The 57,671-nt window shown below is 49.8% G+C and carries 50 protein-coding genes (2 of these 50 only partly in view); 24 read left to right on the top strand and 26 right to left on the bottom strand.

From position 1 onward, the window contains the following. Together H6F86_RS20160 and H6F86_RS20155 are read right to left on the bottom strand one after the other, a co-directional pair. Positions 1–822, bottom strand: the 5' portion of a protein-coding gene (locus tag H6F86_RS20160; protein WP_190450479.1) for a hemerythrin domain-containing protein. Its footprint begins 222 nt before the window's first position; 822 of the gene's 1,044 nt are visible here — the first part of the coding sequence; the start codon lies at positions 820–822; its stop codon lies beyond the left edge, outside the window. A gap of 253 nt (positions 823–1,075) precedes the next feature. After that, entirely contained in the window at positions 1,076–1,720 is a 645-nt protein-coding gene (locus tag H6F86_RS20155; protein WP_190450478.1) for a hypothetical protein, read from the bottom strand. 668 nt (positions 1,721–2,388) lie between these two features. Between H6F86_RS20155 and H6F86_RS20150 the strand changes: the two genes are divergently transcribed. Next, the gene (locus H6F86_RS20150) at positions 2,389–3,306 is read left to right on the top strand and encodes a DUF2382 domain-containing protein (protein WP_190450477.1); all 918 of its coding nucleotides are present in this window, start codon (positions 2,389–2,391) and stop codon (positions 3,304–3,306) included. Between the two features lie 142 nt (positions 3,307–3,448). Beyond that, entirely contained in the window at positions 3,449–4,192 is a 744-nt protein-coding gene (locus H6F86_RS20145; protein WP_190450476.1) for a DUF2382 domain-containing protein, read from the top strand. 131 nt (positions 4,193–4,323) lie between these two features. On the opposite strand, the gene H6F86_RS20140 is transcribed toward H6F86_RS20145, so the two are convergent. Beyond that, positions 4,324–5,874: a mercuric reductase gene (locus tag H6F86_RS20140; RefSeq protein ID WP_190450475.1), complete on the bottom strand. Its 1,551-nt coding sequence runs from the start codon at positions 5,872–5,874 to the stop codon at positions 4,324–4,326. Positions 5,875–6,320: 446 nt separating this feature from the next. Next, on the bottom strand, positions 6,321–6,629 hold the full coding sequence (locus H6F86_RS20135) for an SMI1/KNR4 family protein (RefSeq protein ID WP_190450474.1): 309 nt from the start codon (positions 6,627–6,629) through the stop codon (positions 6,321–6,323). Between the two features lie 400 nt (positions 6,630–7,029). Here H6F86_RS20135 and rpsB point away from each other — a divergent pair, with 400 nt between their 5' ends. The 6 genes from rpsB to H6F86_RS20105 all read left to right on the top strand — a co-directional run bounded on the left by rpsB (position 7,030) and on the right by H6F86_RS20105 (position 13,318). Further along, positions 7,030–7,824 (top strand): 30S ribosomal protein S2, encoded by a 795-nt coding sequence (gene rpsB, locus H6F86_RS20130; protein ID WP_190450473.1) that lies wholly within the window; start codon positions 7,030–7,032, stop codon positions 7,822–7,824. Positions 7,825–7,921: 97 nt separating this feature from the next. Further along, the gene (gene tsf / locus H6F86_RS20125) at positions 7,922–8,593 is read left to right on the top strand and encodes a translation elongation factor Ts (protein ID WP_190450472.1); all 672 of its coding nucleotides are present in this window, start codon (positions 7,922–7,924) and stop codon (positions 8,591–8,593) included. Between the two features lie 356 nt (positions 8,594–8,949). Next, positions 8,950–10,470 carry a site-2 protease family protein gene (locus H6F86_RS20120; protein WP_190450471.1) on the top strand — a complete coding sequence of 507 codons (1,521 nt, stop codon included), beginning with the start codon at positions 8,950–8,952 and terminating at the stop codon, positions 10,468–10,470. 11 nt (positions 10,471–10,481) lie between these two features. After that, positions 10,482–11,402, top strand: a complete 921-nt coding sequence (locus H6F86_RS20115; RefSeq protein ID WP_190450470.1) for a DMT family transporter — start codon at positions 10,482–10,484, stop codon at positions 11,400–11,402. A 199-nt stretch (positions 11,403–11,601) separates the two neighbouring features. Next, positions 11,602–12,570 carry an arsenosugar biosynthesis arsenite methyltransferase ArsM gene (arsM, locus tag H6F86_RS20110; RefSeq protein ID WP_190450469.1) on the top strand — a complete coding sequence of 323 codons (969 nt, stop codon included), beginning with the start codon at positions 11,602–11,604 and terminating at the stop codon, positions 12,568–12,570. Beyond that, positions 12,554–13,318 carry a TVP38/TMEM64 family protein gene (locus H6F86_RS20105; protein ID WP_347240753.1) on the top strand — a complete coding sequence of 255 codons (765 nt, stop codon included), beginning with the start codon at positions 12,554–12,556 and terminating at the stop codon, positions 13,316–13,318. Before arsM ends, H6F86_RS20105 begins: the two co-directional genes overlap by 17 nt. Before the next feature lie 194 nt (positions 13,319–13,512). On the opposite strand, the gene H6F86_RS20100 is transcribed toward H6F86_RS20105, so the two are convergent. The 3 genes from H6F86_RS20100 to ffh form a co-directional block, all read right to left on the bottom strand. Then, positions 13,513–15,618 carry a thioredoxin domain-containing protein gene (locus tag H6F86_RS20100; RefSeq protein WP_190450468.1) on the bottom strand — a complete coding sequence of 702 codons (2,106 nt, stop codon included), beginning with the start codon at positions 15,616–15,618 and terminating at the stop codon, positions 13,513–13,515. Positions 15,619–15,832: 214 nt separating this feature from the next. Then, positions 15,833–16,612, bottom strand: a complete 780-nt coding sequence (locus H6F86_RS20095) for a hypothetical protein (RefSeq protein ID WP_190450467.1) — start codon at positions 16,610–16,612, stop codon at positions 15,833–15,835. A gap of 150 nt (positions 16,613–16,762) precedes the next feature. Further along, positions 16,763–18,229, bottom strand: coding sequence for a signal recognition particle protein (gene ffh, locus H6F86_RS20090; protein ID WP_190450466.1), 1,467 nt, complete (start codon positions 18,227–18,229; stop codon positions 16,763–16,765). A gap of 316 nt (positions 18,230–18,545) precedes the next feature. Here ffh and H6F86_RS20085 point away from each other — a divergent pair, with 316 nt between their 5' ends. Together H6F86_RS20085 and H6F86_RS20080 are read left to right on the top strand one after the other, a co-directional pair. Continuing rightward, positions 18,546–18,770 (top strand): hypothetical protein, encoded by a 225-nt coding sequence (locus H6F86_RS20085; protein ID WP_190450465.1) that lies wholly within the window; start codon positions 18,546–18,548, stop codon positions 18,768–18,770. A gap of 191 nt (positions 18,771–18,961) precedes the next feature. Then, positions 18,962–21,403, top strand: a complete 2,442-nt coding sequence (locus H6F86_RS20080; RefSeq protein ID WP_242033607.1) for a GAF domain-containing protein — start codon at positions 18,962–18,964, stop codon at positions 21,401–21,403. 53 nt (positions 21,404–21,456) lie between these two features. Here H6F86_RS20080 and H6F86_RS20075 read toward each other — a convergent pair whose 3' ends face one another. The 3 genes from H6F86_RS20075 to H6F86_RS20065 form a co-directional block, all read right to left on the bottom strand. Continuing rightward, positions 21,457–21,954 carry a hypothetical protein gene (locus H6F86_RS20075; protein ID WP_190450464.1) on the bottom strand — a complete coding sequence of 166 codons (498 nt, stop codon included), beginning with the start codon at positions 21,952–21,954 and terminating at the stop codon, positions 21,457–21,459. Positions 21,955–22,225: 271 nt separating this feature from the next. Then, positions 22,226–23,614, bottom strand: a complete 1,389-nt coding sequence (locus tag H6F86_RS20070; protein WP_190450463.1) for an alkaline phosphatase PhoX — start codon at positions 23,612–23,614, stop codon at positions 22,226–22,228. Between the two features lie 171 nt (positions 23,615–23,785). Beyond that, positions 23,786–23,956, bottom strand: coding sequence for a hypothetical protein (locus tag H6F86_RS20065; protein WP_190450462.1), 171 nt, complete (start codon positions 23,954–23,956; stop codon positions 23,786–23,788). 489 nt (positions 23,957–24,445) lie between these two features. Here H6F86_RS20065 and H6F86_RS20060 point away from each other — a divergent pair, with 489 nt between their 5' ends. The 5 genes from H6F86_RS20060 (at position 24,446) to H6F86_RS20040 (ending at position 29,770) form a co-directional block, all read left to right on the top strand. Beyond that, positions 24,446–25,420, top strand: coding sequence for a DUF1517 domain-containing protein (locus H6F86_RS20060; RefSeq protein WP_190450461.1), 975 nt, complete (start codon positions 24,446–24,448; stop codon positions 25,418–25,420). Between the two features lie 261 nt (positions 25,421–25,681). After that, positions 25,682–26,449 carry an isochorismatase family cysteine hydrolase gene (locus H6F86_RS20055; RefSeq protein WP_190450460.1) on the top strand — a complete coding sequence of 256 codons (768 nt, stop codon included), beginning with the start codon at positions 25,682–25,684 and terminating at the stop codon, positions 26,447–26,449. A 113-nt stretch (positions 26,450–26,562) separates the two neighbouring features. Then, positions 26,563–27,018, top strand: coding sequence for a cupin domain-containing protein (locus H6F86_RS20050; RefSeq protein ID WP_190450459.1), 456 nt, complete (start codon positions 26,563–26,565; stop codon positions 27,016–27,018). Positions 27,019–27,177: 159 nt separating this feature from the next. Further along, positions 27,178–28,824: a CocE/NonD family hydrolase gene (locus H6F86_RS20045; protein ID WP_190450458.1), complete on the top strand. Its 1,647-nt coding sequence runs from the start codon at positions 27,178–27,180 to the stop codon at positions 28,822–28,824. Between the two features lie 310 nt (positions 28,825–29,134). Beyond that, a complete protein-coding gene (locus tag H6F86_RS20040; protein ID WP_190450457.1) occupies positions 29,135–29,770 on the top strand; it encodes a hypothetical protein in 636 nt (211 codons plus the stop codon). Positions 29,771–29,973: 203 nt separating this feature from the next. Here H6F86_RS20040 and H6F86_RS20035 read toward each other — a convergent pair whose 3' ends face one another. Continuing rightward, on the bottom strand, positions 29,974–31,962 hold the full coding sequence (locus H6F86_RS20035) for a caspase family protein (protein ID WP_190450456.1): 1,989 nt from the start codon (positions 31,960–31,962) through the stop codon (positions 29,974–29,976). A gap of 475 nt (positions 31,963–32,437) precedes the next feature. On the opposite strand from H6F86_RS20035, the gene H6F86_RS20030 reads away from it, so the two are divergent. Together H6F86_RS20030 and chlP are read left to right on the top strand one after the other, a co-directional pair. Beyond that, positions 32,438–33,118 (top strand): hypothetical protein, encoded by a 681-nt coding sequence (locus H6F86_RS20030; protein WP_190450455.1) that lies wholly within the window; start codon positions 32,438–32,440, stop codon positions 33,116–33,118. 234 nt (positions 33,119–33,352) lie between these two features. Next, the gene (chlP, locus tag H6F86_RS20025; RefSeq protein WP_190450454.1) at positions 33,353–34,576 is read left to right on the top strand and encodes a geranylgeranyl reductase; all 1,224 of its coding nucleotides are present in this window, start codon (positions 33,353–33,355) and stop codon (positions 34,574–34,576) included. Between the two features lie 188 nt (positions 34,577–34,764). Here chlP and H6F86_RS20020 read toward each other — a convergent pair whose 3' ends face one another. Together H6F86_RS20020 and H6F86_RS20015 are read right to left on the bottom strand one after the other, a co-directional pair. Further along, positions 34,765–35,463 carry a DUF928 domain-containing protein gene (locus tag H6F86_RS20020; RefSeq protein WP_190450453.1) on the bottom strand — a complete coding sequence of 233 codons (699 nt, stop codon included), beginning with the start codon at positions 35,461–35,463 and terminating at the stop codon, positions 34,765–34,767. 292 nt (positions 35,464–35,755) lie between these two features. Then, positions 35,756–37,663 carry an adenylate/guanylate cyclase domain-containing protein gene (locus H6F86_RS20015; protein ID WP_242033606.1) on the bottom strand — a complete coding sequence of 636 codons (1,908 nt, stop codon included), beginning with the start codon at positions 37,661–37,663 and terminating at the stop codon, positions 35,756–35,758. Between the two features lie 508 nt (positions 37,664–38,171). Here H6F86_RS20015 and H6F86_RS20010 point away from each other — a divergent pair. Beyond that, positions 38,172–38,543, top strand: coding sequence for a transposase (locus H6F86_RS20010; protein WP_190451053.1), 372 nt, complete (start codon positions 38,172–38,174; stop codon positions 38,541–38,543). A gap of 85 nt (positions 38,544–38,628) precedes the next feature. On the opposite strand, the gene H6F86_RS20005 is transcribed toward H6F86_RS20010, so the two are convergent. The 4 genes from H6F86_RS20005 to H6F86_RS19990 form a co-directional block, all read right to left on the bottom strand. Then, the gene (locus tag H6F86_RS20005) at positions 38,629–39,060 is read right to left on the bottom strand and encodes a hypothetical protein (protein ID WP_206756060.1); all 432 of its coding nucleotides are present in this window, start codon (positions 39,058–39,060) and stop codon (positions 38,629–38,631) included. Between the two features lie 28 nt (positions 39,061–39,088). Continuing rightward, a complete protein-coding gene (locus H6F86_RS20000; RefSeq protein ID WP_190450451.1) occupies positions 39,089–39,481 on the bottom strand; it encodes a hypothetical protein in 393 nt (130 codons plus the stop codon). A gap of 135 nt (positions 39,482–39,616) precedes the next feature. After that, positions 39,617–40,885 (bottom strand): hypothetical protein, encoded by a 1,269-nt coding sequence (locus tag H6F86_RS19995; protein ID WP_190450450.1) that lies wholly within the window; start codon positions 40,883–40,885, stop codon positions 39,617–39,619. A 139-nt stretch (positions 40,886–41,024) separates the two neighbouring features. Then, a complete protein-coding gene (locus H6F86_RS19990) occupies positions 41,025–41,933 on the bottom strand; it encodes a MoxR family ATPase (RefSeq protein WP_190450449.1) in 909 nt (302 codons plus the stop codon). A 434-nt stretch (positions 41,934–42,367) separates the two neighbouring features. On the opposite strand from H6F86_RS19990, the gene H6F86_RS31935 reads away from it, so the two are divergent. After that, on the top strand, positions 42,368–42,550 hold the full coding sequence (locus H6F86_RS31935; RefSeq protein ID WP_206756059.1) for a hypothetical protein: 183 nt from the start codon (positions 42,368–42,370) through the stop codon (positions 42,548–42,550). Between the two features lie 117 nt (positions 42,551–42,667). Here H6F86_RS31935 and H6F86_RS19980 read toward each other — a convergent pair whose 3' ends face one another. After that, positions 42,668–43,042, bottom strand: coding sequence for a hypothetical protein (locus tag H6F86_RS19980; RefSeq protein WP_190450447.1), 375 nt, complete (start codon positions 43,040–43,042; stop codon positions 42,668–42,670). A 477-nt stretch (positions 43,043–43,519) separates the two neighbouring features. Here H6F86_RS19980 and H6F86_RS19975 point away from each other — a divergent pair, with 477 nt between their 5' ends. The 4 genes from H6F86_RS19975 to H6F86_RS19960 all read left to right on the top strand — a co-directional run bounded on the left by H6F86_RS19975 (position 43,520) and on the right by H6F86_RS19960 (position 48,179). Further along, entirely contained in the window at positions 43,520–44,530 is a 1,011-nt protein-coding gene (locus tag H6F86_RS19975) for an ABC transporter permease subunit (RefSeq protein ID WP_190451051.1), read from the top strand. Positions 44,531–44,660: 130 nt separating this feature from the next. Continuing rightward, on the top strand, positions 44,661–45,518 hold the full coding sequence (locus H6F86_RS19970; RefSeq protein ID WP_190450446.1) for an ABC transporter permease: 858 nt from the start codon (positions 44,661–44,663) through the stop codon (positions 45,516–45,518). Positions 45,519–45,614: 96 nt separating this feature from the next. Beyond that, the gene (locus H6F86_RS19965; protein ID WP_190450445.1) at positions 45,615–46,754 is read left to right on the top strand and encodes an AI-2E family transporter; all 1,140 of its coding nucleotides are present in this window, start codon (positions 45,615–45,617) and stop codon (positions 46,752–46,754) included. A gap of 675 nt (positions 46,755–47,429) precedes the next feature. Continuing rightward, positions 47,430–48,179, top strand: a complete 750-nt coding sequence (locus H6F86_RS19960; protein WP_190451048.1) for a response regulator transcription factor — start codon at positions 47,430–47,432, stop codon at positions 48,177–48,179. A gap of 82 nt (positions 48,180–48,261) precedes the next feature. Here H6F86_RS19960 and H6F86_RS19955 read toward each other — a convergent pair whose 3' ends face one another. The 8 genes from H6F86_RS19955 to H6F86_RS19920 all read right to left on the bottom strand — a co-directional run bounded on the left by H6F86_RS19955 (position 48,262) and on the right by H6F86_RS19920 (position 56,962). Beyond that, positions 48,262–50,130, bottom strand: a complete 1,869-nt coding sequence (locus H6F86_RS19955) for a M61 family metallopeptidase (protein ID WP_190450444.1) — start codon at positions 50,128–50,130, stop codon at positions 48,262–48,264. A 252-nt stretch (positions 50,131–50,382) separates the two neighbouring features. Continuing rightward, complete coding sequence (locus tag H6F86_RS19950) at positions 50,383–51,072, bottom strand: Crp/Fnr family transcriptional regulator (RefSeq protein ID WP_190450443.1); 690 nt, start codon at positions 51,070–51,072, stop codon at positions 50,383–50,385. 496 nt (positions 51,073–51,568) lie between these two features. Beyond that, on the bottom strand, positions 51,569–52,438 hold the full coding sequence (locus H6F86_RS19945; protein WP_190450442.1) for an inositol monophosphatase family protein: 870 nt from the start codon (positions 52,436–52,438) through the stop codon (positions 51,569–51,571). 199 nt (positions 52,439–52,637) lie between these two features. After that, positions 52,638–52,991 carry a DUF1257 domain-containing protein gene (locus H6F86_RS19940; RefSeq protein WP_106254971.1) on the bottom strand — a complete coding sequence of 118 codons (354 nt, stop codon included), beginning with the start codon at positions 52,989–52,991 and terminating at the stop codon, positions 52,638–52,640. A gap of 135 nt (positions 52,992–53,126) precedes the next feature. Continuing rightward, positions 53,127–54,632 (bottom strand): AAA family ATPase, encoded by a 1,506-nt coding sequence (locus tag H6F86_RS19935; RefSeq protein ID WP_190450441.1) that lies wholly within the window; start codon positions 54,630–54,632, stop codon positions 53,127–53,129. A gap of 122 nt (positions 54,633–54,754) precedes the next feature. Continuing rightward, the gene (locus H6F86_RS19930; protein WP_190450440.1) at positions 54,755–55,111 is read right to left on the bottom strand and encodes a hypothetical protein; all 357 of its coding nucleotides are present in this window, start codon (positions 55,109–55,111) and stop codon (positions 54,755–54,757) included. A 604-nt stretch (positions 55,112–55,715) separates the two neighbouring features. Continuing rightward, positions 55,716–56,246, bottom strand: coding sequence for a DUF1643 domain-containing protein (locus tag H6F86_RS19925; protein ID WP_190450439.1), 531 nt, complete (start codon positions 56,244–56,246; stop codon positions 55,716–55,718). A 101-nt stretch (positions 56,247–56,347) separates the two neighbouring features. Continuing rightward, on the bottom strand, positions 56,348–56,962 hold the full coding sequence (locus tag H6F86_RS19920; RefSeq protein WP_190450438.1) for a thylakoid membrane photosystem I accumulation factor: 615 nt from the start codon (positions 56,960–56,962) through the stop codon (positions 56,348–56,350). 323 nt (positions 56,963–57,285) lie between these two features. Between H6F86_RS19920 and H6F86_RS19915 the strand changes: the two genes are divergently transcribed. Further along, positions 57,286–57,671 carry the 5' portion of a Fur family transcriptional regulator gene (locus H6F86_RS19915; RefSeq protein WP_190450437.1) on the top strand. It continues 61 nt past the right edge of the window, so 386 of the gene's 447 nt are visible here — the first part of the coding sequence; the start codon lies at positions 57,286–57,288; its stop codon lies beyond the right edge, outside the window.

The following is a 57,671-nucleotide window of genomic DNA, read 5'->3' as shown; positions in this document are numbered from 1 at the left end:
GACTGTCATCTGAGCCTGCTCATCGTATAGCTCTTGAGTATCGTGGTCGCCGTAGAAAGAGCGAATTGCAGGATAAACAACTTGCTCTTCTGCTTTAGCATGAACCGTCAAGTCTTTGTAGATTTGACCAAAGTACTCTTGGATCTTCTGCGGATCATTCGATTGGTTAAGTTCAGTAAAGAGGACGTTAACCTTCTGGTGATCCATGCGAATCACGTCCTGAATGTTCATGTCAGACTTGTCAGAGTTTTGAGTAATGACGCTGCCTGCTACGCCTGTTACGGCTGCTACTGCATCTTGCACTCGTGCCCACAAGCCTTGATCAGCTTCTTCTCCAGTTAGCTCACGTACACCTAAGACTTCAAGCACACCTTTTAGTTGCTCTTGGTGAGCACGGTTCTCAAAGTTGACTGTGTTGAGGGGAGCGATCGCCGCTTCAACATCAGCGCCAACCTTTTGTGCTGCCTTGTGCACGAGTATGCCACTCATGGCTTGTTGATGCTTAAGTAACTCGTGCTGAAACACTTTCTCATACAGAGATAGCTCTGAGCCTTCAGCTAGTTGCTTCGCTTTCTCTACGAGTTCAGTTACCGTTTCTTTCGGTTCTTCTTTAATACCGTACTGGACGATTACCGTATCCAAGATGCCCAGGTTTTTTTGGTCATCCTTAAGCATGTCTTGGAAACGATCGCGGATGTTGGCATCGGGAATCGTAGGAAGCAGCGTTTGTTCGTTGCTGATCAACAGCTCTTGAATCGCTTTGATGCTAGCAAGTTGCTGACCAATTGCAGCACGTTTTGCGTCGTTTAGTGTGGAAACCATTAGTTACTCTCTTTCTTCTGAAGGATTAGTGAAGGATTAGGAAATCGGACAAAATCAAATTCGTAACAGCTTTTACAGCGAAAGCCATTAATGAACTAGCAATATTTGTCTATGAAAGACTGCCTCTGCTTCGACAAAGCTGCTAACTAATAGCCTGTATAAACAGCAAGAACAGTTAGCAGTGTTGTCGTAGAACAGCTAAAGCATCAACGAGCAGAATCTAAACGGGACAGAATTTAAGCGGGTACTCTTACTACTGCACTGTTGTAGTTGTAGTAGTGCGGGGACTACGAGTACCGATCGATGCACCAATCAACGATGATGCCAGACCTAGCAAAGAGCCAATTGCAAAAGACCAACCGACCTTAGCGGCATTCCCAGCAATATCACGGGTCTGCTGAGCGGTTACATTTACATCGGGAGAGGCAGCCGGATTAGGAAGACCAGCTCCAGACTGCTGCGCCTGGTTAATTACTTCACCAGCATTTGATGCCGCAATACCAAACGCACCTGCAACACCATTAGAAAGCAACCAGGCGCTGATTGCTAAGGTCGTTGCCCAAAGAATGGCACCATTCAGTAAGCCAGTGCTGCGATTCATGGGTCCACAAGCACGAGTCGTTGTCCAGCCGCCCAGGAAGAGCGAAATGAGCAGACTGATAATTGCCCAAATACCAACAGCGGAACCTACACCACCTGCATCTGACCGAGGAGACCCTGAACCAGAAATGCTAGACAAGCCGATCGCAGCGCCTAACGCACTCAACACTAACTGAGTACTTAGAGCAACAACGAGACCAGCAATGATTGGACCCCACCGTACGCGATCGTGGTAATCGGCGACAGGAAGAGTGGAGCGCTCTACCACGTTATTGATAGGTCTATCTGCGTATGCCATAGTTTATGCCTTTAACTCATTTACACTGGTTCCTGCATCAAATGGGATTAATTGCAGCAGGGGAATGTAAATAGAGTAGGCAACAGTTGATCTGCCTACCCCTATCCACAGGCATAAACTACTAAGCAAGGCTGTAAAGTTTATTTAGCAGTCTATAGACGCAACAGGCGCAGCATTGAGTGACCGCTTTTGCCACTATGCATTTAGGACGACAAGCCGACAGCCAAGCGCTTGAGTGCTGCTTTTTTGAAGACCAATATATTACTTAATCTGTAGACTTACTACTTGTGGAGTATCTACCAATTCAGTGTGATGCTGCCTTAAATCATCTTTACAGCTTAGCGTTCCTCTCTTTATTAAGTAGAGTTTAAGGAACTGAATCGTAGTTATATTTACAAGCTGCTGGTAGTTAAAGTTGCCTTGCTAATCTTTGCTCTCCGCTCTCTTGAATCTATATCTAGCTTCAATTGTGGGTATCTCTTTGAAAACAAGATTATAAACAAATATAAAGAGCGTCTTATTAAGCAACTGCAAAATTTTGCTGCTTCACTCTTTGTTAAAAACAGGTAAAGGCATCGGATCTTCTTTTAGAGGGAGGTAAGGCAAGAAACAAATTTCTATAGTCGTACAAGAACGCTCGCACTCGTTAAGAGAAAAGAGGAAAAAACATGGCTCTCTATAAAATCAAAGACTTCGATCCAGACTATCGCCAGCATTTCGACAACCAAGATTTTTTGAGTTTCGATCTTTACAGTGGCAATGAAAAAGTTGGCTCCGTTGACAACCTTTTGGTTGATGAACAAGGCAACTTCCGCTATTTAGTGGTCAACACAGGTATTTGGGTTTTCGGCAAGAAAGTGTTGCTCCCAATCGGTCGCGCTCGGATCTCTTACCAAGAGAACCGGATTTATGCAGACAACCTCAGCCGAGAACAAGTAGAAGGCTTGCCTGAGTTCGACGAAAAAGCAACTGTTGATTATGACCATGAAGAGCGTGTACGTGGCTCTTACCGCTCAGGTGCTACACCAACTGCTGGTAGCACTGCGGCTCTTGATCAATCGGCTTCACTAGGTAACGCTCCCCTTAATCAATCGGCTCAAGCTACAGCTTACAGTCGCGATACCTACAGCTACGATCGCGATCCAGATCTCTATGATCTCAACGAAGCTAATCACCAAAACATCAAACTTTATCAAGAACGCTTGATTGCCAATAAAACCCGTCAAAAGACTGGCGAAGTTGCAGTTAACAAACGGGTGGAAACTGAAACCGCACGTGTATCAGTACCCGTTGAGCACGAGCGTGTTGTCATTGAGCGGACAGCAGGAAGCAATGTTGGTACGCCTGTTGATGCAGCTGCCGCTAATTTCCATGAAGGCGAAGTTGCTCGTATGGAAGTCTACGAAGAAGTTCCTGACATCCATAAAGAAACCATCGTTCGTGAGAACGTAAGCATCCGTAAAGAAGTCGATCACGACACCGTTGAGGCTGAAGAGCAGCTTCGTCGTGAGGAACTGGATATCGATACTCAAGGTCGTCCAGTTGTTGACCAAACTCCTAACAAGCAGACTAAAAAGGGACTCTAAACTGGCGAGCTACAGAAACGTCAGTCTAGTTCTAGTGGCTAATTAGACAGGAATTACAAGTGCAGGTAAAGGCAATATAGCTTTGCCTGCACTTTCGTTCAAACCTAAATTTTTACAACTACACAAAAGTTTTGGAAGCGTTATGGCACCTAAAAAACCTAAAAATAATTCCAACCAACCTACGTTTTTAGATTCTATGCCCCTAGAGGCATCAGCACCCTTAGAAGCATCGGCACCCTTAGAGTTTAGAGAAGAGGTGAAGTCGGTAGCAGCACCGACTAATAATCAGGTCGATGAGGCTTTGGCAAACCTTTCTCAGACTCAAACACCCGTTGTCGATCGCGATCGCTCCTATCCGCCAGTACCGTCAGTAGAGCCAGCGCGTGTCGATACTTACAATCATCAGGCAGTTAACGTTCAAAGGCAACCGCAACCGCTTGCGGCACCAACGGTAGCAGAGGAATTGGTGGTTCAGGTTTTGGAAGAACGGTTAGTTGTGGATCGCCAGCGTCGTAAAATTGGTGAAGTCATTGTTCGTAAAGAAATTGAAACGTATATGGTTGAAGTGCCAGTACGGCGAGAGAAGTTAATTATTGAACAAGTTGGCTTAGAAACAAGACAGCTCGCTGTGCTCGACTTAAAGGAGTCTGATCTTGATGGTGTTTCGTTGGCAAATCATTCTACTGCATCGCTGCCAACAACCGTCAGTGGCACCTTTAGTTCAATCAAAGCAGCAAGCCAATTTTTAGGAACGATCGCATCTGCCCAGTCGGATGTAGATTGCCAAACGGTACAAATTAAACTCGTGGTAGAGGGTGCAGAACAGGCGCAGCTTTATCAGCAATGGTTCGATCGCTACTCTAGCAATAGTGCTTCCGTCGATTAACGTCAGTTGATTGAAGCAAGCGCTTTATAACGAGTCGATTAGATGGAATTGCATGACAGTAACGATCGCCGCCCTACTTAGTCACTCTTATAACAAATCAAATCCAGGCTAGAAGCATCCCAACGACATCACTAGCTAAACCGTTTCAAGAGTTTAAGCAAGAATTGAGTGCGGGGATTTAGAAGCGCGCGTTGAAGATACTTATCTGCCGCTTTTTTGATTGCTTCTGCTTGCGTAGGATAAGGATGAATCACCTTAGAGATAGCGTTAAAGCCCTGTTTAGTCACGATCGCTAATGTGATCTCGCTGATCATCTCTCCTGCATGACGGGCTACGATCGTGGCACCTAAAATCTTGTCTGAGCCTCGCTTGTGTAAGACTTTAACAAACCCCTCCGGTTCACCATCTGCCAGGGCACGATCGACATCAGAGAATGGAATCATGATGGTACCGGTCTCCCAGCCTTGCGCTTGCGCCTCTGACTCATACAGTCCAACATGGGCAATCTCTGGATCGGTATACGTTACCCAGGGCATTACTAGACTGCTTAGTTTGCTGCGTCCCAGACCAAAGGGACAAAACAGCGCATTTCTGATCACAATACGGGCAGCGGCATCGGCAGCATGGGTAAATTTCCAGCTCATGCAGATGTCTCCAGCAGCATAAATGCGGGGATTGGTGGTTTGCAAATAGTCATTCACTACCACACCTTGATGAGCGTCATACTTAACGCCTACCGTTTCTAGATTCAACCCATCAACATTGGGTGTCCGTCCAGTTCCTACCAGAATCTCATCCACTACTACGGTTTTTACAGCACCGTTTTGGCGATAGTGAATGACTTTCCCCGCCTCTGTTTTTTCTACTTTTTCCAGGCTGCAATCCAGAAGCAAGTGAAGTTTCTCTTGCAAGAATTGTTGCTGCACGATCGCGGCGGCATCAGCATCTTCACGATCGAGCAACTGTTCATTTTTATGCAGAATGGTCACATTACTACCCAGCCGATGGAATGTCTGAGCCATTTCGCAGCCGATCGGTCCGCCCCCAATTACTGCTAACCGTTTTGGGCATTCAGTAAGGGAAAAAATCGTTTCGTTGGTCAAGTAGCCTGCTTCTGCCAGTCCGGGAATCTCAGGGCGAGTGGCACGGGCACCTGTAGCAATGACCGCTTTCTTAAAGCGCAACTGGCTATCGTTAACGGCGATCGTGTTTCCATCAACAAATGTTGCTCTGCCTAAAAAGACATCAATGCCCAACTTGCTAAATCGATCGACTGAATCGTGATCACCGATGCCAGCCCGAATCTGTCGCATTCGCTGCATCACAGCCGCAAAATCAATGTCGATGTGCTCTAGTGAGTGAATGCCAAACGAGGCAGCATTTTGCATTTCACCAACGACCCGCGACGAGCGAATCACGCACTTAGATGGCACACAGCCAATATTGAGGCAATCACCTCCCAGCAGACTTTTTTCAATCAGGGCAATCTTCAAACCGACCTTTAGCCCAGCCGCACCAGCTGCCACGACTAGCCCAGCCGTACCAGCCCCCAGCACTACTAGATCGTAGACAGCCGCCGGTTTAGGATTGACCCAATCGGGTGGATGAACATGAGCCATGAGCACCTGATTGTACTCATTCAACGGCTGAAGCGCTGGTTCCTGTCTGATTGAAGGTGTCATAAATTCACTCTTTGAGCGCAAGACGCTGTTTGACGATCAGGTTCAATAACTGATGTAGCGCGGGTCATGTTGAGTCGTCACGCCATAGTAACAAGGATAACGAGCTTAACCAACGATCACTCTGTTGTACGCCGTTTTATCAAGCCACTCGTTCTCTGTAGCATTAGCAGTTTTATGTTTTAAGACGGAACGAGCACCCACAGGATGAGGATTGCGCTATAAAGTGAACCGTCGTACTGGCGCATCCAGCACCCACATTAACCATTGTTCAATGATCGGCTCCACTCTTTTCGTTTCACGATGTTGTCTAAGAAAGCATCCATGTAACCAATGACAAAAGCCTCTAGATTCGGATCAGTCTGCACAATCCTGCCTTTAGTATCATCGTAAAAGTAAACCGGTGGATTGTCTCCCTCAGAGGCGCGGATAAAGCCAAACCCCTGTCCTTATCCATACCAGGCAAAGACAATCGCATCCTCAGGCAGCAACTCTGGACAGCCATCCTCCGCCATCATTTCGGGTGCTTCTTCTCGATTGCGGCGTAGGCAATTACCGATCAGAACGTAAGAGTTCATAAACCCCCCAGCACTCTCTCCTAGCCAGAGGAGAAACTCTTTGTAAGCCTTGGGTAAAGGGAGCTGGATTTCTGCTTCGTACAGCTCAATTTGACGTTCATTAGAAGGTTTTAACTCATACGATTTCTGAGTTTCATGGCAAAAGACCGGAAACAGTTCGATGGCTTTGTTCAAGTACATAAAGCAACCTTTGTAAAAGAGCGATGTTCCATAAGATCTAAGGCTTTGTGAGAGTCTTTTCGAGACATGGCTTGAGACACATTGAGCGCTACGTCTCGAAAGGTGTCCCGATCGCACCAATCCGGTTAGCAGTTTTACCGTGCAAGATAGCCTCTCCAATCGGCTGCACAGGAGTGATTTCCCTACTGCTCGATGCCATCCCAGATACCGTTTGATGCTAACCTAGAGAAGTTGTCTAAAATCGCACATCCAGGATTTCGGGTGTTTTTTAGCCATCGGCTACTAGCTATCAGCCATCAGTCCAAGAGTTTCTCTTAAAGCTGACCACTGACTGCTAACCGCTGACTGCTCAAAGATGCTCCTGGATGGAGGATTAACCCGAATCAGGAGTTCAAATTAAATGCCAGTTGTTTCGTTGGCTCAATTGTTAGAGTCTGGGGTTCACTTTGGGCACCAAACCCGTCGCTGGAACCCCAAAATGGACCCATATATCTACACCTCGCGGAATGGTGTGCATATCATTGATCTGGTGCAAACCGCCCGGTTAATGGATGAAGCCTATAACTACGTCCGTACTGCGTCTGAGCAGGGCAAGAAGTTTCTCTTCATTGGCACCAAGCGTCAGGCAGCAGGGATCATTGCCCAGGAAGCGGCTCGTTGCGGCGGCTACTACGTCAATCAACGCTGGTTGGGCGGGATGCTGACCAACTGGGTGACGATTAAAACGCGGGTCGATCGCCTGAAAGAGCTAGAGCGCCGTGAAGAAACGGGTGGACTCGATCTGCTGCCCAAGAAAGAAGCTTCTGTACTACGACGCGAGTTGGAAAAGCTACAGAAGTATCTGGGCGGCATCAAAGCCATGCGGAAAGTGCCTGATATCATCATCATGGTGGATCAAAAGCGCGAGTACAACGCGGTGCAGGAATGCCAGAAGCTCTCACTGCCGATCGTGGCATTGCTCGATACCAACTGCGATCCCGATTTGGTCGATGTGCCCATTCCAGCAAACGATGATGCCATTCGTTCTATTAAGCTGATCGTAGGCAGATTGGCAGATGCGATCTACGAAGGTCGTCACGGTCAGCTTGAGTCCGAAGACGAATACGAAGACTACGAAGGCGGCGAGGAAGAGTTCGATTACGAAGATAACGATACCTCGTTTATTCCCGAAGCTGGCGAAGAAACCGCAGTGTAGAGAGTGGTTAGTTGCTAGTTGTTGGTTTTTAGAGACTCTGACAACTAGCAACTAAAAACTAAAACTAAAAACTAAAAACTATTCAGAGTAAAAGGCAATGGCGGAAATCACAGCAAAATTAGTCGGTGAACTGCGCCAAAAAACGGGCGCAGGCATGATGGACTGCAAAAAAGCGCTCAAAGAAACTGATGGTGACCTGGAGCAAGCGGCTGATTGGCTTCGCAAAAAAGGGATTTCTTCGGCTGAGAAGAAAGCAAGCAAAGTAGCGGCTGAAGGCATCATTGATAGCTACATTCACACGGGTAGCCGTGTTGGTGTGTTGGTTGAAGTGAACTGCCAAACAGACTTCGTAGCGCGCAACGAAGCGTTCAAAAAGTTGGTGCAAGACATCGCCAAACAGATTGTGGCATCGCAGCAAGTCGAGTACGTGAAAATTGCTGACATCCCCGCCGAAATTGTGGAGCGGGAAAAGGCGATCGAGATGGGTCGTGATGACCTCGGCAATAAGCCAGAAGCAATCAAAGAGAAAATTGTGCAGGGACGGATTGAAAAGCGCTTGAAAGAGCTTTGCTTGCTTGACCAGCCCTACATCCGCGATCAAAACATCACGGTTGATGAGCTAGTGAAGCAAAACGTCGCTCAACTGGGTGAAAATATCCAGGTGCGTCGCTTTGTTCGCTTTGTTTTGGGCGAAGGCATCGAGAAAGAAGAGACAGACTTTGCGGCTGAAGTGGCTGCCCAACTGGGTACCGCTGCCCCTACTACGTAAGCTGCTTCACTAAAGAGACGCTTGAAGCAACGAAAGAGTAAGGCAACGGCAACAAAGAAGCTGAAAACTAACGTTCGATCGCTCAAGTCAATCGGTCTAAAAGCAGCAAGGAATGGAATAAGTTCGCTATTTAGTACAGGCAGGTTTTGCTGTCAAAGCCATTGCAGGATGCAGCTTGGTCTGCTAAACCCGCCTGTACAGTTTGCGGCTTGATTAAATTCACGATCCCAAGAAAGGCAGTCCTCTAGGGCTGCCTTTCTTGTAAGCATGGTTGCGACCGTGCCTGATTCAGGTAGATTTAAGAAAAGGCATTTCATGTTTGAGAGTGCCAAAACGCGTCTTGGAAAGGGTTGTGAATGATTACTGCGATCACTGTACTGGTAGCGCTGGGTTTCCTGGGCTTGGGCTTTTATCGCGCTCGACCGCTTGGCAAATTGGGACTAGTTGCCTGGTTTCAGTCAGTTGTGCTGATTTCGCCGTGGCTACTGTTTTTTAGCCTCTCCGTAGTGGGGATTTACCTCAATTTTGTGAGTGTGTTGTTTCTCTTCCTGTTTTCGACCGGGCTGTATATCTATTTAGGGAAGCAACTTCGATCGCTTGCCCAAACGGAAGCGCTTACTCAGCGTGCCACAGCGATCGCTGATGAACAGAACAGCAGTCCCAGTGATCCTGCTAGTGCAGAAGCCAGTGTTTCGGAACCTGCTAACCCTGTAACAGTGGCAGCCATCGAAGACGAGATGGTTCCCATCCCAGCCGACGATCTAAAAGTCATTCAGAGCATTTTTGGTATTGACACGTTCTTTGTCACTGAAACCATTCCTTACCAGGAAGGCGTGATCTTGCGAGGAAATTTGCGGGGCGAGGCAGACGCAACCCTCGCTCGTCTCTCGGAACAGTTGCAAGCAAAGGTCGGTGTCAGTGAAACAGATCCAGCACAGCCGCGCTATCGTCTCTTTTTAGTAGAAGGGCAAGACGGCAAGCCTGTCGTCATTGTGCTACCCAGTAGCCGTGATCCGCAGCCATCAACACTCTTTCAAAAGGGAATGGCAGTCATGCTGCTGTTGGCAACGATCGCTGCCACCCTGGAAACCGGAGGCTTAATGCTTGGCTTCGATTTCTTTACGGCTCCCAACCGCCTTGCAGAGGTCTTGCCTCTGGCAGCCGGCCTCCTTAGCGTGCTTGCAGTCCATGAGGTCGGGCATTGGGTGATGGCAAAGCGTTATCAAGTCCGTCTTAGCCTGCCCTTCTTTATTCCCACCTGGCAAATTGGATCGTTTGGTGCCATTACCCGGTTTGAGTCGGTTTTGCCCAACCGCAGCACACTGTTTGATATTGCGATCGCGGGTCCCGCAGCTGGCGGCATTCTCTCGCTGGTGATGCTGGTGTCTGGGCTGCTACTCTCGCATAAAGGCAGCTTGTTCCAGGTGCCAACGGAGTTTTTTCAAGGCTCCATTTTAGTGGGTACCCTGACGCGCGTTGTGCTGCAAGAGTCGCTCCAAGAGTCGCTTGTCGATGTGCATCCACTAGTCATTCTGGGCTGGCTGGGGCTAGTCATTACAGCACTCAATCTATTACCAGCGGGGCAGCTAGACGGCGGGCGCATCGTGCAAGCAATTTATGGTCGCAAGATTGCTGGGCGCACCACCATCGGCACCATCGTCATACTAGGACTTGCATCGATCGTGAATCCACTGGCGTTGTATTGGGCAGTCGTGGTGCTGTTTCTGCAACGCGAACTCGAACGCCCCAGTCAAAACGAACTAACTGAACCCAACGACACTAGAGCCGCGCTTGGCTTATTGGCACTGTTCTTAACGATCGTGACACTATTACCACTAACTCCTAGCCTTGCTGGGCGGTTGGGTATTGGTAGCTAGTGCGAGAACGGATGAACGATCAAACAGGCAGAATCACTCGTCCACAGTCTCAGAACGAGTTGTCAGGTTTCGTTTATGGCTTTTTAGGCGTACTGATTTTTAGTTTGACGTTACCAGCCACTCGCATTGCCGTTTCAGGATTCGATCCAGTCTTTGTTGGGTTAGGTCGAGCGATCGTGGCAGCCGGATTGTCATTCATTTCGCTAGTCGTCACGCGCCAAACAATCCCGCCGCTGCAATTTTTACCCAACTTTTGCATCGTTGTTGCTGGCGTTGTCATTGGGTTTCCGTTGCTGTCTGCGATCGCCATGCGAGATGCACCCGCTTCTTATGGAGCCGTTATTACAGGACTATTACCGCTCTCGACAGCACTGTGTGGCGTGTGGCGGGCAGATGAGCGTCCGTCCTTGCCCTTCTGGGTTTTTGCAGGTTTAGGCAGTGCCTTAGTCATTAGCTTTTCGTTGCTATCAGGAAGTGGCTCCATCCGATTAGCAGATCTGGCTTTACTAGGAGCAGTAGCGGCGGCTGGGTTAGGGTATGCAGAAGGCGCAGTGCTATCGCGCACCTTCGGCTCGTGGCAGGTTATTTGTTGGTCGCTCGTTTTGGCAGCACCGCTACTGCTTCCAATCGTGTGGCAACACGCACCCTCCAATTTCTCAACCGTTTCAGCGGGTGCCGTACTGGGTTTCCTGTATCTCAGCCTCTTCAGCATGTTCCTGGGGTTTTTCGCGTGGTATCGAGGGCTGTCTCTGGGCGGCGTGGCGCGTGTCGGACAAGTTCAGCTACTTCAGCCGTTTCTGACCATCATGGCATCCACAATCTTGCTGGGTGAGCATCTAACAAGGACAACCTTGGTTTTTGCCTTGGGAGTCATTGCCTGCGTGGCACTGGGAAAACGGACTCAAATCAGCGCTGCATCACGAATTTTGTGAGCAACTTGATGAGCAACTAGGTTAGCCCTCAAGAGCAACAGTCTGTAGCCAGAGTCAGTACACGCTGAGTTATCTAAACTATAGATTGTCACTTAATCTACAACAGCCGTTTAGACTAACAAGCTGCCTCTGGAGCAAAGCAGTATTGCTTCTCATCGTTACGTTTTGATGTTTGCTTTGACCACCTCAAACTGAATCTATGACTTATCTAGAAACCACCGCCCAATTCTATGCTGAAGCGGCTGAAACCCCTCAAGTTGGCTTGTGCTGTGTGAGCACCCCACCACCTCGACTGCCGGGACTAAAGATCCCAACCATTATGCAAGAGATGAACTATGGGTGTGGCTCAACGGTGCATCCAACAGAGCTATTTGGCTCGCCTACTGTACTCTATATCGGTGTAGGAGGCGGGATTGAAGCACTTCAGTTTGCCTATTTCTGTCGTCAACCGGGCGGTGTGATTGCGGTTGATCCGGTGCCTGAAATGCGACAGGCTGCCACTCGCAACTTACAGCTTGCAACGCAGGACAACGATTGGTTTGATCCTGCTTTTGTCAAAGTTTTGGCGGGAGATGCCTTTGCACTGCCTGTACCAGATGCTTCAGTAGATGTGGTGGCGCAAAATTGCCTGTTCAATATTTTTGAGCCGGACGATCTGAAACGAGCACTGCTTGAAGCCTATCGGGTGCTAAAGCCCGGTGGACGGCTGATTATGAGTGACCCGATCGCCACTCGTCCCATACCACTCCACCTTCAGCAAGATGAACGGTTACGTGCCCTTTGCCTCTCAGGAGCTTTGACGTACGATGCCTACATCCAACATTTGATTGAAATTGGCTTTGGGCAGATTGAGATTCGCGCTCGTCGTCCCTATCGCCTGCTCGATGCACATAGTTACAACCTAGATACTCCCCTCCTGCTAGAAAGCCTTGATTCCGTTTCATTCAAAGCACCGATACCAGAGGATGGTGCCTGTGTCTTTACTGGCAAAACCGCTATTTACAGTGGTGTGGAACCGCAGTTGGACGATCGCGCCGGGCATCTGCTGCAACGCGGCAATCCCTTAGCGGTCTGCGATAAAACAGCGGCAAAGTTAGCCTTGCAATTTCCGCAAGATGTGATTGTGACAGATTCTACCTGGCACTACAACGGTGGCGGATGCTGCTAAAGCAACCCTTATGCACTCCAGTCGCATCCTCCAAAGCCGCGTTTTGCAGTGGATTTATGGGTTGAGCGTGAGTACGATCGCCTGGTTGATTGCTTCGCCTGCACTCGCTCAAAGTGCCGAGAGTTCGCCAGCCTTGAATCCTACCGATCTACTTCGTCATACCTTGCAGTGGATTGAAGGTTTGGGTCTAGCAGGCAGCGCTGCTTTTATTGCCCTTTATATTGTGGCAGCAGTGGCTTTCCTACCTGGCTCAATCCTCACCCTAGGTGCAGGCGCGGTCTTTGGAGTGTGGTTAGGTGCCATTTATGTTTTTATTGGGGCAACGCTGGGTGCGATCGCCGCTTTTCTGGTGGGTCGTTATCTGGCACGGGGGTGGGTCAGCAAAACGATTGAAGGGAAGCCAAACTTTGCGGCGATCGACCGAGCGGTTGCCAACGAAGGGTTCAAAATTGTCCTGCTCACCCGTCTTTCGCCCCTTTTTCCGTTCAATTTGCTGAACTACGCCTTTGGCATCACAGGCGTTTCGCTCAAAGCGTATGCGCTGGGGTCGATCGGAATGCTTCCTGCCATAGTGCTGTATGCCTACGTCGGTTCCCTGGCAGGCGATCTTGCCAGAATTGGCAGTGAGCCGACCGATCCAGCGATGCAATGGGCAGTGCGCCTCGTTGGTTTAATGGCAACAGTTGCAGTCACAATTTACGTGACTCGTATGGCGCAGAAGGCGCTGGCTGAGAAAGTGGACGCTTAACGATCGCACCGACTCAACCGCTCGTTTCTCTAGCAGTCGAAGAGACCGTTAGGACAGACCTAAACCTTGAAACATCCTTTGAGCAAGGGCTTCTATTCATCCTTCATCCTTTTCGGCTTTGTTCAACGTTGGGATCATGACCGAAAGCTGCTGATTGGCAAGAGAACAGCCCATCCTGTCTTGCCAAAGCGACACTAGCCCCTCACCTGACTGAGCCGCACCTGTTCCTGTAGCTGTTCCTGAGTAAGGGCGGGTTCCTGACAGCTAAGACCCTGACAAACCAAGCCAACGGCACCAGTAGGCAAGTCAGACTCCAGCTTGAAAACAGCCGTGGGCACATATTGCAGCGAGAGTACGGCAAGCTGTTCTGCTGTCGTACGGATCAGAACATGGTTGTGGAACCAGTCGAGCGCTGCAAAAAGGCTGGGACACGCCTGAGGCGATCGCTCCAGCACACTACCAAATGCTTGCAACGTTTGCTCTGCCTTGTCGAGATAGCTCAAATCTTCAGTGAGCAGTGACAAGCGGACTAGATTGGCTGCCGCAATGCCATTTGCAGAGGGTGTGGCTTGGTCAATGTAGCTCCGTTCACGCAGCAGCAGGTTATCGCTGGCAGCCGTGTTGTAGTAGCCACCAAGCTCAATGCTCCAGAGAAATTCGTCAAATTCTGCTTGTAGTGCGACAGCGCGATCAAGCCAGAAGGAGTGGGGAGTGGGGAGTGAGGCAGAAGGCTCTTCGTTCAGGGATCCTCGAATGCTTGATCCCTGAACGCTAACGGAAGCCTGATCTAGATCCAGCAGGGCTTTGATAAACAGCGCATAGTCTTCCGATTGCGCTAGGACATCAGGCTTGCCATCATAATTGACGCGATAGAAGCGTCCCTCAACCCATTGATGCTGGAGGACAAAATGGGCAGCGTTAGCGGCAAGTGTCAGGTATGACGGCTGCTGAAACACACTGGCAGCACGAGCAAGACCAGAGATCATCAGGCTATTCCAGGCAACGATCGCTTTCGTATCGGTCACAGGAGGAATGCGACCTGCCCAGCCTGTACCTTTCGCTTCTTCATTATTGCGAGCAGGCGGAAACGTAGAAAGGGCTTCAGCAGGAGCGCTGTAGCGAATGAGAAAGAGCTTGCCGAGCGTTTTTTCGAGAGATTCAGTGAGTGTACCGGGGTGCCGTCGTTGCAGGACATTGAAACCCTCAAAATTGCCGCTGTCCGTTACGGTAAATTGCTCTGCCAGTTCTGCTAGTTCCGGCAGCGTTAAAAACTCGACCAGTGCTTGATAATCCCAGACATAGAAAGCGCCTTCCTCTGGTTCAGCAGTCGTGGGATCAGTAAAGCTATCGGCATCCTGAGCGGCGTAGAAGTAGCCTTCGGGGGCAGTCAGTTCGCGCTGGAGCCATTGCACGGTACGGGCGATCGCTCGTTCAAACGCCGGTTCCTGCATCCCAGAAGCCCACACATTCGCTAGATACTCCACAATTTGTCCATTGTCGTAGAGCATTTTCTCAAAGTGCGGCACCGTCCAGGTTGAGTCAACCGTATAACGATGAAAACCGCCGCCCACGTGATCTAGAATGCCGCCTAGCGCAAGATCAAGCCCCCACTGACGACTCACATCGCTGGCGTTATGCAGTGAGGCAAGGGAGAAGCGTGTCGATCGCAGCGCTACGTCCGCATAGGGAATCATCGGAAAGCGAGGACCGGGTCTGGGGGACGCAAGAATGCCAGTATTGGCTTCTAGCCCGCGCTGCAAGAGATCGGCTTCGACTGACAGTGCCACGTTAAACGTCGCCGCTTCCTGAAGGTGCGTTAGGATTTCACCTTTCATAGCTTGCAGTTTATCTGCCTGCGTGTCGTAGTACTGGCGAATAGACTGGAGTACCTGCAAAAAGCCCGGTCGCCCGTAACGTGACTCGACTGGAAAGTAGGTGCCGCCGTAAAAGGGCACTAAATCATCTGGTGAGATGAAGACGTTGAGAGGCCAGCCACCCTGCCCAATCATGAGTTGCACTGCCTGCATATAAATGCTGTCTAGATCGGGACGCTCTTCGCGATCGACCTTGATGGGCAGAAAGTTTGCATTCATGTAATCAGCAATAACCCCATCAGAGAAGGCTTCCCCCTCCATGACCGTACACCAGTGGCAGCTAGAGTAGCCAATCGAAAGAAAAATCGGCTTGTTTTCGCGTCGAGCGGTGTCAAGCGCCTCGTCACACCAAGACCACCAGTCAATCGGATTTTCTGCATGTTTCCGCAGGTAGAGGCTGTTGGCTTGGGCAAGGCGATTGGTCATAACGGGCACACACGCAACATGAAATAAGTTCAAGTTTTAGTAAGGTCACAGCATTCGGTAACTTGGCAACCTTCCAAAGAATCATCTGCCAAAGGCTGTGCTCGTACAGGCGAAGTGTAGAGGTTATTTAAGCTGCACTCTTAGGCAATCTCACCAGTGCAGTGTTAGCAATTCTTAAGGCTAGTTCTTGATGATCGGTAGCAAGTGCAGGCTACTAATTTGCATTGCCCTGCTTGTTGTGATCGTTTGCTGTGGGCACTTTGTCAGCCGTAAAGTTTCCTAGCTGCACCTGAAGTTGAATCTGTTGACGAATCTGCTCTTCGGGAATGTCCAACCGCTGTGAGAGTTGCGCTGGCGTAAAGCTAAGTTTACCGAGCTTGATCCGCACATCATCGTTTAACTGAGCTTGACCATCTTTGATGGTGGGCTTGCCTTCGATGCCAATGTAAAAGCTCTGCTGCCCCAACGCTGGAAAGGCAGTGACTAATTTAGTTACAAAGTCACGTTCGGCAGGTGGCAGTTGATCCAGCGAAATATCTTTGAAGTTAACGACAGCACCACTTTCAACATGGCCGTTTTGAATTGTAGTGTTTGCACCTTTCACAGCCGCACCTAGCTTCTTATCCTCAGCTTTACGTGTGATTTCGTTTGTAAACAACCGCGACAACTCTTTTTGTTGCACTTCCGTCTTAGTTGGCGTTGGCTGCTTAGGAGGGGTTTGCGATACCGTACTGACCTTTTTGTTCGGCTGGGTGATGGTCACGGAGGGCTGGCTGTTGGGTTGACGGCGATCGGGCTCAGTCGATCGCTTCGTATCAGTTATAAAGTTACCAGGTGAGGATGTCGATACGTCGGTTTGACCTGTCTGACTCGATGAATCAGGCTGGGTAGAGCCATACCAGTCGGGCAGTTGAGTTGCTTGCTGCCAGTAGTAAAAAGCCACTGCGCCTACACTAGCCACTGCCAAACATGCAGCAATAAGCATTCGTTTCATCGCGAGACGCTCTCCGTACATTGCACAAATTCCTTATAGTAGCGGAATCTCAAAAAAGTTGAGATGTGCTATGTCACGCACCTACTACAAAGTACGTGCCATAGCCCTACTAGACTACAGAGGGTCTTGCCTTTAGTGATGTCGCCCTACTTACAAATTGCCAAAGCCCTTCTTTTTCTTGTCTTTCTTCTTTTTATTGCCGCCTGTCGCATAACCACGCCAGCCGGGTTGCTGGGGGCGGTTGCCTCCGGGCGCATTGCCCATACCGGGCATACCAGGCATACCACCCATGCCGGGCATACCGCCCATACCAGGAAAGCGTCCTTGTCCCATTTGCTGCATGAGCGATCGCATTTTTTGAAAATCACTCACCAGCTTGCTTACATCACTTTCGGCATAGCCAGCGCCACGCGCCACACGACGACGGCGACTAGGCGAACCTGATAAAAGCTCAGGATTTTTGCGTTCTGCCACGGTCATAGAGCCGATCATTGCTTCAGCACGTTTAAGCTGCTTTTCGCCCTGCTGCAACTGTTCATCGCTGATTTTGCCCATGCCAGGGAGCATTTTCATGATGCCGCCCAGCGAACCCATGTTTTTGAGCATCCGGGTTTGCTTCAAAAAGTCGGTGAAGTCGAATTTTGCAGAGAGAATCTTCTCCTGCATCTTTTCGGCATCTGCCAGGTCTACTTCTTCTTGCGCCTTCTCAACGAGGGTCAGTACGTCACCCATGCCCAGAATGCGGGATGCCATGCGATCGGGATAGAAGGGCTGCAATGCCTCAACTTTTTCGCCAACACCAATGAATTTGATCGGCTGACCAGAGATTTGCCGCACCGAAAGCGCTGCACCACCCCGAGTATCGCCATCCATCTTGGTCAAAATGGCACCCGTAATGCCAATTTGGCTATGGAAGGTTTCAGTCAGGCTAGCGGCTTCCTGCCCGGTCATCGCATCAACGACCAGCAAGACTTCGTGAGGCTGCACCGTCTCTTTAATCTGTGCCAGCTCTGCCATCATGCTTTCGTCAATCTGCAAGCGTCCGGCAGTGTCAATAATGACGGTGTTGATGCCATCTGCTTTAGCCTTAGCAACACCCTGACGCGCAATTTCAACGGGGTTTGCATCCGTCCCCAGCTCAAAAACGGGTACGTCGATTTGGCGACCAAGGGTAAGTAACTGGTCGATCGCGGCTGGACGGTACACATCCGTTGCGACAAGCAGCGTGGAGCGGTTTTCCTTTCGCAGATGCAGCGCTAGTTTTGCTGTGGCAGTCGTTTTACCAGTACCCTGCAACCCTGCCATGAGGATGACCGTCGGCGCAGTAGCGGCACTGGCAAGGGGCGCATTGTCGCCGCCCATGACCCGCACCAACTCGTTGTGAACGATCTCAATAAACTGCTGGTCGGGGCGCACTCCGGCAATAACTGCTGCACCCTGGGCGTTCGTCTCGACCGCTGACACAAAGTCTTTAACGACCTGAAGGCTAACATCCGCTTCTAGCAGCGCCCGCCGGACTTCACGTACTGCGTCCTTAATGTTCGATTCTGAGATTTTGTCCTGACCGCGCAGCTTTTTCCAGGTTGACTCTAGGCGATCGGAGAGTGCTTCAAACATGACTCGTTTTTTGCCAGCTAGTTAATTGTCCACAGATGTGGCACTGTTACACGAAAAACTGCCCGACAGCAAATTGCTGCCTGATCTTTATCCAGATTAGCGCTTTCGGTTCGCCTGATCTGGTGAATTCATAAAAAGGCTGAGAGAAGGAGAATGGTATCGTTCCTGGTTCGGCACACGCCCGAAAAAACGTTGCAGTAACTTATAAACATCGAACTGACGCACGTGCAGCCTAAGACATTGATTCTATCGTGTCTCTTTGAACGAGAAGCACCCAAACTTATTTCTTAAGGAGAAATTTTAAAAGGTATAGTTTGTGATATTGACAGGCAGCGATCGTCCTAGCCCCCTTACCAATCAGGCATGGCTTCAAGTCCTCTTACCATTGCGAAAGACCAAGTTTGCGTTAAAGAATAAGTTTGGGTTGGTGAGAGACGGTGCTGCTCCTTTAGCCCTCCGTCCTAAAGTAAGCGCGATCACCAACCCTACGACATTGAGTATCAGGAAATATTGTCTACAGCCATGCCCGTTTGCTTTGTAACCGACGTTCTCCTGTTTGCAGCGGTTACACCAGTCATTAGGACAGAAGCTACTGACCTGAGGCTCCACCGATTTAAAGCCCCCGCTGACTAGTTAGATCACTGCGTTATAGCTATCAATGCTCTAAAACTGGTGTATTACCCTGAAGCGTTACTCACTTTATAAGTGTTCATCCACTTAAGGCAGACTATTATGAATCCTTCTGAGTCGGTGACAAATATGCCATTGAACGAGCATCAAACCGCTACGACTCAGAATATTGGTACGTCAGTCCAGTCGCCCGATCGCTCAACGATAAAGTTGGACTACCAGCCAGCGCCACTGCCTTTAGTCACTGAGGCGGCGATCGTCCCTATGCCAGCAGCAGAAACCCAGGCAGGAGAGCCCCAAGCCACTGACACGCACGCTTGGTTGAGCTACTTTCAGCAATGTAGTCGGCTACTCATTGCAACGATCGAACCGAAGTCTATGACGTTGCAGTATGCCAATGCTTACTTCCGTCGGCTTCTCGGTCTGCCAGCGACAGGCGCAGCAGGAGAATTGGAGCACATCCTTCAGCAGTTGATGGGTGTTGCCGATAATGGGGCAATCCAGCGCTTGTATCGCCGACATTTACTCTATCGAGTGCTGCAACAGTTTTACCAAATTGATTTGCAAGGCTACCGTCTGCTAGACGAACCCGTAATGATTGCGCTGCAAAGTCCACTGCATTCCGAACCACGCTACATCGAGTTCTGGCTACGCTCTGAGCAACTGCAACTCACACGCCTCAACGTTCAACTGGATGAGCCTGCTGCCCTTAAGCTGGAGCAAATGACACTGCCACAGATTGAAGCCGCACTCGCCGATCCAATGCAGGTTGAGCGCTTAGAGCAGCAATTGGAGCTACAGCATTATCAGCCCGAAGGCTGTCTGCTGCTAGAAGGCTTGGACGTTACAGAGCGGGAGATTATTCGCCGCATTACTCAATTGTTGGTCGATCGCGATTCGATTCTGCGTACTCACAAATTTCGCGAGTTGAACCAGCAGATGCGATCGCTCTTTCGCACTCAGAATACCCTGCTGTTAAGCATTGAAACCGACCAGATTCGTTTGTTCATGGGATCATTGAGCGACGAAGCGCATCCAACGCTCTATCCGCTGGAGGCGCTGCAAGAATCTCACTTTATGCACGCACTCCGCAGCAATCAGGTATCTGTCGTTGCCGATCTAGCTCAAGATCCACGTACTGATGGCGGACGACAACTGGTCAAAATGGGCGTACGCTCTTTGTTGCTTATTCCGCTGCTAGCCCTCAATGGTGGTTTGGGCGATCGGACAGAAGCGGTAGATGCATCCAGCCGTGATAGTCTGCAAGCAGCACCCCCAGTACTGAAGCCTCCGAGTGCCGTGGGCATTGTCGCTCTGTTAAGTGATCAACCCTACACGTTTGATGCGCTAGATTGCCGCCATGCCGAGCAGTTGATTCTTGCCTTTACACAAGCACTCACAACTGCCCAGCGACAACTGGTACAACAGCGCTTGATTACCAATATTCACCCGTCTGTAGAATGGCGCTTTTTGCAGGAAGCAGAGCGTCGAAGCATGGGCTTACCACCAGAACCCATTGCGTTTCTCAACGTGTATCCCCTCTACGGCATTTCCGACATTCGCGGCTCGTCTCATGAGCGCAATCTGGCAATCCAAGCCGATTTGCTAGAGCAGTTTCATTTAGCACTAGCGGTGGTTGATTCTGCCTGCAATGCCACGACGACAGCCCTGGGCGAGCAACTGCGGTTGGATTTACTGGAACACATTCGCCAACTGCAAGAAGGCATCACCGTCGATGCTGAAGTGAGCCGACTACGCTATCTGCGTGATCATCTAGAAATTTACTTTGACTACTTTGCCCAATGCGGTGAAGCAGCGATCGCTGCCATCAACACGTACCGCAATGCGTGCGCCAATGCTCATGAATGCATTTATCAAGCACGTGCCCGCTATGACGCGATGGTACACAACATCAACACGCTGCTGCGGGAAACCTGGGAGCGCTGGCAGGAGGCAATGCAGCGGATTACGCCTCACTACTGCGATATTGAAGCTACCGATGGCATCGATCACATGATCTACGCCGGAGCCTCAATCGACCCTAAATTTGGTAGCTTTCAGCTTCGGAGTCTGCGCTACGAACAGCTTCGTGCCGTGTGTGCCTGTGCCAGGACAGCGTTCCAACTACTGGAAAAACATAGCACGCACATGCAGATCACACATCTTGTGCTTGTCCAGGATGCAACCATTGATATCTTCCACGATGAAACTACCGAGCGGATGTTTGACGTGCGCGGCAGTCGCGATACCCGCTATGAAATTGTCAAAAAGCGCATTGACAAGGCGATCGACGACAAAACAAACACTCGCATCACGCAACCCGGAATGCTAACCCTGGTCTTTTGTACTGAGCAGGAGTGGACGGAATACCAGCAGTACTTCCGCTATTTGATGCGGGAATGTTGGATTGATGACAAGATTGAGCGTGGCACCGTCCAACCGCTTCAAGGTGTGACTGGCTTGAAGTATGCCCGTGCACGCATCTTGCCTGAAGGTCGTGATGCTACTAACCAAGCGTCAGGCAACTATAGCTCGACTACCTAAGCCGGGGTGAAGCGGTAGTAATCCTGGTTAAGGGCAACGCTTACACCAGAAGATTACTCATCCAGTTCAGGGCAGAAGTAGTCAGGAGCCAGCGTTGTGAACAAATCATCGCCCACTTGACCTGTCGTGGTTGGTTGGGGTTGCCCTGTTCTCAGCGCTGTACAAACCGCTTGGGCACGCTGTAAAACTGCTTGAGGGTTCTGTTGCGCCTGCAAGAGAGCAGCCTTCACGGCTGGTAGTCGTGTCGATCGTTTGCTTAAGAACGATTGGTAATCGTTAAGAAAACTCTGATCGGTTGTTGAGAGAGCATTGACAGTCCCTTGCTTACCACCACACAGTTTGCTTAAATTCAGCACCCGCCCATCACTCGTCTGCATATAACAGATATGATCTTCCGGGTTAAATGCCGTCAGAAAGCTAGTTTGAGACAAAGCAGCATGTGGATCATGGAGAACACCGATCGCAGTCGATGCTAGTAGCAAGGTAAAGAGACTGGGCGATCGTCCGGTTCGTTTAACGCGCTTCCCAGCCAGGACAAACAGTTTCAACATTGCAAAGCACAATAATCTGACGTGAGTTAACAAAGCAGGAAAAAATTGCAGAGGATGTCTACATTGCTGCAACTTCCTCCTGGGGACTTGAAGAAGGGCTACTCCAATTTGTTGGTGGAGTAGCCCTGCCAGTGTGAAAGCGATTTCTCAAAGAGAAATGATCTGACGTAGTGCGACTTGCCCTGGTCACAAGGGAGCCGCTTGCCTACGACATTCATCAGGTAAATTCTTTAAAGGAAACGCTTTAGACTACCCAGCTAGTGATCAAACTCTAGGCTCGTTTCCGAGACCAAGGTCCCCAAATGGCAACGGTAATGCCGGGACTCTGGATATTCACAAACAGGGTCTTGCCATCGGGCGAGAAGCAGGCACCAGCAAACTCGCTGCCGTTAAGTACATTGGTTGCAAAGCGATACAGTTCGCCTTGTTGGTTAACGCCCACAACATATTCAGTGCCGCTGCCGTCTTCACAGAGGAAGAGGTCGCCGAAGGGTGCTACGCAGATGTTGTCAGGAGCCGCGAGAACATCATTGGCAGTCGCTTCTACCACCAGGGTTAAGGTGCCAGTGGTAGGGTCAGCAGGATTGGATTTGTATGCAAAGACTTGTCCAGTTCTTGCATCGCCACCATTGCTACATACAAAGTAGGTTAAGCCATTCCCGTACCAGGCTCCCTCTCCCCGACTGAAGCGGGCTGCACCTTTCGATCGCGCTTCTACCCGCACAGTATCGCCAACGGGATCAACATCATTGATTCTCACCCAAGTGACTGACAACGGTACGTTCTTAAGACCCAAATAGCCCGTGCTGGTATTAGCGCTACCTGTGCCGGGTTCAATATTAGCTGCTCTGCTATCCGTGATTTTCAGCGCCTCAAGCACACCGCCGCTCTGTAGGTTGCCCTTCTGATTCGGACGGAAGCGGTAGAAACAACTATCGCCACGGTCTTCAGTCTGATAAACCCAACCCGTCTCTGGCTCAACTGCCACCGCTTCGTGGTTGAAGCGCCCCATAGCGACCAGAGGCACAGGATTAGCAACTTGGATTGCAGCACTAGCAGGCACCTCGAAGTTGTAACCATGCTTTTTGGGTGCAATAGAAACATCTTCTTCACAACTTACCCAGGAACCCCAAGGAGTCGGTCCGCCAGCGCAATTGCGAATTGTACCGCCGAGAGAAGCGTATTGCGATTTAACTCGGCGATCGGGACCAATTACCAGAGTCGTTGTGCCACCCCCAGCTGACGGGTCGTACTTACTAGGAGTAACGACTGGGTTTGAACTCGTTGCAGCACCGACTTCATGGTTCCGTACCAAAATTGTCGTGTTGTTGGAGCCTGGGAAAGCAGCCATCCCATCATGGTTACTTGGAACTCTCCCCCCATCGGTCATCGGCTGACCTGTGATTGAAATGGCAGTGTAGTTAAAACCAGGGGGAAGCTCTAGCAGGGGTGCTGTTCCAAGGTCAAACCCGCCGATGACAACCCCTTGCAGTTCATCCACATTTTCAGGAAGTCTAGGTGACAGGGGACCATAGCCAATACCATTAGCAACCTGACCATTAGCAACTCGTGCATAGAGGGCTTCTAGAGGAGAAACCATTGTCACGCCAGCAGCAGATACGCCAGCTAGTGTTAAAAACCGACGCCGAGAAACGCTCATTAAACTGTTTACGCATGCGAAATAACGGCTTCAGTATATTTAACTACAATCAAGCGCACGCTAACACTGGTTTAAGCTTTGGTTATTTTTAGGCTTGCTAACTGAGCGAGATGTTGTCTCGCCATTAACGCTAGATATCGGAACGCCCCTTATGTCTAGAACAGGTTTCGACTAACCAAGCCCTAACCAAGCCAACACGCCTTGTCCAGTAACGTATTCAATAATCAGAGTAAGTGCAAAGCCAATCATGGCAGCGCGACCGTTGAGGCGTTCGGCATACCCGCTAAAACCAAACTTCGGTTCTTCTAACTTAGGGGTGACAGTGGGTTGAGGTGTTGTCATGAGTTAATAGCTCTCAGTAAGGCTGAAATGTAAACCGAACCGCTTTGACATCATGGGTCAGTTTTGGGCTGATTCCAAAGATCTATCCAACGGAGGGTTACAAATATTTACACTTTTATTGTAACGGTTGCTTGCGACAATGCAGCGATCGCTCTACTCGAATCCTTTTAAAACCAAAAATTGCTATCAACAGTAATGATCCTTAAAGCTGGTTAAAAGGACGATGAACGAACATAATCGTACGGCTTTCTACCCACAACTACACCCTTTAATTGATTTGCAAGCAACAGGGGAGACGATACAGTAGTAGGGAGGTCTAAAGTAACAACTCTTAACAGAGCTTAGGATATTTTAGACTGCTCTACTCGGCTCGTAGGTTAGTACCAGTGGCTTTCGTTTTTAGTCAACCGCTGCGAAGTTTCAGGCAAAATGGAACAGGGAGCCGACAGAGTTTCACTGTCATTTAGCAAGCGTTTGGGTAGGCTGTTTATGCACAAAGTATTACGTTCAATCATGAAGCCCTGGGTAAAAGCGCTCATGGCGATCGGTTTGGTGGTCGCGCTGTCGTTTGGTCATGCGGATGGCGCTCTCGCAGCGGGTGGTGGTCGCATGGGCGGTGGCTCTTTCCGCGCACCCAGCCGAACCTTTACGGCTCCCCGTAGCTATGCACCAGGCGGCGGTTATGGTGGTGGCTACAGTCGTGGTTACTATCCTGGTGGCGGCTTCGGCTTTCCCTTCCTGTTTCCCTTCTTTAGCATTGGTGGTGGCGCTGGCGGATTGTTCAGCATCCTGATTTTCCTGGCGGTTGCTAACTTCCTGGTACAAAGCTTCCGTCGATCGCGCTCCGATGACGATAGCCTGGGCTACAGTACCGAAAACCCCACTATCTCGGTTGCCAAGCTGCAAGTGGGTCTTCTGGCAGAAGCAAGAGAGCTACAGGCTGACCTGAACCGTATTGCTCAGAAAGCCGATACTAGTTCTACGGCTGGTTTAACCGAAGTACTGCAAGAATCGACGCTGGCACTACTGCGCCATCCAGAGTATTGGGTCTATGCAGGTTCTACCGTTCAACAAACGCGGTTGGAAGCAGCAGAAACTCAATTTAACCGTCTGCTGTTGTCTGAACGCAGCAAGTTTAGCGGCGAAACCCTTTCTAACGTCAACAATCAGCTTAAGCAAGCATCAACAAGTAACCTTGCGGTTGCTGAGAAAGGCGGCGCATTGGCTCAGACAGAGGGTCCCGGTGAGTATATCGTGGTGACGCTGTTAGTAGGTACTCAAGGCAAGTTAGAGCTACCTAAAGTGAATAGTTCAGATGACTTGAAGTTGGCGTTGCAGCAGTTGGGTGGCGTGTCGAGCGATCGCCTCCTGGCACTGGAAGTGCTTTGGACACCTCAAGCAGAAGGTGATGTTCTCACTAACGAAGATGTAGTGGTGCAGTATCCAGACTTGAAACTTGTCTAGAGGTTTTATTCAAGATTGCTGAGGCGATCGTTACTTCATTGCAAATCCACAGGGGGGCTAGGTAGCCCCCTTTTTTAATGTCGTTCTCTTGCTAAAAACAGCTGGGGATTGCGGCAATTAGTGACGAGTTAAACATTCCCCAGACTCGAATGTGTAGTAAAAAGTAGTGTTAAAGAAACTGAGACAAATTCATGTATTGTTGCGATTAAGCGAGCCAACTTTATTGAGTGCATTACGCTGCTGTCTAGCCATGTGTAACCTATGACTACACCGCTTCGGACGTTAGGGGTGCCGCCTAATGCCTGGTCAGTGAATGCTGCGATCGCAGACATTACCCGTCCGCCCCTTGAGCCTCACGTCATTACGCTGACCACTGAGACTAAAACGCTGCGCCTGGATCTGGCGAAAGCCGCCATCCTGGTCATTGATATGCAGAACGATTTCTGCCACCCCGATGGTTGGTTAGCACACATTGGGGTTGATGTCAGCCCTGCACGCACGCCGATCGCTCCATTGCAAGACTTGTTGCCGCTTTTGCGGTCAGCTCAGGTGTCGATCGTGTGGGTAAACTGGGGCAACCGTCCTGATTTACTCAACATCAGCGCTGCCTCACGCCATGTCTACAATCCGACGGGAGACGGGGTAGGGCTGGGCGATCACTTGCCAGCCAACGGTGCCCCCGTACTAACTAAAGATAGCTGGGCAGCCGCGACTGTTGATGAATTAGAACCAAAACCAGACGACATTCAGGTTGATAAATACCGCATGAGCGGCTTTTGGGACACACCACTCGACAGCATTCTCAAAAACTTGGGCAAAACCACCCTTTTCTTTGCTGGTGTAAACGCCGACCAATGTGTGATGGCAACGCTACAAGATGCTAATTTTCTAGGCTACGATTGCCTTTTGCTAACCGATTGCAGTGCTACTACGTCCCCCGACTATTGTTGGAAAGCCACACTCTATAACGTCAATCAATGCTTTGGCTTTGTCACTGATTCTCATGCCCTTTTAACTGCGATGAAGTAGAAAGAAGACAGGAGCCAGCAGCCCGAACAAACTCAAAACTTTTCAGCAAAGCGTCATTAAGCGCTACTCAGAACACCTTACACTTTCTCACCCACGTTTTTGAGGAACACCCAATGGCTTCTGAAAGTTGCGTTATCCCAGTTGTGAAATCACCAGTCGATTATCAAGCGTTTCGGATTAGCCCTCAAGATACCAATCGGTTGGCGATCGTGTTTGATCCACAAATTGCCAATATGTCGCTGACCCTATGCGTCGAAATCTTTGATGTTGGTGGCAAGACTCCACCCAACCGTCATCAATGGGCGGTCGAAATGTTTTTTGTTCTTAAAGGTGAAGGTCTGGCAACTTGTGATGGTAAGACGGTTCATGTACAGGCAGGAGATAGCATTCTAGTGCCGCCAACTGGCATTCATGGCATTGAGAATACAGGATCAGGACGGCTGTATGCACTCTGCTTTATGGTGCCAAATGAGAATTTTGCTGAACTCATCCGTAGCGGCATTCCGGCTGAACTGGATGAGGAAGATATGGCGGTTTTACGCCGTACACCATCGCCAGTATTGTGTTGAAAAGGCTAAGGGATGAAGGCTAAGTGCTAAGGGCTGAGAAAGGAAAGCTTTGGAGTTGATCCAAATGCCTCTGCTTCTCTTGCTTCTCCTGCAGCTTCAAGAGTTTCCCTGCTTCTCTTGCCTCCCCTGCTTCCCCTACCAGCTTAAAGTCCTTTTTCCATGTTCAACGTTCGTCCTAAAGAAACTGCGTCTATGCTGACCCGCGACGGGGTGCGGTTAGATGCAGACATCTATCGCCCTGATGCAGAGGAGACGTTTCCTGTTTTACTCATGCGGCAGCCTTACGGACGGGCGATCGCCTCCACTATCGTCTACGCTTATCCCACCTGGTATGCCGCTCATGGCTATATCGTGGTGATTCAAGATGTGCGTGGACGCGGTACGTCAGAGGGCAGCTTCAAGCTTTTTGCCCATGAAATTGAGGATGGTGAGGATACTGTGCAGTGGGCAGCGGCTCTTGCTGGCAGCACCGGGCAAGTTGGGATGTACGGCTTTTCCTACCAAGGCATGACTCAACTGTATGCTGCTGCCGCAAAGCCATCTGCCCTTAAAGCCATCTGCCCTGCCATGATTGGCTATGACCTGTATACAGATTGGGCATATGAAGGTGGAGCCTTTTGTTTGCAAGCCAACTTAAGCTGGGCAATCCAGATTAGCGCTGAAACGGCTCGTTTAAAGGGTGATGTTGCGGCATATCAGATGCTGGCAACAGCAGCGAAACAACCGCCTCTGAGCGACTCAGTGCCTGCTAATCCTGCCATCCTTCAAGATCTTGATCCTGATTCGTTTTACCACGAGTGGCTACAACATTCTGAACCAGACGACTACTGGGAGAAGCTTTCGCCGAAGTCATACTTACATGCCGTCGATTTGCCAATGTTACATATTGGCGGTTGGTTCGACACTTTCCTGCGGGGAACGATCCATCTTTACAAAGAAATGGCAGCCCGGAGCACCTATCGCCAGCAGTTGATTGTGGGACCCTGGGCGCATCTGCCGTGGGGACGCAAGGTGGGGGCGATCGACTTTGGAGCCGCCGCTGCTAGCCCATGCGATCGCCTGCAAATTCGCTGGTTCGATCAGTGGCTCAAAGGCTTGAATACAGGACTACTGACTGAACCATCGATCGCCCTCTTTGAAATGGGCAGCAACCAGTGGCGCACCTTTGACACATGGTACAGCGCTCACCCAACGCCCTTTTTTCTCGCCAGCACTGGGCTTGCCAGCATGAGTGACCAGGAAGGCACCCTTGCCCCTTTGCCATCTCACTCCTTCACCCCTTCTGCCGATGTTCTCGTCCACGATCCCTGGCGACCGGTTCCGGCAAGTGGTGGTCATGCCTCTGCGCCATCTGGGCCTTACGATCGCTCTAGCCTTGACTGTCGCACTGATATTCTTACCTACACTTCCGAGCCGCTTACCGAAGACTTGCACCTGGCAGGTGAGGTATCAGCCTTGGTGTATTGCGCTGCTGATCTGCCTAGCTTTGATCTGTGTGCCGTTTTATCTGACGTGCGTCCCAATGGTACTGTCTATAACGTCACTCAGGGCTACATCCACGTGCTTTCACAGCCCACGGCACCGTTACAAATTTCACTTCAACCAACCTGCGTCTGCATTCCAAAAGGCAACGCCATTCGCCTGAGCCTGAGCGCCGCGTGTTTTCCTGCATATCCGGTGAATGCAGGTACCGGGACACCGCCTGGTAAAACACGCTTAATTGATCAACAAATTATTACAGTGACAGTGGCTAGTGGCGGCGATCGACCATCTCAGATTTTGCTGCCTGTGGTTAAGTTAGAGTGATTTTCAAAGGAGGGCGACGGGCTTGTGGAAGAGTGCAACGTGAAGGAGTAGAAGGGTGAAAAAGTGGAAGGGTGAAGGAGTAAAAGGGTGGAAGAGTGGAGAAGAGCAAAGGTGAAAGAGTAGAAGGCTGGAAGAGTAAAAGGGTGAGAGCGGCTGTTATTGTGTGAGTACAAAGCTGTACCAGTACGAAATGATTATTACCTTTGGACAGAAGTGCCTTTAGACAGAAGGAGAACCGCCACAGTCTTTGTCATGCTGAAGTGATACGCATCCATATTTGAATGTACCGACAGGCTGAACCAGGTTTGTGATGGCTAAACTGGCTTTATCAGGACAAACAGAAAAGTCAAGACAGTTGACAGCAGAAGCGCAGATGCAAGTTGAGCGGATGCGAGACTTGGAGCTTTTGCTCGCTCATATGCTTAGACAGGAGGATGTGACGCTTAAGTTTATCCTGGACTGCCTTTATGATGTTGGCTCGGTTAACTTGATCAACCAGAAAGTACGTTCTCAGCCGCTTAATCAATTGATGAAGGCGATCGCGGTGATGTCTAAGCCCGCCTTCAAAGTGTTTGCGCTGCGCTGGTTGTACAAAAACTGTCCCAGCTTAATTGCTAACTGGCTACACCAAAAAGTACGCTTCAGTACGCCAAAGACTCAGCCAGCCGTTACCGTAGCGAAAGTAATGGAGGCACAGGAAGCCCCTACACCAGTACCCGCACCGCTAACTGATGCAGCCGCTCAGCCGGTTAGTGCTGCCTTGGCAGTTAATGACGCCCCATCAATAGAGAGCGAGCGTCAAATTCGGCGGCTACAGCAGCGCGTGCGGCTGCTTACTGGCATTTTAGTTGGCGTGGTTTTGCTTTGGGGTGGTTCGGTACTTCTGCCTTACTACAACACTGAACCCGGTGCAGCGCAGTCGCAAGAAAACGTGCAGCACCCTTAGAAATGAGAATTAAATAAGATCGAATTTTGTAAGATGTGTAAGGCAATAGCCGTAACGCATCACCTCCAAAGCTTTTGATGCATGACGCTGCGCTTTTCTGCTATGCCGGAACGGCTTTATACATCCTACGCAAATACTCGGTTTTATTAAATCCACAATCCTCAGTCGTTGTGAAACAGTAGTTACTCCTGCCTGACAATGCATCAGCCACGATTACGGCAAATCGTTCTTGCCTGTCGTCGTTGCACTGGGTTAGCGTTTCGCTGGCGATCGAGTCTGGAGCACCAACGGAGAAGTGCGCCCTTTGCCTCAGCATAAATTGGTTGGTTTTGCGGTACTAATTGCGCTGACACGATCGCCGCATCATAACGTCCCTGTCGACCCCGTTCGCGTGCCATCAACAAAATTTGGCGGCTCCACGACGCAATCTCTTTCTGAGCCTGGGCATACTCTGGTTGACCTGGTTTCACCGTCTTAGCTTCTTGGATCGCAGACGAGTAGGATGATGCCTGACCTGTATTTGCCGCCGCCAGTGCTCTTGCTTTATTTAACGGAGATAGGGTCAATGGTTGGGCGATCGATGCTGCGCCCATTGTCTGAGTAGGTTGCGCCTGTGCCGCGGCTTCCGGCTTGTTAGGCGAGATCGTTGTTGGAGACAGACGGCTTGCTCCTGAAGCGCCAAAGTCTTGAGCCGTTGCGATGGACTGAGATGGCATCGCTTTCGTCGCAGAGGCTGTAGGGGTTGGAACGGGTAAGCTTGTGTTAGCAGGTGGCGATGGCGTTGTCAGCGATGCTACGTCTGGCTGCCCTGTACCAGACGGCGATGGACGCAAGGCAGCAGTACCCGATTGCTGTCCAGTTGCTGGTGCTTTAGGCGTAAAGGCTGCACAATTGCGCAACAGCACGCCCGCAATCAGCACAACGACAGCTACCCCACCCCATCGCAGCACCGGTCGCCAGAAAAGAGCATCAGGGATTTCGTCCGAGTCCTCGGGATAGTCAGAATACGGCTGTGGCACGGTAGGCACTGGAGGGGGTTGGGCAACTCTATTGTCATGATTTTGGGCAACACTGTCGATAGGCAGCGCTGCCTGAATGCTAGGCGCTGACATCCTGCCATTTGTCTGAGGCGAGACGGTGGTCAAATTATTTGGATGGTGTGCGGAGCCATTCGTCGAGACATTGCCATTGCCATTAGATGCAGCAGTAGCATAAGGGGGTAAGTATCCTGATGTCGCGATTGCCCTGTCCTTCGCATCGAGCGATTGTCCCTTTGTTGCAACTGACTGCCAACCACTACCACTGGCAGCACCGCCAGACGTCATAGAAGGTATACCTGCATCAGGTAGCGTTCTGGCGGTAGTAGAAAGGGAACCATTCACAGCCACCCCAGAATCACTCTGTAAAGCAGTCTGTGCAGGAGCATAGCGATCGCCGTTCTGCTGAGTCGCTGCCCCAGGAGCCAGGGGTAGTAGAGGCTGTTGTCGTTTTTCGTCTGGACAAATTGTGACAGCTTGCTGGATCGGTCGCCAATAGTGCTCACTCAACTCTGGCAGGCGATCGCTCAAATACTTCTCCACTGCCGCTAGCGTAGTAGAGCGGTTGTCTCGCAAGCTTTCTAACAGCGCTGCGGTGAAAAACCCATGTCTCAACGCTGACGTTTCACGCGAGAACTGACCTGACTGGCAGGACAGTATGGTAGGGATGCCTGTGATGCTTGCTAAATGCTCTGTATGGGTGCCGACTGTTTCATACGAACTGCTTTCGTTGCGGTTGATATCTAGCAGCACTAAAACGGTCGCCTCTGCCACCTGCCTCAAGCTGCGAAAAATCGCTTCAAGCGGTATGGCAGTTGTAGCGATCGCCGCTGGGTTGCCTTCGATCGGCATCAAATAATCTTGCCCCTGCTGGCACACGCCATACCCACTAAAAAAGCACCACAGCATATCGCCTGGTTGGACATACCGCTGGATGAGTAGATCAAGCCAGCTTTGAATCGTCTCGCGATCAGGATAGGTCGATTTGCCCCATTGGGGTGGCGAGGTTTCTGTTAGCAGAAGGCATTGTTCAGCCGGAACGCCCCCCGCCTCAACCAAAAATCGGTGGATCGCCTGAGCATCATGCTGGGCATAGCTCAAAGGCTGCAAGAACTCATACTGATTGATGCCAATGCTGATTGCCCAGTGTCTCATGCCAGCCGTCCCAGATATCTCTTGACATAGCATTCCCAGTCATGTCTATCATGACACGCTCATCTCAGAAGGCAAAATTCTAAATTGAGGTTGATTAGTTAAGTAATCGCAAAAGTCTTAAACCGCTGCCTCTCCTCACTGCATTGCCTTTACATAAGTAATTGAGAAACGAACGTAAAGCATTACCTGATGCCATCCCTATCTGTTGCTCTCCCTTCACTGTCGTGCTGCGCTAAAAGCAAGAATGACAAGAGCAGCTATGTACAGCAACTTCAGGACAATGCCATGCTTTGCTGCATCACTTTGTTAATCAATTGCAATCAACTGAAGCCAGATCGACCATAATCATTCCAGCCTGTGAAATAAAAGTTTTCAGTTGAGATTTTGAGTGCATTTCCGTTTGCTGTAAGCAGGTTAAGTGCCAGCACTGGGCAGACTTGTTGATGAACGTTTTAAGAAGGAGTATAGAGTAACAATGCAACTACCAAGTTTAGTACGAGCAAGCTTAATACAGACAAGCGTTCAAACTCGATTCAAGCAGTTGCCGCCGCAAGTTGCCCCAGTGGGTTTAGCCGTTGTCCTGGGTTTAGTTGGTAGTGGGCTGGTAATGCAGACGATCGCACCCTCTGCCGTTCACGCTTATACAGGGACGGTGAATGTGACGATCGACGTACAGCCCAGCGAAACCTATGACACGCTAGTACGTCGGGCTGAAGCGATCGCCAGAGCCGCCACACAACGCAGCTTCGATCGTGACATTTTGATGACGGATGTCGCGATCGTTGTGATTGCTCAAAGCGCGACCTCTACTGTGCCAGTGCTGTCACTTACCACAACCCGCTCTCAGTGGCGCGGTCAGCCAGATGCACGTCGTTGGGCAACCTATTACAGCACCGCTAAAGCGCTCTTGGGTATGAATACAGCACCCTCTGGCGCAGGAACAACCGCTCAGCCAACGATTACAACCTCGGCTCCGACTGCAACTTCCACGGCACCGCAACCGCGAGCGACTCCTGCCAACACTTCCACGGCACCCGCAGCGGCTCGTGGTGGCGCAACAACTGGTGCAACGACTGGTAGAACTCAAACACCAACCCCGACCCGCAGCCCTATTCTGCCGCAGCGTATTCCCACTCCAGCAAATATTGGAAAGTAGCAGATAGGAAGCAGGGGGAGGCAGGGAAAGCTGAGGAGGCGAGGAAGTGGTTGCAAAGCTCTCCTTCTTCCCGTCTCTTCCTATGCTCCCAATTCTGCCTTGTCTCCTTCTCCCGGTCCCAGGTTTGTTAAGCTCTGTTTCAACTTGGCGGGATCTGCTCCAACTCACGGGTGTCTGTTAAAGCTCCGTGATACCATGCATCCTGTAGCTTCTAGCGATTTTAGGAGAAAACCTTTGGCACTACGGGTTGCGGTTGTCGGTGGCGGTCCAGCAGGCTCCTCTGCGGCGGAAGTTTTGGCAAAAGCGGGTATTGAAACCTATTTGATTGAGCGTAAGTTAAACAACGTGAAGCCTTGCGGTGGAGCTATTCCGCTATGTATGGTAAGCGAATTTGACCTGCCGCCAGAAATTATCGATCGCCGTGTTCGCAAGATGAAAATGATCTCGCCCTCAAACGTGGAGGTCAACATTGGCGGTACACTGAAGGACGATGAGTACATTGGGATGTGCCGCCGGGAAGTGCTGGATGGCTTTATGCGCGATCGTGCCGAAAAGCTTGGCACTAAGGTCATCAACGGTACGATGCACAAGCTGGAAATTCCCAGCAATGACAAAGATCCCTACACGCTGCACTACGCGGATCACTCCAATGGCAGCCTGGAAGGAACACCCAAGACACTGCAAGTCGATTTGGTGATTGGTGCGGATGGTGCTAATTCGCGGGTAGCGAAAGCGATCGATGCCGGTGACTACAATTACGCGATCGCCTTTCAGGAGCGGATTCGTCTTCCTGAAGACAAAATGGCGTATTACAACGAACTGGCAGAAATGTATGTCGGTGATGATGTTTCGCCCGACTTTTACGCCTGGGTGTTTCCTAAATACGACCACGTAGCAGTCGGTACAGGCACCATGAAGCCCAACCAGGCAAAGATCAAGCAACTGCAAGCAGGCATTCGCGCTCGTGCAGCAGAGAAACTACGAGGCGGCAAAATCATTCGGGTTGAAGCACACCCCATTCCCGAACATCCTAGACCTCGCCGCGTGGTAGGTCGGGTCGCACTTGTGGGTGATGCGGCTGGAACGGTTACAAAGTCCTCCGGTGAAGGCATTTACTTTGCAGCGAAGTCGGCACGGATGTGTGCTGAAGCCATTGTGGAATTTTCTGGCAAGGGCGACCGCGTTCCCACTGAAGCCGATCTTAAGGTTTACATCAAGCGTTGGGACAAGCAATATGGCTTGACCTACAAGGTGCTCGATATTCTGCAAACCGTCTTCTACCGCTCGGATGCGACTCGCGAGGCATTTGTTGAAATGTGCTCTGACCTTGATGTGCAAAAGCTCACCTTTGACAGTTACCTGTACAAAACAGTTGTGCCAGCGAATCCACTAACGCAGCTTAAGATCACAGCGAAGACGATCGGTAGCTTGATTCGTGGCAATGCACTTGCACCCTAGAGTCTGAAACGTGGTTGATTGCTAGTTATTCGGTTGCTATTGCGCCATCAACCCATCATTAACGCCTTGGATTTAACCAGCATTAAGGAGTGTCTTTAATGCTGGTTTTTTGTGGCTATTTTCCAGCACCGTCCTCTAATACTGATTCTCTGTAGCCAGCACTTTTTGCAAATGCTATGCCTCTAAGATCACCGTTGGAGCACGTTTGGACAGGACTGCAACGGCTCTTTGGCAAAGTCTTCGAGCTGAACCGACTGCAATAGCCGTGACCAACTGTCAACCAGGCGTGGATCTTGTGGGTTGGTACACCGTTGCTGCGCTAGAGTAGCAAGCGCATCCTGCCAGATACCTGCGGTAGCGTAAAGAGCAGGGCGATCGCGCACGCTTGCTTTTTTAAGTTGGCTGGCTAAGGCAGCAGATGGTTTCATGCGCTGCACCACACCTTCGACAAACGGGTTGACCGATGGTTGGCTAGGATCGCAGAGAAGCGAAAGCTGCCAGTGAAAATCTTTGCCAACCGTCAAAACAGACGCGGTAACGTTGGTCGGTAAGTTGAAACTCACGATACCTGGTGTGTTTGGCAGCTTAATGACAGTTTTGTAAAGCGTTTGATCATTGCTATCTAACAGTGCGAACTCGGCTGTCTGCGCTTCCGCTCTGGGCACGTACCAGAAAAAGGTGGGACTGCTGGACACAGTGGCACTGAAGTTATCGATCGGAATTAATGGCATGAGTAGTTTTGGTCCCCGCAGGCAAGTACCGCGTGTGCCTGCACCTTCACGTCGTGCAGGGGTGCCGCGCTGAGGTGGGCGATACTCTTGCGCGATCGCCAACAGTGGCGCACTACACATAGCCACGCTTAAAACACTAGATAGGCAGGCAAGCATCAGTTTTCGCTTGTTTTGAAGGCGCATATTTAAGCCGCTTTAACCGTTAAAACCGTTGTTTGGGAGAGGAACTGTAAGACTGACAGCAGGTATAACTACTGACTCGGCATACAGGCTTACGGAAAATTGTGCTGGAGCTTCAGCAGCTAAACAGATGTGTTCAGCTTCTCTATCAGACTATTACTGACAATTTGATGTTCTTATTCATACACTCGTTCTAAGCAAAGGTTAAAACTTACTCAACGCTTCAGCTTGCTTAGTTATTAGGTTAGTTGCACCTTGACCAACAACGCTAATCCTTCGACGCACGGGCACGACCTAGCACCCGATAGACATCAACCATTTGCTGTTTGCCTTTGAGGGCAAGTAGCCCCCACGGTTCAACCACAAATTTGTTTTGTAAATGCACGAGGGTTTCTTGGGCAATTAGAATGCGGCACGTTTCTGTCTGACGGTGTTTTTCGTAGCTTTCCAGACGAGAGGCAATGTTAACGCTATCGCCAATAACGGCATATTCCAACCGCTCTTTACCACCCAAACTACCAGCCACGATCGGTCCAGTAAAAATACCGACTCGCATTTGGGCAAGAGGCTGATTGCGTGTCTGCCAGTCTTGATTAAGCTGATCCAGGCGATCGCCCATAGCAAGCGCACACTCAACTGCAAGGCAGGCATCTTGCGACACTTCGATCGGCGTGCGGCGGTTCATGGGTACCCCAAAAACGGCAAGCAAGCCATCACCTGTGAATTTGTTGATGATGCCCTGATTGGCTTTCACCTCCTCGGTAATGGCACTGAGATACTCGTTTAGCCATTCCAGCAAGTCTTCGGGCGGCAATTGTTCTGAAAGGACGCTGAAGTTACGAATGTCGGTAAACAGCATGGTTGCAGTCAGCCGTTGCCCTGGTAGTTTGCCAGCCTTAAGCAGGCGATCACGGCTTTGCCATAGCGCTGTAGCAATTTCTGGCGATGTGTTTTGCCCCAGCAGTTTCATCATCATCATCTGCTGACGCTGCGCTCGCTGTGCCCGGTAGGAGACAACCAGCATGACAACAGTGAGAACACCCACTACAGGCAGAGCAACAGGCACCCAAAGTTGATGCAGAAACAGGGTATAGCAGGTTGCCAGCAGCGTTGTCATTGTAGTGAGCATTGCTAGTGCTAGCCCTAGCGGGTGACGCACAAACCAGGCAAGGCTAGCACCAATCAGAACCCAAACCCCTAGCCAAAGCATTTCTACCCAATCAGCCCAGTATTCAAAAAGCGATATCTCGTTTGAGGCAGCACTCAGCAACTGACTCACCAGTTGAGCATGAATTACCACTCCGGGCATCAGGGGGTTTTGTGGTTCAGCAGCACTGTAGGGCGTAAGAAACAAATCTTTGGCGCTGCGAGCTGTGGTGCCAATCAGCACAATTTTGCCCTTGACCCAACTAGGGTCGATTGCGCCGTTCAATACCTGAGTTAGGGTTACCTGACGTGCCAGCTTGTGACGTGCCCGATAGTTGAGCAAAATTTGATAGCCCCCAGCATCCACCGTTTGGTACGCGCCAGTAGTAGCTTCTAAAGGGATAAATTCAGCAGCACCTAAGCGTAGATGGTTGGCATCACGTCCCGCCTGTGGTGTGATGTCCTGCTGCTTGAGGTGGGCAATCGCCAACCGTAGCGAAAAGGCGTAGAGCGTTGTTGCATCAGTATCAACAAACAGCAGCCCACGACGAATGACACCATCCGGGTCGCTAGCAATGTCGTTAAAACCAACGCGCTCGTTAGGCACACTGGGCGGCGGCTTGACCCCAATATCATCCGCATCTGGAACTTTGGTAATGGCAATGACGTTTGACTGTTGCAGTTGCTTGACGAGGGCAGCAGTACCCGGCTCCTGGGGCAGATCACGATACAGGTCTAAGCCAATAACGCTGGGCTGTTGCTGCTGCAAGTTTTTTAGGGCTGTTGCGATCGTCAAATCTGAGAGGGGCCACCGCTTTTGTGCTTTGATGTCTGCCTCAGTAATAGTCACAAGCAGCAAGCGTGGGTCAACCTCTTGGTCGGGGCGCAAACGTACCATCAGATCATAGCTAGCAAGTTCCAGCGGTTGCAGCCAACCCACCTGTCGTATACCTAGTAAAACCCCGGTTACGGACGCACTCGTAGCCACGATCGCTAGCTGCACCATAACGATCGCTGGCAGCTGTGTCAACTTTATCCACCCATTGCGGCAGCGTTTCCAATTGGCAATCACGGGTACTCTCAGCTTCGCTTCACCACATTGAATATTGAACTGAAGCTGCTGAACGGTGGCTCAACCCCATTTAGTATGGCGTGTATTCTGAGCCGCTCAAAGCGTACCGTTCGTTCTTAACAGTTCAAGCAAGGCAAGCAATGCACCTAGATTGTTCAGAAAATGCAGCAGCCCTTTAAGGCTATACATCCCTTACAGCACAATATCCTGACAACCAGAAAATTTAGCTGTTAACGACTCTCATGCCGATTTCCCTTTCGAGATTACAAGTCCTACTGCACTGCTTGTCTCAATTCAAACAGTGATGGCTATAGATTCTCCCAATGATTCCTCTCAATCCCCCTTCGTAAGGAAGTGCAGGTAGGGGGATCTTGCTTTGTAGCGTGTAAGGGAATTAGTATGACGTGCCGTCTCCACTCGTAAGTAGGAGAGCTAGATTAAGCATTACTGAGCGACTGGGTTTCGACTGCGCTCAACCACCTACAACCGAACTTATACCGAATGCTATCAACGATTTTTAGATGAGTTTTCCAAGGCGTATCTCGATAGTCTCAATATCCTTCAAGTGGATAATGGACGGTTTCACAAGGGCAAAGGTCTGGTGGTGCCAGAGAATGTCATTTTGTTCTTTCAGCCGCCTTACTGTCCAGAACTAAACCCCAGTGAACGGTTGTGGGAACATCTCAAAGCAAAGCTCAAGTGGGCTTCGTTCACAACGCTGGCTCAACTGCAAACCAAAGTTGATCAACTCCTAGCCCAGTTGACACTGGAAATCACTGCTGCCATCACTGGTTATCCCTTCATCTTGGATGCCTTATCTGCCTTGAACACCGTTTAAATTGGTATTAGAGCATTTCGGCTTCGCACTTATCAATAATTGCGCCAGCTACTCAATAGCTACGCTTATCGACCCTTTGACTGTTTCACTCTGCCTTCTTCAGCGTGCGTTCCAAAATTCCTTTAGCAGGCTCGACGATCGCCCAAGTACCGTTTGGCTGCTTGCGTAATGCTGCAAATAAAAGTAACCTGCCACTGCCGATCGCATCGCCCTGGCTAACAGCACCGAGACGCGGTTTGTTTAACCCACAGAGGCGAAAGAGATAAGCTGGTACGTCAGGGCTAGAAAAAATCAGGCAACGATTGCTATCAAGCTGAGCGCGACCATCAAACGGTGCATAGACAGGGTTACCATCAAGCGCCACAGCAATATCACCAAGCCCACCAAGAACTTTGCGATCGCTGATCGTGTCACCCGGTTGCAGCTCCCAGTTTTGATACAGCTTGATTTTAAGTAGTGCCTCATCACTGGGAGACTTGGCGCAGCCCAACGGTAAAAGCAGCGTTGCGACCAACAAGCTTATGCTGAGCAGAGCAATCTCCGACCTAGCGAATATTGAAACGATAGCCAGCATATTGATCGCCTTCATAAAGAACGACCAGCCACGTCTGCGGTTCAAACTCTAGCTGGTAAGCCTCCCGCTGCGCTGTTGCACCGACACGCACCTGAAGATCAACGAGTTTGCAATACGGGTCTTTTAAAATCTCCTGCACTTTTTGCTTCTTATCGCCCTCTGGCACTGTAAGTAAGCGTGCTAACTGCTGCCTCGACAGCTTCGTTTGTGATTGCACAACTTCCTGGCACAGTTCGCCAGAAGTTCTTTTGCTAAGAAAAGACGGTAGGCTATGCAGGTCTAGCAAAAGCCCAAACGACAGCAACACTACTCCGCCAGCCATTAGCTGCCTTGAATTAAACCGTTCAGACTTTGGGTATTGCATTCGTTCTCCTCATCGATCGCTGTTAGCTAAAAATCCAGCCATCGCTCGGCAGACCAACCAACGCCTTCTAGGTGCTGGAGTCCACCGTCGGGCTGCCTGAAGTACTGACTGACTGATGCGCTGACTATTGGTTAACTAAAATCTGCCACCCAGCAGTAGCCCCAGCATGATAAGAAACAGGCGGTAAATGGAAACGAACCCAGCTTTTGGCACACACATTGCCAGGTATACAGCCGCCGCTGCAGGCGCAAACATCAGCACCAATAACACTGGCGCAAGTGCTGGAACCTGCATGAGTAAAAGTCGCGCTCCCACTCGGATGGCAGCAGCAAGCACAATCCACAAGGCAGCATCCTTCACTCGATCAAGCGAGGTGTGTGGCATCTGGAGAAACTGCCGCAGCTTTAACGCATAACGCCGGATGGTCAAAACATTTGCGGACGAGGAACTGGCAGACGATCGCGGTTCGTGTGAGCGTCCTGTAGGGCGGCGCGGCTCTTGCCGAGGAGCCGCGATCGCAGGTTCCAACGTGTCTCGGCTTGCCAGATAGCGGAGCGCTTGAGCTGTTTCAGCCGCCTCTTGCTGTGCTTTGTGGTCAGTCGCTCCGATGATTGTTGGCTTTTGGCTACCTGTTAGCAGTGTATCGGCACTATGGCGGTAGGTACTGGAGTTAAACGGTTCTACACCAGAAGGTGGAACTGACACTTTCACCTCAGGATTAGCAGGCTCAACGGGGTCTTCAATGCTGCTGTGGTGTGCGATCGACCCATCATGCGGCAGTGTCTCGCCCTCTGCTATAGCGGTTTCTAGTGCTTGCAGTAACTCCTTAATCCGTGCTGCCTGAGCTTCTAACGCTTCTGTGTCGTCATCTGGTGCTGGCATCGGCGGAACCTCTCGCTGAGGCGATCGTGCTGCTGGTCTAGAGGCTTGTTTAGCACTTTTTGAAGCCTTCTTTTTGGGAGACGGTTTATCTGCCTCAAGAAGCGAGTCATGGTTCGTAAGGGCTTCGGGCTGTCCAGCACGCGCTTGCTTCCGCTTGCGATCGGCGAGCAGTTGATTAATCCGTTCTGCCTGTGCCTCCAAGCGCTTTAACTCGTCGATATAGGGCTGTTGATGTCCATCCCGCATTTGACGGAAAGAAAGCGCTTTGGGATTTGCCGCTGCTGGCTTACGCTTGGCAGCAGTTTGCTTCCGCTTTGCTGTGGAGCGCTGCGTTTGCGATGGCTCAGAGGATAGCGGCACAAAGGCTTCATGCGTTTGTCGATTGGGCATCTCTACCACATTTGCCTCTCCTTGCCTTAGAGCAGTATCCGAATCGTCAAACTCTGGATAGGGCTGCTTGGCAAGGTTTATTTCTGTTGGCGATGATCGAAAAGATCTAACGCGTGCGTGAAGTTCGTCCATGGTCGGGGAATAACCAGCTTCTTTAGCCAAACGTCTCTCAACAAAAAGAAACGAATGGCTAGGTCATTGATATTAGTACGATAGTACTACAGAAGCATGGGTAGTGATCATTTTTTTTGCACGACACCTTAAACCGACGCTAGGGAATCGGTGTAGCGTTTAGTAGTCGATCGACGATCACCCGTGCCCTTCGTCCTCCAATTGGAATCATGCGATGAGCGAGTACGTGCGGCGCAAGAAACTTTACATCATCTGGGATAACATAATCGCGATCGTCTAAAAACGCTATTGCCTGGGCGGCACGACATAGAGCAACCGTACCTCTGGGGCTGACTCCCAGCGTGATTTCTTCATCATGCCGGGTTACCCGTACTAAGTTGAGGATGTACTGTTGCAACGATTGATCCACATTTACTAAGGCAGCGCGTCGGCGTAGTTCTTGTACGTCTGCAATCGACAAGCAGGGTTGCAGTTCCTCCAATGCTCCTCTGTTTTGCAAGCGTTGCAGCATTTGCAGTTCTTCTGCTTCTGTAGGGTAGCCCAGCGAGAGCGACAGCATAAACCGATCCATCTGCGCTTCTGGAAGGGGAAAGGTGCCCTGGTACTCTACAGGGTTTTGGGTGGCAATGACAAAAAATGGATTCGGCACCTGACGCGACACACCATCAACTGTCACCTGCTGTTCTTCCATCACTTCCAGTAGCGCGGACTGGGTTCGTGGAGTAGCGCGGTTGATCTCATCTGTTAGCAAAATATTGGCAAATACGGGACCCGGCAGAAACTCAAACGTGCCTTTGCTAGGGTTCCAGATATTTGTCCCGGTGACGTCGCTGGGCAACAGGTCAGGTGTGCATTGAATACGTTGAAATTTGCCATCGATCGATCGCGCGAGTGATTTTGCCAGCAGGGTTTTGCCAACGCCCGGAACGTCTTCTAAGAGAGTATGTCCGCCTGAGATTAGCGCTACCAGCACCAGTCGAATCGCGTCATGTTTGCCGACGATTGTTCGACCCAAATTTTCTGTCAGTGTTTGAATGCGTTCTCTCATGCTGATGCAAGTTCCAAGGGGCAGTGGAGTGTGAGTAGTTCAGTATGCCCAACTAACACTATCAAGCTAGCGTTGAGACCGCAAATAGGGGTTGCATTATGGCGGCTAGCTTCAAGCTGTGGCGCAGTGTTTTCCAGAGTTTAGGAATCGTTCCGTGCTCTTTCAGGTTGGAAGTGACTACACTGCGAGGAAGGAAACGCGCTATTCCTCTCTGCCAAAGTTCTACCGATGTCATTGGTATCGGCTAGGTACTCCCCCACAGCGCAAACATTGGAAGCGTTAGGCATGCGACGGGTTACAGGAAAATGACCTTGATTACGGGCGATCGATACTGGCGTCTAACGCTCTAAACACGGCTCCAAGGCTCGATCAACTACACCCGTTTCTTCCAGAACAGCACGTTTAGAAGCTTGCGTCTCATACCAAGCGTTTCTTTGAGTGCAGCAGAAGGCGATGGCAACAGTATGCCGATCATTATTATGAGCCAATGGCAGCATCGATCGCACCTGCGCATGGTGTGTATAGAGCATCTGACGTTCTTGCAAAATCACTTGCTCCTCAGAGGCTGCAATCTAGTACAGACCGATCCGCAAGCGGTGTTGCCATCAACGTCATAGGCAAAATCAATAAATTTTAAGCTATTAACTATCAGTGATCAGCCTGATTTTTCAAGCTGATCATTGACCGCTAATAGCTTAATTAAGTTTAAATTAAGTGCTGCAATTTGCTTACTTTTAGGGTGCGCCGTAGCTGACGGAACTCGCACCTTTTCGTGTTGCACCAGCGGTCGGTTGCTGTACAGAGTGTGAGCGATCGCCATGCCAGGGCTGTTCTTCTGGTTGCCCATTGCCTGCGTTATCTAGAGCTACTTGTTTGTCTTCCCATAATGGGTCAACCGATAGTTCTAGGAGATCTACGACACTGCCCTGCATGGTTCGTTCAGGGCAGCCATCTAAATCGCTGGCTTGGTCTATTGAACAAGCTGAAGTGGCTAGTGATGGGTTCATGCCGCTTTTCTGTGCGTTCTGAACACATTCCTCATACCGTCGTCGCTGTAGAGTACATTGACGAGCATATTCTGCTAAGTCTGTTTTAAAAAGTACTGACATAGGTTTGTCCTCCTGAAGATCTTAATTAGTTGCCGAACCAAAAGAAAAGTTAATTTGAGACACATTGTTTAAGGCGCTGATACTCTTTACAAAAAGCAATAGAAAGTGGTTTTTCTATACCCTCTGTAGTCGCTGACTTACAATTTCTTAGGTACAGCTTAAACAGTGCCTCAACTTACTTTTAGTACCCAAAAACAAACTATTACTCGCACCTTTAATATGACTCTTTCTTATCTAGTTTTCCATTCTGTGACGAGTGCTAGTCAGTTTTTGCAATTGACAAGACTGGGATCGCCCATTGGCTCTGTCTTAGCCGCAAGTTAAGATCTAAGACTAATGATTGCGTTATATAAAGCTCTTTTAAGTTACGCTCGTACAATTGTCGGCAATGGCATCCGTATGGATTTTTAGAATAATTTTTAGATGCTTTTTAAGCGTGCAATCATCTTCCTTATACTCATTGCCAGTTAATTGCCTGTGTGGCTCTACATTCTTAAACGTTTGCTTGGACTAATACCCGTTTTAGTTGGTATCACTTGGCTAGTATCCAGTTTTCTGTATTTCATCCCTGGCGATCCAGCGGTTGTTATTCTGGGCGATCGGGCAACACCGGAGCAGATCGCTGCCCTGAGAGAGCAACTTGGGTTGAATCGATCGCTACTGGCACAGTACTTTGCGTTTCTCAATCAACTGCTCCATTTGGATCTGGGTGTCAGCATCATTAGCGGTATCCCTGTGGCTGACGAAATTCGCAGTCGGTTTCCCGCTACCCTTGAGCTGTCGGTGGCTGCGATGGCGATCGCCTTGGTGGTAGGGGTGCCTGCTGGCATTCTTGCTGCGGTTCGCAAAAATAGCTGGCTCGATAACCTGGCGATGACTGGTTCGCTGTTAGGTGTTTCGTTGCCCGTCTATTGGCTAGGTTTGCTGTTGGTCTACCTGTTTGCCATCAACTTGCATTGGCTGCCGCCCGGCGGACGGATCAGCGTTGAAGCGGGCTTTAACTTCCAACCTCTTACAGGCTTCTACGTTCTGGATGCACTCCTTAGGCTGGATGGGGTCGCTCTTAGGGATGTGTTGGCGCATCTCATCTTGCCAGCCGTTGCCCTGGGTACAATTCCCCTGGCGATCGTCGCTCGCATTACCCGCAGCGCCATGCTAGAAACCTTGTCTCAGGACTATATCCGCACGGCTCGCGCTAAGGGAGTGCCAGAACGCTGGGTTATTTTGCGACACGCGCTCAAGAATGCACTCTTGCCGATCACGACGATCGCGGGCTTACAGTTTGGGGCGTTGCTGACAGGCGCAATTTTGACGGAAACTATTTTCTCCTGGTCTGGTATCGGTTTCTGGATTTATGAAGGCATTCTGGCGCGTGATTATCCTGTGGTGCAGGGTGGTGTCATGTTGGTTTCCATCGCCTTCGTCCTTGTCAACTTACTGGTCGATCTTTCCTACGCTTTGTTTGATCCTAGGATTCAAATTCGGTGAGGAAGAAATACAAGAGAGTTTCGAGTTTTGAGTTGCAAGCTTTAGACGTTGGGAGTTGTGGCTACACTTTCTTACCGTTTGCCTTCTGTCTACTTCTGAACTCCAACAATGTCCTCTGCGGCTTTTTCCCATGCCATATCTGACACAACGAGCTTTTCAGCGCTTTTGGCAGTCTTCGGCTGGCAAGATTGGGCTGGTTTTGACGATCGCTCTGAGCGCTTTAGCGTTGCTGGCTCCGGTGTTGCATCCGTATGATCCGACTACCGATCGTGATTATCTGGTGCGGCTGTTACCACCGACGGCAGCACACTGGTTTGGTACAGATGCCTTGGGGCGGGACGTAATGACGCTAGTCTGGTATGGCATCCGGATATCACTTAGCATCAGCCTTGTATCGGTGGGCATTGGGCTGTTGATTGGCTTAGTGTTGGGACTGCTGGCGGGGTATTTTCGAGGCATTATTGAAGTCGCCGTTGGTTGGCTCACAGATATTTTGCTGGCGTTTCCATCAATTTTGTTGGCGATCGCGATCGTTACTGTCACGCGTCCCAGCATCCAAAGTGTAGTGATTGCAGTTGGTCTGGCACAAATTCCGCTGTTTACGCGGCTGACCCGTGCCATGGTGCTTTCCCTACGAGAGCAAGAATTTGTTGAGGCAGCGCGGGCGTTGGGGGCAACGCCCGATCGCATTATTATCCACCACATTTTGCCAGCTAGCCTTGCTCCTATTGTGGTGCAAACAACGCTGTCGATCGGCACGGCAACCTTAGAAGCGGCTGGGCTAGGTTTTCTTGGGCTGGGCGCACAACCACCAACACCAGAACTAGGAGCAATGCTGTCGGATGCGTTTAAAGGAGGATATTCGCTCTCTTCCCCCTGGACAACTCTTTTTCCTGGCCTATTCATTACGTTAATGGTGCTTGCGTTTAACCTCTTAGGCGATGGCTTGCGCGATGGACTTGACCCGCGATCGATCAGCATGAACTGAGCCACAGACCCGGGTTAGGGAAGGGGTGTAGGGTGTAGGGTAGAAGGAAGCCTCACGCTTGGCTCCCCATCCTCTCTCCCTCCTACTCTCTCCCTCATGCTTGGATCTGATCAATGGACTCAATGGCTTAAGATTCGGTTAACGCTGCCGTTTATTGTCCTCAACGGTTGGGTCTTACTCCAGCTCGTGCAGTACTTTGAGCCACTGTTCACGATTTTAATCTTGTCTGCTGTTCTGGCTTACGTCCTTAATTACCCAGTGCAGTTTTTGTATCGGAGTGGTCTTCGACGCCGCTACGCCGTTTTGCTGGTGTTGGTGGTAAGCCTGGTGGTATTGATTACGCTGGGGGTGACGCTGTTTCCGACTGTGGTGACGCAGTTAAACGAGATCGTCACACTGCTGCCCGATTGGATTGCAGCCTTAAGCCAAAAGCTAGAGGTGCTACAGGCATGGGCGTTGAGTCGTCGGCTACCTATACATTTGAATCGCTTGATTGCACAATTCTCTGATCGGTTGCCAGGTGAGCTACAAGCACTTGCTGACCAGAGCGTAACATTGACGCTTGATGCGATCGGTAGCCTGTCAGAAGCGCTGCTTGTAATTGTTCTAACGCTTTACCTGTTGCTTGATGGCAGGCGTGTTTGGGATGGTTTTTTTCAGTGGGTGCCGCAAAAGTACCGCGATCGCTCAGCTCAACAGTTAGAAAGCAACTTCAACCGTTATTTCATTGGTCAGGCGACAATGGGGCTGATTATGGGCACCGCTTTGACGCTGGCTTTCTTTTTTCTCAACGTACCATACAGCTTACTCCTTGGGCTTTTAGTAGGGTTGATGACCCTTATTCCGTTTGGGGATGTCCTTAGTTTTGGGTTGATTAGTTTGCTGGTTGCCGCACAAGATTTGGGGCTGGGTGTAAAAACGCTTGCTGTTGCTGCCACCATCGATCAAATTGTCGATCAGGCGATCGCACCCCGTGTCTTGGGAGGCTTCACTGGTCTCAGACCAATTTGGGTCATTATTTCGCTCCTAATCGGTACTAAAATTGCTGGCTTACCAGGATTACTCACGGCTGTCCCTGTAGCCGGATTCATTCAAGATCTGATCGAAGATCGGCAACATTCTGCTGTTGAGTCAGTTACGCCTGAAAGCCCTTCTGAAAGTGAGATCGTCAATCAGGCATCCCACTCAACTGTTAGCCAAGACCCTATTCAATCCGTTGCAGAAAGTCCGTCCTAGAGCTTTACACCCTCTTAAGAGAAGCAAGTTATCCTGCCTTCACGTGTAGGGATTAGTCGTGAGCCTTACTGCCTAACCTAATCGCTGCAATTGCGGCTGAGACAGTGAAAGGCTAATTGCCTGGACGAGCTTTCTGGCTTCTTTAACAGACAGAAAGCTGCACCTTAAACGTTAACTCCTGCTAAAGAAAGCTCGCTAAAACTTATTAGGCTTTGGTCTAGTTAATCGCTCTAGCAATTCAAACCCATAGCATTTTTTGTAAGCATAATCGCGACGTTTTGAGTGCACTGTGCCTGACAACTTTGTCGTAGCTGAGAAAATTTGTATGATACTGGGCGAGTCATTCAGCAGCTTCTAATACAAATAGGCGTCTTAAAACATCATCTGAACCAATAATTATTTTAGGCTTAACCCTTTGTTTACTTGGAGTTAACTCGTTGTAAACAATGAATCTTTATTCTGTTGCTTTACCGCTTAGATCTCTATCTTCGTTAAGGCTGCTTTTGCAGTTGGGTTATAGCTAACTGTTTCTAAGCGCTAGCTTTTCTTTGCTGTTTTTTAAGGAAGCAAGAGCGCCTTAAACAGTACGTAATGGCATTTAGACGATCGAAGGCAAGCACTGAAATTTTAGCCCGTAATCATTGAATGTTTGAAACCGCACAATTTACTGCCAGTATGCGATCGCCTGGAGTGACAAAGCCACCTGAGGACTCTCAGCCATTTCTAGTAGTTGTAGAGGATGAGTCTCTCATTCGTGAAACTATCACTATGGCGCTCACAGACGAAGGCTACCAAGTATTAGCTGTTGAGGACGGTCGCCAAGCTCTAGAGGTGGTACGTGCCTCTTGCACTAGTGAGGGCGGAAACATTCCAGCGATCGATCTGCTCATCCTGGATTTGATGTTGCCCTACATTAATGGACTAGATTTATGTCGTCTGCTGCGACAAGAAGGCATGACAACCCCGATTCTGATGCTGAGTGCAAAAGGCACTGAGACTGACATTGTTGTTGGGTTAGAAATTGGAGCCGATGACTATTTGGCAAAGCCCTTTGGGATGCGAGAGTTGATTGCCCGCTGTCGATCCCTTCTCCGCCGAGCTAATCGGCAACCCCAGCCTCAAGAGCAGTTGGTTATCCAGTTTCAGGAAATTGTGCTTTATCCTCAAGAATGTCGGGTTACGGTACGCGATAAAGCTGTAAACCTATCTCCCAAAGAATTCACGCTGCTAGAGTTATTTATGAACAATCCACGGCGAGTGTTCTCTCGTGATCAGCTTTTGGAGAAAGTTTGGGGTATTGACTTCATGGGCGACTCTAAAACTGTGGATGTTCATATCCGCTGGTTAAGAGAAAAACTAGAGCTAGACCCCAGCAGCCCGCAATACCTAATTACAGTCCGTGGCTTTGGCTACCGCTTAGGCTAGGGGTCTAGCTAGCATTAGTTTATGGGTTGAAAACCATACAACCGATTGAGAACACTGGCATTAAAACTGTTGCCGCAGTGCTCTAATCTCTCATTGCGGCTAGTGGCACGCCCAGCCAACCCAGGAAGTTTTGCTCCTGGCGAGGAGTTGGCTGCTTGACTGGCACAATCTGAAAACGGCTGAGTCGTGGTTTTGCCAGTGTCACTGTGCGAGAGTGCAATTCATCCTGATGGAAAAACGAAAGTTGCACGCGATCGCCTGGTTGAAAATCTCGCAAGCGATCGTTAAGTTGGTCAGCACTGACCCGTAACCCATTCATTGCCAGTAGTTCATCCCCCGCTGCCATACCTGCTTTCTGGGCTGGCGACGCTGTTTCAACAAATTTAATCACATCACGCCCATGTTCAGTTTTTACCACCAGTCCAAGATCAGGGACACCCTCATCAGCCCCAGCATCAGCTACTAAACGCAGCCCAAATGGGTTCAAGTAGTCGTCAAACGGTAGTTCCTCAAGACCGTGTAGATAGCGCTCAAAAAAGTCCGTCAGATCAATTTCAGCAACGGCTTCAATCACCTGCTGGAGTTGCTCTGGCGTAAAACCAACGTCGGGCTTGCCAAACTGTTCCCACATTTGCCGCATAACATCGTCTAACGATCGTCGATTGCGATGTCGTTCACGAATCAGCAAATCGAGCAGCAGTGACACCATTTCTCCCTTCAGGTAGTAAGACATTTGGGAGTTGGGACTATTGGCATCTGAGCGATAGAGCTTAATCCAAGCATCAAAGCTCGATTCACTTAAGGGCTGTACTTTCCGCCCTGGTGTCATAAGGAAGCGGGTAATTTCACGGTTCAGCGCCATGAAGTAAGCCCGTACATCATAAATCTTTGCCCGGTAGGGAAGCACCAGATCATAAAAGCTCGTTGTACCTTCACTAAACCAGAGTGAGGGCGTGTAGTTCTCTTGCTCGTAGTCAAAGACTTCTAGCGCTTTGGGGCGAATACGCTTTACGTTCCAGAGGTGAAAGAATTCGTGCGCTACCAGTTGAATAAAGCGATCGTACTTGTCCTTTTGCCGAAAGCCAAAGCGTTGATAAATCAAAGAGCAGGATGATTGATGCTCTAGCCCACCAAAGCCTTGTGATGATAGGTGAAGCAAGAAGAGGTAGCGATCATAGGGCAAGCCGCCAAACAGATCCGCTTCAACCTGAATAATTTTTTGGATATCTGGAATCAAACGCTCTGGTTCCAGGTTGCCATCACCCCAAACTGCTAGCTGATGTGGTTTACCCAGCGCTTCAAAGGCATAGACGGCATGGTGACCAATTTCAAAGGGGCTATCCACCAGCGTGTCAAAATTGGGTGCTGCAAACGCGTGGCTTTGTCCTTCTAACGGTTGAAGGGGTGTGGCTACTTGCCAACCGTCAGGAGGCACGATCGTGATCGTCAACGACTGCCGCTCATGCCCTGGAATATAGAAAAACAACGCTGCCCCATTAAAGTAGCCGTGCGTACCATCGAGATGATTCGTCCGCACCGAAAGCTCATCGGCATACATCTGATAGCGAACTGTCAAAGACTCCTGTCCCTGAGGATCGATCTGCCAATGATTCTTGCTGATCTTGCACCAGGGTAGCGGTGTGGTGCGATCGCCTCCAACCGCCACAAAATTCTGTAAGTGCCTTGCATATTCCCGCACGAGATACGAGCCAGGTGTCCAAACGGGCATCTTTAGATCCAGCAAGGACGCGGCATTGGGCTGCAAACCTTTAATCTGAAGGCTTACTTCAAACAGATGGGTTTCTGGCTCTGGCATTGCCACTTGATAGTGGAGTTGAAGCGTTGTTAAGGGCGCAGAAACGGGTGAATGGGTTGGCTCTTGACTCAAGCCAGCCTCTCTAGGCTGGAACAGCTCAACCTGAGAATCTAGCTCCAAGTCTTCTCGATTCATGCTTAATCTTGCTCCTGTATTGTATAAACTGTGTGCTGCAAGCAGCATCACTATACAGCAGTCCTTCTTTGGATAAGGTACACCTTGCACCCTCTGCCTTACCTCATCCACAAGCCACATGTCACCTGATGACAGCTCTGTGTTGCCGCCGCCAGCTAAAAGCTTTTCAGCTCTCTAAGAGCTTGAAGAAGTTAGTAATCTCAGTGGTCGATGTTTGCTACTCAGTGCAATTCGGCTCTACGTGCTTTTACCCTATATCTTGCCTGCTAAATGTGTCAGTTGCTTCAGGTTGATTAATAAAACTGTTTGTCCCACAGTATCAATCTTAATCCAGCCCTTACTATCCAGCTTTTCCATAATTTTGGCTGTTTCTTCTACGCCAATATCAGTGACGTCTGCTAGATCTTTAAACGGAATATTAAAGACCTCAATGCCATGCTGCACTTCTTGCCCGTAATTTTCCCCTAGAGAAACCAGGGTATTTGCTAGCTTGACAGCGGGTGGTTGATGACGCAACTGAAAGCGGAGATTAGTCTGTCGCAAACGTCGCACCATTAATTGCAACATCCGATGGTGCAGTTGCGGATCTTTGAATAAGGTTTGAATAAACCGCTGTGCTGAAATGCTAATGAGCCTGACTGCCGAAAGAGCAATAACATCAGTCGAGCGCGGTGATTCATCCAAAATCGCCATTTCGCCGAAAAAGTCTCCCCGTCCCAATACAGCTAAGGTCACAACATCTTCACCCGAACCAGACAAACGCCGCACCTTAACCCAACCAGAGACAATAAAGTAGACGGCATTGCCCCACGCATCTTCCATTAACACTGCCCGGTTCGCAGGGTACTCGTGTTCGACAGCAACTGACAGCAACCACTCCAGAGTTTCTGGGTTAGCTGCCATTAAAAGGGGGAAGAGTTCACTAAACGCTTCGATCTGCATGAAAATCTGTAGAATTCTGTGGGATAGAGCTGAGGCTGAACAGCGATCGCAAGAGTACAGGAGACAATGACTGCCATTAATCTATACTCACACCATCATGGCAGGGTTTCTGACGCTTGTTAGAGGGAGAATTTACGGATTCTTGGGCTGGGCGCTTAATCTTATACCGTATGTCAAAGATAGTAGCAAGCTTTGAACCGCACTTGTGTGCTATTGATGTGTCAGTATGCAAAGGCAATGAAACACAGGTGGTTTTCGATCACAGTGAACGCCACAAACATACTAACTACCTCTGGTCATGCGCCTGCTTTCGTTTTTTGCCTAAAGCGCTGTCCCTATAGTGAGGCATTAGCTTGTTTATGTATGCGCTCCGTAAGAACTGAAACAGTTGAGCCACGACGTTAAGCGTTGCATCACCATTCGCTATACTTCCCAAGCGGCAATAGTCATAGGGGCACGCTTAGTCATAGGTGAGACGGGCGTTGTCCCTTTGCACCTATGGTTGTGAGTTTTGAGCAACCGCTTCGACCGCTGCTTTAAGTTTTGGTCGCAATAATTCAACATACTGAGACCAACCTACTAAAATCGGTTGTGTGTGCGCCAACGTCTCTCCATGCACATCATCAGGTGAGAAACCGAGCGATCGACCGTCCAAGTCGCAGCAGACGAGTCCAGCCGCTTTTGCTAGGGCTAAGGGACCTGCCGTATCCCACAACTTGACCCGACCATTAAAGTAGAGGTAGAGACCTGCTCGTCCTAAAACGACGTCGACCACCTTTAAGCCAAAGCTGCCAAGCGAGTAAAATTGAGCCTCTGGAATCAACTGAGCGATCGCACTACCAAACTGCGCCTGATCGCGATGACCAATCAGCACAGGGCAAAACCCAGTCGTTGGTGGCGCAGGTTCAGTCGCTATTAAAGTCTCCGGCTGTGCATCGGCTGTTGCCTGAAACAATCCCCAGCCTGGTCCACCATAATAAAGCTGGTCATAAGCAGGTGCATAAAGCCAACCTGCGATCGGCTGCTGGTCTTGCAGTAATCCCACCATGACAGCATAATCGCGCTTGCGGTGAATGAAATCTTCTGTGCCGTCGATCGGGTCAATGCACCACAATCGCCTGTAGCCAGCATGAAACTTTTGGCGCGACTGTGCATCCTCTTCAGTAATTACCCCGTCTTCAGGAAACATCGTGGCGAATGCCGCTGCCAGTTTTTGATCCAGCGCCGCGTCAATGCTGGTAACGTAATCCTCCGGTCCCTTCTCAAAAACCTCAAACGGACTGGCAGCCATTTGCTTTGCATATTGACCGCAGCTACGCAACAAATGCCTGATCGATCGATCGAGATCGGGAGAAATTGGGTTCATAGCAAACGTACTGCGATTAAAAACAAACTCTAGCCTGCCAATGGCTACAAAACAACACTTTTACTTTCATCTTAAGCTCGATCGCTTTAGTGTAGCGATCGCTAAAAAACTCTAGATATTAGGATTAAGAAAAAGCGCCAACAAAAAACGGGCTAACCAGGGAAGGGTTAACCCGCTAGTTTGGGAACGCGAAAAAGAACTACTTTTGTAGTACCAGTTTGACGTTTGCGTTTTGCAGACCAGGACGCTTGACTTCAGAAAGAGTCTTGTTCACAGCATACTTTTGGTTGATCGAATTGATCAGCTCAGTCTGGTTATGCTTCTTAGCAACACCCCAGAGGTCAGCAATCAGGTCAAACGAACCGTCGGTGTTGCGAGACCAGCCCAGATCATATTCGCCTTCTAGAATGGCAACGATGTCTGAACGAACCCGCTGACCATTGTAGCCACGAACATCAGCATCTGTTTTCACAGAAATACCTAGATCACGGAGAGAAGCCTTCAGGATTTCGGCATCAGTAATCTTGGTACGCAGAGTGCTAAAATGAGACATTTGAGTTTCCTCCTGTGGGGATTTGAGAACAACGTTTGATGGTCAGGAAGCTAACAGCGATCGCTCTTAGCTGTTTGTGGGTCAACTGCTAGCAAAGTGCTAGCCTTTCCTCCTGTTGGGAGCAGGAGAAAGCTTTTAGGACTCAAGTCGCTGATACTCAGCCACTGAGAACGCCGCAGGTCGCGCGCGCTGCCTTGCCCAATCTCTGAGGGCAGTTACCTGTTCGGTCATTGTTTTAGAAAGCGGCAACGTTGACTTGATAGCGGCAATAATGTCCAGTTGAGTAAATTCTCGATCCTGGGCAAAGGCTTCGTACATTGCTGCTACCAGTGCTTGTTCAATTTCAGCACCTGAGAAACCGTCGCACACATTCGCTAACTGGTCTAAATCAAACCGTGTAATCTCGCGCCGACGCTTAGAGAGATGAATCTGAAAAATCTCTTTCCGCTCTTCACTATTCGGCAAGTCAACAAAAAAGATTTCATCGAATCTTCCTTTCCGCAAAAACTCTCCGGGCAAACGCTCCACACGGTTAGCAGTTGCCATCACAAATACAGGAGACGTTTTTTCTTGCATCCAAGTGAGGAAAGAGCCAAAAATCCGGCTAGATGTACCACCATCAGAATCTGCTGAACCGGATGTGCCAGCGAACGCTTTATCCATCTCATCAATGAACAAGATAGCGGGGGAAATCGACTCTGCTGTCTTCAAAGCACCACGTAGATTCGCTTCAGACCGACCTACCATAGAGCCATCATAGACACGTCCCATATCAAGGCGTAGCAAGGGCAAACCCCAAAGGCGTGAGGTTGTTTTGGCTATCAGTGATTTACCACAACCTGGTACACCTAGAATTAGCATCCCTTTTGGCTGAGGCAAGCCATACTCTCTAGCACGCTCTGTAAACGCATTGGAACGCTGCTTTAACCAACGCTTGAGTTCTTCTAAGCCGCCGACAGAATCGATCGTTTCGTCTTCTTCAACGTACTCCAGAATACCGTTGCGTCGAATTAGCTGCTTCTTCTCAGAGAGAACAACGTCAACTTCTTCCTCTGTCAGGCGACCAGCAGTAACCTGAGCTTTACGATAAACCTTTTCTGCTTCATCGCGCGTCAGCCCTAAGGCTGCTTTTAACAACTTCTCACGCGCTTCAGTCGTAATACGTCTAGTGCGAACTTGCTCAAGCTGCTGCGAAAGAACGTGGTTAAGTTCTCCCATATTTGGCATTGGAAAATCCAAAACCGCTACTTCTTTTTCTAGCTCAATGGGAATCTCTTGTACTGGCGACATCAAAATAATCGTTTTTTGAGTGCCTTTGAAGCTAGAGATTGCATCTCTCAACCAACGTATAACAGGAGCCGAATAAAATGGATGAAGATCCTTGAAAACAAAAATCCCTGGCTCTTTCTGCCGAGTTACCCACTCAATAGCAGCCTCAGGCGAAACTGTATTGTGCTGAGTCACATTACGAGGCTGACCGTACTCAACAATGCCGTGCGTTACAGTCCAGACAAAGACCCGGCGCTGAGGTTTATTCTGGGAAACCGCCACAATGGTCTGTTCAGCCCTTTCTTCCTCTGATGTCACCATATAGATGAGAGGATACTGAGCCTGTATCAGAATACTGAGTTCTTCCTGCATAGCATCGACCCATGAGAGACAGTGCAACCGCCTAGATTAAAGAAACCTTTACGTCTGACCCTAAAACCTACTTATAAGCAACATTCAGAACGCAAGCTTTTCACTAAAACACCCGCCTGGAACTAGCAGGGAACCAAACTTCCTTCACCTTGAGCTTCAGCACTAACAGAGCTAGCACCCTTAACCCGTACAGATGGAATCTTTTCCTCAACTAAGGCACCAGATTGAGCGCGTAGAGAAACCAATTCACCATCTTTCAAAATGGAAGGAGAGGAACATTCATTACACGTATAGATCTGATAAGCCTTTCCGTGCGCTGCACCTTCATAACCGTCAACTAGCTCACTATGAGACAAGTAGAACGCGATGGCGCGTTGAGCGATATCCGTCATTGTCTCAGAATCAAGTGCTGCCCGAATCTTGATTTGACGGTGCAGCTCTGGCGGGAGATATAACGTAACTTTCTGCTTGTCTTGCATAGAACTCTCAGTTGTGTACCCGGGTATGTAATGAAGAATATCGACTGAATAGCTTGCTGTCAAGACACCATGCCGTCATGACGGCAACATCGTTACATCTAGTTACAATTGTCTGGTGTTGGCATAGCGTATTACTAGCAGATGTAAGGACAGTAAAACCTAATGTAGGCAGTGCTTTTAGTGCTTTAGTTTTTGAAGATGGACTTTTAAGGCTAAGCAACTAACACTTGAATCTAGAGCATGTACCAATTAAGCCAGATAGCGGTGGCCGCCAGAGAAACTGCCTCTAGAAAACTCTTTGAGTGCTTGTCATAGGAGATCCGCCTAGTAACGACATAGCACCGTATTGACAAGCAGCCGTTTGTTCTTGACGTTGGCTCCTATATCACCTTCGCCCCTAGGCAGTAAGTCTGTCTTTAGTTCATTTCCATTGCTCATTTCGTAGAGCGTATCGTCGTGGTGTCAGCTATTCTGCTTGAGTGTATCTGTACCTCTGTTTTATCTAGATTCAGGGCACGTTCTAGAACAGCGTTAGCACAACGAAGAACCAAGAATGAAAGCACCTGCCAACGTCGCAATCTGTTAAAGCAGCAAAATCATGCCCCTATAGAAAAAATTCGACTTTATTCAATTTGTCTCCCTTGCATTTGTCGCGTTCAAAGGAAAACTGCACTTCATGTCTGGCTACTTCCCGCTTGAGGTAGAGCGGATGTTTGGGTTGTCCTAGCTTCGTGGTGCCCAAACAATAAATCGGCTGATTACTCAGCAGCGCCATCACACAGCGATCGCGCCCTTGCAAGCGACCACCATTCCCCCAGGCTAGAATTATTTGGTCTACTCGCTGCCCCAGGTCTGCTAGGTAGCGATCGTTCTCAGCCCCAATCGGATGGGCAACACAGCGTAGCTCTGTTGGATAAGCCGTACAGTAAGCAAAAAGATTCACGACTTCTAGCGCACCAAACCCCCACGCTTGCGCAAAGCCCAGACAGCGCCGAATGGTCGGATCGTCAACAACTGCATCTGCCTGACTGGGGTTCAGCATCACAAAGCCAACTTTTGCCGCTCTTGTATCCCACGATCGCCAAAGCAAATAGCGATAGTATCCAGTGGCGTCAAAGGCCGCGCCAGATTGCATAGGGGGTAAGGGGCACTGGGAAGCAAGGGGTGCTGGGGAAGGAAGGGAAGTCTAAGGAAGGCTAGCGTTTAATTAACTGCCCTTCTGCCCTTTGCCTTGCCTCACTTCGCCAATTCGGTCGTCACTTCATTCACCTGACGGCGTTTAAGGACAGTGCTCTCCGATCGTGGCAGTAGGTCAAACAATTCGCGCAACTTCGCATCGATCGTCTCAAACGGAACAATACCGTTTTCGTTCAGCACGACCTTACCAGAAGCATCAAAGAGCACGACTTGCGGCACCACGCCTGCGTAGTAGTAACCTGGCTCTGTATTTGTATAAGAGGGCTTTGAAGGAATCGAATCAACTCGAATTGGCAACAAATCCGCTGCCTTGCCATAAAAGGCTTGTAGTTGAGAAATCACTGCCGTGTATGCCTTACAGTCCTTGCTATCATCAACGTAGAAATATAGCAACGCAGGACGATCGCGCTTTAATGCCTCTGCTAGCGTAAACTTCGGCGGTACCAGCGACCCATTACCCGCATAGAGCGTAAAAATTTCCCCATCGTAGCGGTCATCCGTCAACCCTGCTAGCGCTGGTGGCATACTTAGCACCCCTAGTCCAATAACCATAGCTAGGCACAGCCATAAACCACGCTGAAACGTCCTTCGTCCCCAATCAGCACATGCACCCGCGATCGGCAACTCTAACCAGCGCAACTGCAAAACTCTCATAAACCCGAATACTTTCGTAACGTCTCCCTTCTCATTCTCTAGCAATCGAGGACAGAAGCAAAGGCAAAAGCAGAGGACAGAAGGCAAGAAGTAAAAGTAGCAAAACGCTAGCCTTCCCCAAACGTCCCTTACTCCTCCTGCCCCTGCCTCTTAACCCCTTACCCTAAAGCAAAGTTGTAGCGAGTTTAGGTTAGCCTGTGATAGAACTGTATGTAAGTAGCAACGCCTACAATTATCAGCTTGAGCTGAAAAAGCTTGAGTAGCAGCAAAATCTGGCGCGATGTAGGTAGCTAGGTTGTATCAGTGAGTCGAGAGCGTCCAGTATGCAAAACAATGTAGCAGCGGAAAAACCAATTCGATCGCTTGAAGATGCCCTCGATCGCTGTCAGGCGTTAGGCATGAGGTTGAGCCGTCAACGACGATTCATTCTTGAGTTGTTATGGCAAGAAGAAGAGCATTTAGCTGCGAGAGAAATTTATAATCGCCTTAACCGTCAGGGCAAAGAAATCGGTCATACATCAGTTTACCAAAACCTTGAAGCGCTCTCTGAGCAAGGCATTATCGAGTGCGTTGAGCGTTCTGATGGCAGACTGTATGGCAACATTAGCGATTCTCATAGCCACGTCAATTGTCTAGACACCAACCAAATTTTGGACGTTCACATTGAGCTGCCAGAAGCAATTTTGCAACAGATTGAGCAGCAGACAGG

The sequence above is a fragment of the Phormidium sp. FACHB-592 genome (assembly GCF_014695795.1).
In the GTDB taxonomy this organism is placed as follows: Bacteria; Cyanobacteriota; Cyanobacteriia; order Leptolyngbyales; family Leptolyngbyaceae; genus Stenomitos.
Note: the sequence above shows the minus strand (reverse complement) of the source record. Positions and strands in the feature narration are given on the sequence as shown.

Bases quoted from the DNA above. Each gene is read 5' to 3' on its own strand.
- H6F86_RS20155 (WP_190450478.1), bottom strand. From the start codon at position 1,720: ATGGCATACGCAGATAGACCTATCAATAACGTGGTAGAGCGCTCCACT.
- H6F86_RS20150 (WP_190450477.1), top strand. From the start codon at position 2,389: ATGGCTCTCTATAAAATCAAAGACTTCGATCCAGACTATCGCCAGCAT.
- H6F86_RS20145 (WP_190450476.1), top strand. From the start codon at position 3,449: ATGGCACCTAAAAAACCTAAAAATAATTCCAACCAACCTACGTTTTTA.
- H6F86_RS20140 (WP_190450475.1), bottom strand. From the start codon at position 5,874: ATGACACCTTCAATCAGACAGGAACCAGCGCTTCAGCCGTTGAATGAG.
- H6F86_RS20135 (WP_190450474.1), bottom strand. From the start codon at position 6,629: ATGTACTTGAACAAAGCCATCGAACTGTTTCCGGTCTTTTGCCATGAA.
- rpsB (WP_190450473.1), top strand. From the start codon at position 7,030: ATGCCAGTTGTTTCGTTGGCTCAATTGTTAGAGTCTGGGGTTCACTTT.
- tsf (WP_190450472.1), top strand. From the start codon at position 7,922: ATGGCGGAAATCACAGCAAAATTAGTCGGTGAACTGCGCCAAAAAACG.
- H6F86_RS20120 (WP_190450471.1), top strand. From the start codon at position 8,950: ATGATTACTGCGATCACTGTACTGGTAGCGCTGGGTTTCCTGGGCTTG.
- H6F86_RS20115 (WP_190450470.1), top strand. From the start codon at position 10,482: ATGAACGATCAAACAGGCAGAATCACTCGTCCACAGTCTCAGAACGAG.
- arsM (WP_190450469.1), top strand. From the start codon at position 11,602: ATGACTTATCTAGAAACCACCGCCCAATTCTATGCTGAAGCGGCTGAA.
- H6F86_RS20100 (WP_190450468.1), bottom strand. From the start codon at position 15,618: ATGACCAATCGCCTTGCCCAAGCCAACAGCCTCTACCTGCGGAAACAT.
- H6F86_RS20095 (WP_190450467.1), bottom strand. From the start codon at position 16,612: ATGAAACGAATGCTTATTGCTGCATGTTTGGCAGTGGCTAGTGTAGGC.
- ffh (WP_190450466.1), bottom strand. From the start codon at position 18,229: ATGTTTGAAGCACTCTCCGATCGCCTAGAGTCAACCTGGAAAAAGCTG.
- H6F86_RS20080 (WP_242033607.1), top strand. From the start codon at position 18,962: ATGAATCCTTCTGAGTCGGTGACAAATATGCCATTGAACGAGCATCAA.
- H6F86_RS20075 (WP_190450464.1), bottom strand. From the start codon at position 21,954: ATGTTGAAACTGTTTGTCCTGGCTGGGAAGCGCGTTAAACGAACCGGA.
- H6F86_RS20070 (WP_190450463.1), bottom strand. From the start codon at position 23,614: ATGAGCGTTTCTCGGCGTCGGTTTTTAACACTAGCTGGCGTATCTGCT.
- H6F86_RS20065 (WP_190450462.1), bottom strand. From the start codon at position 23,956: ATGACAACACCTCAACCCACTGTCACCCCTAAGTTAGAAGAACCGAAG.
- H6F86_RS20060 (WP_190450461.1), top strand. From the start codon at position 24,446: ATGCACAAAGTATTACGTTCAATCATGAAGCCCTGGGTAAAAGCGCTC.
- H6F86_RS20055 (WP_190450460.1), top strand. From the start codon at position 25,682: ATGACTACACCGCTTCGGACGTTAGGGGTGCCGCCTAATGCCTGGTCA.
- H6F86_RS20050 (WP_190450459.1), top strand. From the start codon at position 26,563: ATGGCTTCTGAAAGTTGCGTTATCCCAGTTGTGAAATCACCAGTCGAT.
- H6F86_RS20045 (WP_190450458.1), top strand. From the start codon at position 27,178: ATGTTCAACGTTCGTCCTAAAGAAACTGCGTCTATGCTGACCCGCGAC.
- H6F86_RS20040 (WP_190450457.1), top strand. From the start codon at position 29,135: ATGGCTAAACTGGCTTTATCAGGACAAACAGAAAAGTCAAGACAGTTG.
- H6F86_RS20035 (WP_190450456.1), bottom strand. From the start codon at position 31,962: ATGAGACACTGGGCAATCAGCATTGGCATCAATCAGTATGAGTTCTTG.
- H6F86_RS20030 (WP_190450455.1), top strand. From the start codon at position 32,438: ATGCAACTACCAAGTTTAGTACGAGCAAGCTTAATACAGACAAGCGTT.
- H6F86_RS20020 (WP_190450453.1), bottom strand. From the start codon at position 35,463: ATGCTTGCCTGCCTATCTAGTGTTTTAAGCGTGGCTATGTGTAGTGCG.
- H6F86_RS20000 (WP_190450451.1), bottom strand. From the start codon at position 39,481: ATGCAATACCCAAAGTCTGAACGGTTTAATTCAAGGCAGCTAATGGCT.
- H6F86_RS19995 (WP_190450450.1), bottom strand. From the start codon at position 40,885: ATGGACGAACTTCACGCACGCGTTAGATCTTTTCGATCATCGCCAACA.
- H6F86_RS19990 (WP_190450449.1), bottom strand. From the start codon at position 41,933: ATGAGAGAACGCATTCAAACACTGACAGAAAATTTGGGTCGAACAATC.
- H6F86_RS19980 (WP_190450447.1), bottom strand. From the start codon at position 43,042: ATGTCAGTACTTTTTAAAACAGACTTAGCAGAATATGCTCGTCAATGT.
- H6F86_RS19970 (WP_190450446.1), top strand. From the start codon at position 44,661: ATGCCATATCTGACACAACGAGCTTTTCAGCGCTTTTGGCAGTCTTCG.
- H6F86_RS19965 (WP_190450445.1), top strand. From the start codon at position 45,615: ATGCTTGGATCTGATCAATGGACTCAATGGCTTAAGATTCGGTTAACG.
- H6F86_RS19960 (WP_190451048.1), top strand. From the start codon at position 47,430: ATGCGATCGCCTGGAGTGACAAAGCCACCTGAGGACTCTCAGCCATTT.
- H6F86_RS19955 (WP_190450444.1), bottom strand. From the start codon at position 50,130: ATGAATCGAGAAGACTTGGAGCTAGATTCTCAGGTTGAGCTGTTCCAG.
- H6F86_RS19950 (WP_190450443.1), bottom strand. From the start codon at position 51,072: ATGCAGATCGAAGCGTTTAGTGAACTCTTCCCCCTTTTAATGGCAGCT.
- H6F86_RS19945 (WP_190450442.1), bottom strand. From the start codon at position 52,438: ATGAACCCAATTTCTCCCGATCTCGATCGATCGATCAGGCATTTGTTG.
- H6F86_RS19940 (WP_106254971.1), bottom strand. From the start codon at position 52,991: ATGTCTCATTTTAGCACTCTGCGTACCAAGATTACTGATGCCGAAATC.
- H6F86_RS19935 (WP_190450441.1), bottom strand. From the start codon at position 54,632: ATGCAGGAAGAACTCAGTATTCTGATACAGGCTCAGTATCCTCTCATC.
- H6F86_RS19930 (WP_190450440.1), bottom strand. From the start codon at position 55,111: ATGCAAGACAAGCAGAAAGTTACGTTATATCTCCCGCCAGAGCTGCAC.
- H6F86_RS19925 (WP_190450439.1), bottom strand. From the start codon at position 56,246: ATGCAATCTGGCGCGGCCTTTGACGCCACTGGATACTATCGCTATTTG.
- H6F86_RS19920 (WP_190450438.1), bottom strand. From the start codon at position 56,962: ATGAGAGTTTTGCAGTTGCGCTGGTTAGAGTTGCCGATCGCGGGTGCA.